This window comes from Candidatus Limnocylindrales bacterium, from assembly GCA_035571835.1.
Taxonomy (GTDB): domain Bacteria; phylum Desulfobacterota; class Binatia; order UBA1149; family CAITLU01; genus DATNBU01.
Map to the genome: position 1 here is coordinate 115344 of DATNBU010000018.1, position 50707 is coordinate 166050.

Sequence of the window (50707 nt, forward strand, 5' to 3'; positions counted from 1 at the left end):
AAGCGCAGACGGAATCAGCCTGCCGGCTATCCAAACGCCGGCTCGATTTTCAAGAACCCACCCGGCGAGTTTGCCGGTCGGCTGATCGAAAAGGCCGGTCTGAAGGGAACGACGAAGGGCGGTGCTCAGGTCTCACCAGAGCACGCGAACTTCATCATTAACCTTGGATCGGCGACCGCGTCCGATGTCCGCGAGTTGATGGGCTTGGTCCAGGAGGAAGTGTGGTTGAGGTGCGGGGTGTGGCTGGAACCAGAGGTGCGACTCATCGGCGACTTCGGGCGATCGGATGAAGAAGCGACCTCGCGTTCGTAAAGCCAGGCATCAGGTTGCGTCATGGATCCGGCCGGTCGCGGTGTTTCTCGCGACCGCTGTGTTCGTGACGACCGGCGCGTGGGCCGCGTGGGGCCGCGTCGTCCCGTACGTGAAGGGGCACGACTACTTCCGTCTTCGCTCGATCCGCATCGCGTCCGACGAGACGCGCGTCTCGCCGCAGAGCCTTGCCGAGATCGCCGGACTCTACGACGACGCATCGCTGTGGGACGTCGATCCGCAATCGATTGAATCGACGCTTGCCGACGCGAGCTGGGTGCGGCGCGCGAGCGTGCAGCGCCACTTCCCGTGGCAGGTCAGTCTTTCGGTGTCCAAGCGGCATGGAATCGCCGCGGCCGTCGCGAACGGTAAAGCGTATCTCGTCGATCCGGAAGGCGTGCTGTTCCACGAGATCGACGAAGCTTCGGTTCCCGATCTTCCGTACCTGACCGGCTGGGATTCGGCCGCAAGCCACGCCGAACAGGCCGAACGGCTGCGCGCGCTTCTCGGCGTGCTCGATAAAGCTTCGGGCCGCCAGGTCGAGGTTTCCGAGCTGCACATGGACGACGACGGCACCGTCTGGCTCTACGCGACTGGCGTCAAGGCGTCGGTGCGCATCGGCGATGCATCGAAGGCCCTGGTCGCGCTCGACCGCCTCGTCGTGGCGCTCGCCGAGCTCGGCCCGCTCGCCGATCGTGCGCGCGTGATCGACACGGATTATCGAGACCGCATCGTGATCCGCGGCGCCGACGACAAGCTGCCGGCGATGCTCGCCGCGCAGTCCGACAAGACCTCTTCCGGCCAGGAAACTTCCGACGCGCGCAGTGCACGCCGTGCTGCGCGCACAGGCCCCGTTTCCAGTAACAACCAGCCTTCCGCACACGGGCAGGTCAAGGCGGCGCGGCATGGCTAAGAATCTTCCCATCGCGGCCCTCGACGTCGGCACGCAGAAGGTGACGCTGCTCGTCGGCGAACGCACGGCGACCGGCCTTTCGATCCTCGGCATCGGCACCAGCGCCTCGCGCGGAATGCGCGCCGGACGCGTGAGCGACGTCGAACGCACGGCGGCCGCGATCATGGCAGCGCTCACCGAAGCCGAGCGCATGGCCGGCAGCCAGATTCACAACGTCGTGGTTTCGGTCTCGGGCGACCACATCAAGGGCGAGAACAGCCACGGCGTCGCGCGCATCGACAACGACGAAGTTTCCAATCGTGCCGCGGCCCGAGCGATCGCTGCGGCTCGTGCGATTCCGCTGCCGCAGGACCACCGGCCCATTCACCTGCTCAAGCGCGACTTCGTCGTCGACGGGCAGGTCGGCATCGCCAATCCGGTCGGCATGAGCGGCGTGCGCCTCGAAGCGCACCTGCACGTGATCTCGGCTGCCGAATCGGCGCTGCGCAACCTCGCAAAGAGCTGCAATCGCGCGGGCCTTACGGTCAGCGGAACCATCGCGTCGTCGCTGGCGTCGGCCGAAGCCGTCCTCGAGCCGGATGAGCGCGAGCTCGGCGTGGCGGTCGTCGACATCGGCGCCGGCACGGTCGACATGGCGCTTTTCCAGCGCGGATCGGTCGTGCATTCGGGCGTGTTCGGGGTCGGCGGCGTCGACGTCACGCGCGACATCGCGCACGTGCTCGAAACGCCGCTCGGTGAAGCCGAAAGCCTCAAGAAACGCCACGGGTGTGCGGTGGCCGACCTCGTCGATGAAGAGCTGATGGTCGAGGTCAGCGGCATCGGCGGCCGCGAGCCGCGCGAAGTCGAAGCCAGGCATCTCGCCGAGATCATCGAGCCCAGGCTCGAGGAAATCTTCGAAACCATCCGCGACGCGATCATCCGCTCCGGATACGGCGAGCTTCTTACGTCGGGCGTCGTGCTGACCGGCGGCACGGCGATGATGGCCGGCATCGTCACACTGGCGAGCCGCGTGCTGCAGATGCCGGTGCGTCTTGGTGAGCCGAGCGGGATCGAAGGTCTGGGGGACGAGATCGACGACGCGTCGTTTGCGACCGCCGTCGGTCTCGCGCTCGGACTTCCCGAAAAGGGAATGAGCGAGCCGTGGCGTGCAGGCGTGGCTTCGCGGCTGCTGCCCGGATGGGTGCGGCGCCGCTTCAAGGAAATGGTGTGAGCGCTGTGCACACGCAGATGCTTCCATCAGACAGTGTTCGAGAGCATCGAAAGGGTTCTTTCCAATTATTTCTCCGTGTGACTCGCGGAGCTCATCCGGCGGCAACTCGTGACCAGGTGGTCACGCGTGCAAATCCAGACCGGGAGGTGTGGTCATGATCGAGCTGGTCGACGAAAATCTGAACAACGCGCGTATCGTGGTGGTGGGTGTGGGCGGCGGCGGCGGTAACGCCGTTACGACGATGATCCGGTCGGACATGGCCGGCGTCGATTTCATCTGTGCCAACACCGACTCGCAGGCCATCGGCACCAGCCTCGCGCCCGTCAAGGTGCAGCTCGGCTGCTCGCTGACCAAGGGCCTCGGCGCCGGCGCCAATCCCGAAGTCGGCCGCAAGGCCGCGCTCGAGCAGGAAGACATCCTGCGCGAAGAGCTTTCCGGCGCCGACATGGTCTTCGTGACCGCCGGCATGGGCGGCGGCACCGGCACCGGCGCGGCGCCCGTCATTGCGCGCATCTGCAAGGACCTCGGCGCGCTCACCGTCGGCGTCGTGACCAAGCCGTTCGGCTTCGAAGGCCGCCGGCGTCTTCGCCAGGCCGAAGAAGGCATCCGCGAGCTTCGCGCCGCGTGCGACACGCTGATCGTGATCCCGAACCAGCGCCTGATCGAGATCGCGAGCCGCAGCACGACGACGCGCGAGGCGTTCAAGAAAGCCGACGAGGTTCTGCTGCACGCCGTTCGCGGCATCTCGCAGATCATCACCGAGCCCGGAACCATCAACGTCGACTTCGCCGACGTGCGCACGATCATGAGCGAGATGGGCATGGCGATGATGGGCCACGGCGCCGGCTACGGCGACAGCCGCGCGATCGACGCCGCGACCAACGCGATCTCGAGCCCGCTGCTCGAGGACATCTCGATCCACGGCGCGCGCGGCGTGCTCGTCAACATCACGGCGAGCGAGGACTTCGGCATCCAGGAGCTCAACGAAGCGGTCGAGCTCATCCAGACGCAGGCGCACGAAGACGCCAACATCATCGTCGGCCTCGTGCACGACACCAACCTCGAAGACGAAGTGCGCATCACCGTGATCGCAACCGGCTTCGGCGACCGCCTGATCGACCGGCTGCAGCCGGGCCGTGACCGCGGCGAGAACATCATGACCGCAATGACCGCGCCCGAGCGTGCGTCGGAGCGTCCGTCGGCGCAGCTTCCGCGCCGCGATTCGTTCCGGCCGGTCTCGGGCCGCGCACCGATGTCGTCGATGATGGATGCCGGCATCGAAGAGCCGTACCAGACCGGCGAAGCCGAGCAGGACGCGCCGCAGCGGCGCGAGCCGGAGATGGGCCCGGAAGAGACCGCGGCCCGTCAGGAAGAGCTCGAGTTCGCCGCGATCAGCGCCGACGACGATGCGCGCGTGCCGGCGTATCTCCGCCGCTGGAAACAGAAAGGGCAGCGACTGATGCGCTAAGGGACGAGCGCGATCACGGTTGTTCTGCGGGCGACGCCTCGCCTCACCATGGACGTGGTGGGGCGGGGCGTTTCTTTGTGGCGCGGTCGCCATCGCACCGCTCGCCTCGGCAACGGTCGCGTATTCGAGCGTATCGAGTAGAGACGCCCGAACAGCCCAGCAACCAACGGAGCCCGATCATGACCGACGCACCCGCCTACACGCCGCCCAAAGTCTGGACCTGGAACAAGGAAGCCGACCACCGCTTTGCGAACATCAACCGGCCGATTGCCGGCCCGACGCAGGAAAAAGAGCTGGCCGTCGGACGCCACCCGTTTCAGCTGTATTCGCTGGCGACGCCGAACGGCGTGAAAGTCACCGTGATGTTCGAAGAGCTGCTCGCCCTGGGCCACGCGGGTGCCGAGTACGACGCGTGGATCATCCCGATCAACATCGGCGAGCAGTTCGGCTCGGGCTTCGTCGCGATCAATCCCAACTCGAAGATTCCCGCGCTGCTCGACCGCTCGACGCCGCAGCCGACCCGAATCTTCGAGTCCGGCGCGATCCTCCTGTACCTCGCCGAGAAGTTCGGAGAATTCGTGCCGACCGACCCGTCAAAGCGCGCCGAATGCATGTCATGGCTGTTCTGGCAGATGGGCGCGGCGCCTTACCTCGGCGGCGGCTTCGGACATTTCTACGCGTACGCACCGCAGAAGATCGAGTACGCGATCGACCGCTTCGCGATGGAAGTGAAACGACAGCTCGACGTGCTCGACCGCGAGCTCGCCGGCAAGGAATACATTGCCGGCCCCGACTACACGATCGCCGACATGGCGATCTGGCCCTGGTACGGTTCGCTGGTGAAGGGGCTTCTCTACGAAGCCGGCGAGTTCCTGAGCGTGCACGAGTACACGAACGTCATTCGCTGGGCCGACCAGATCGCGGCGCGCCCCGCTGTCCAGCGCGGACGCATGGTCAATCGCGCGTGGGGCGATCCGGAAACCCAGCTCTTCGAGCGCCACGACGCGAGCGACTTCGACAAGGTGAAAGCCGCGGAATAGCGATCGTCAGCGTCGGCGCACGACGCTGAACAGTGCGGTCACGATGACCGCGCCCGCGCGTCAGTAGTTGTGCACCAGGATGCGGTGCTGCCCGACGAAGTACGTGTGACTTCCGCCGACCTCGAGGTTGTAGACGAACTCGTCGTCGCTGCCGGGCGCGTCGAGTGACACCGGCTGAACCGCGAACGTCGAATACGCGACGGCCGGCGGCGTGGCCGGCTCATGATAGCCGGCAAAATACGTCTCCGCGGACACCTTCTCGTTTGCCGCGACGGTCAGCAACGAGCCGTCCTGGTCGCGGAGCGTATCGGCGACGGCAATGTCGGCGGCGCGCACCCAGCCCTTGCCGGTTACCCAGAACGGATGCGCGTCGGTCGTACGGATCGTCTCGCCGCCGACCTCGATGCGCCGCAGGTTCATGGCCGGATTGCGATACGCCTTTACGACTTCGCGCAGCGTCGTCTGCTTCGACGTCTCGTCCCACGACCAGACCTGATCGCCCGGCTTGAGATCGCGGATCGGACGCAGTCCTTCGGCCGTCGCGACGACCGTATCGCCCCGGAAACAGGGATACTGGCAATGTGAGCTGTTGCAGAAGTTCGAACAGCAGTCCGCGTTGGCCGAGCACGAGAAGCCGAGATTTATGCACTGGTTCTGGCAGGTGTCGCTGCAGCCGTCGCCGTCGACGACATTGCTGTCGTCGCACTGTTCGGTGCCGGCGATGATCCCGTCTCCGCAGGTCGTCGAGCAGGTCGACGGAGCACCGGTGCAGTCGAAGCCGCTCTCTTCGTTGCAGAACGAATCGCATCCGTCGCCGTCGGAGATGCCGCCGTCGTCGCATTCTTCCGGAGCAGAGATGATGCCGTCGCCGCAATAGAGCAGCGTCGTGCTGGTCGTCGAGCTGGTTGTCGTCGAGCTCGTCGTGGTCGAGCTGGTCGTCGTCGACGTGGTTGAAGTGCTGCTGGTACTGGTGGTCGTGCTCGTGGTGGACGTCGTGGTCGTCGTCCCGGGGACGCACTGGTTCGCGACGCACGAGCTTCCGGAGTCGCACGGCCCGCACTCGATCGGAAGACCACATCCGTCGCCCGCCGTGCCGCATTGCGCGCCGACCGCCGCGCACGACTGCGGCGTGCAGCAGACCCCGAATTTATCCGCCGGGTTCAGCGTGACGCAGACATGGCTGCTGCAGCTCTTGGACACGTGGCATTTCGAACCGTTCGGCTTGCCCCCTGCCGTCGCGACGTCGGCAGTCGAGATCAGCGCCACGGCCAGCAACGAAGAAAGGATAAGCTTGTTCACGAGGCCCCCCTGCGACGACCGTCGCTTCCCGGCAGACATCAATCGCGACGCCGTTTTCGCACGCGACCGGTCGGTCGACAAACCGCCGGCCAGCGGACCGGCGCCCGGGCGCCGGCAGACAAAGCAGGGTCGCGAGGCGTCTTGCCTTGGCGTTGGCTCGGGCCGTCCGGTATTTGCGCCGACGCTTGGGAAGTCGCCGAGGAGCTGGGCGCTGCCCGGTTCGGGACACTCGCAGGACTTCCGAGAGATCGTCGGAAATGTTAGTTGCAGCACGGGGAAGTTAGTTGGGGGGGCCGCGCCCGCGGCGCCCGGGAGGGCTTATGCCGAAATTGACGAGGCTGTTTGTTTTGACGGTCGCTCTTTGCGCGCTGTTCCAGGCTGCGCCGGCCTTTGCGACGTGTGTTGGCGATGCGCCCGACGGCGTTCTCGACGTCGGCGAAGATTGCGATCTGCTCGTGCCCGTACCGGGCGACTGCTGCTCGGACGATACGAGCGGCGTCAATGCATGTACGTTCGAGACGGACTCCTACACCTGCCGCCCGTCGGTCGGTCCCTGCGATCTCGACGACAAGTGCACCGGCGGGTCGGAGACGTGTCCGGCCGACGCCAAGAGCACCGGCGAATGCCGCAGCTCCGCCGGAGTCTGCGACGTTGCCGAGACCTGCAACGGCATCGACGACGGATGTCCGAACGATGACAAGAGCGAGGCCGAATGCCGCGCGTCAGCCGGCGTGTGCGATGTGGCCGAGACCTGCGACGGCATAGGCGACGACTGCCCGACAGATGCCAAGAGCACGGCCGAGTGCCGCGCGTCGGCCGGCGCCTGCGATCTTGCCGAGACCTGCGACGGCGTCAGCGACGACTGCGGCATCGATGCCAAGAGCACGGCCGAGTGCCGCGCGTCGGCTGGAGTCTGCGATCTCGCCGAAACCTGCGACGGCGTCAGCGACGACTGCGGCATCGATGCCAAAAGCACGGCCGAGTGCCGGGAGTCGGGCGGCGTGTGCGATCTGGCCGAGACCTGCGACGGCGCGAGCGACGACTGCCCGACAGATGCGAAGAGCACGGCCGAGTGCCGCGCGTCGGCCGGCGTCTGCGATCCGGCCGAAACCTGCGACGGCGCGACCAACACCTGCGGGGCCGATGCCAAGAGCACGGCGGCATGCCGGCCCTCCGCCGGAATCTGCGACCCGACCGAAACCTGCGACGGCGTCGCCGACGGCTGTCCCGCCGAATCGTTCTCCGCAACCAGCGTGACCTGCCGCACTGCCGTGACGGCATGTGATCAGACCGAGATGTGTACCGGCACGTCGGCCGGTTGCCCGGTCGACGCAGCGGCTCCCCTCGATACATCGTGCGGAAGCAGCTCCAGCGATACTTGCGACCAGGCCGATTCGTGCGACGGCTCGGGCAACTGCCGGCCGAATCACCGGCCGGACGGCACCTCGTGCAACGACAACGCTTACTGCAACGGCGCGGACACCTGCGGTGGCGGCACCTGCAGCATCCACGCGGGCAATCCCTGTCCGGGCCCGGACGATGACAATAACTGCGCCGAGAGCTGTGACGAAGGCAGCGACTCCTGCACCGGCGCCGATCCCAACGGATCGGCGTGCGACCTTGCCGACGACTGCACGGACGGCTCGACGTGCACGGCAGGAACCTGCGGCGGCGGCGACTCCACGCGCTGCCTGTGCGGCGACGAACCTCTGACGACAGGATGCCTCGCAGCCGGCAAGTTCCAGATCGCGATCAAGGATACGGGCGACGTGGCGAAGAACTCGATCAAGTGGAAGTGGGGTCGGGGCGTACCGGTCAATCCGGCGCTGCTCGGCACTCCGACCACGACCACGAGCTACGCATTCTGCATCTACGACCGGACCGGCAACGTACCGGTCAAGGTTGCGGCGTACGGTCTGCCGCCGAATCCGGTGTGGGACTCGAGCGTCGGTTCCATCAAGTACTCCGACAAGACCGGGCTGCACGACGGGATCGCGTCGATCAAGGGCAAGGCCGAACCGGATCCGGGCAAGTCCAGCATGGCCGTACGTGTGGCGGGCGCCAATCTGGTGATGCCGCCGACGTTCAACTCGGTCGAATTCTTCGACCAGGATCCGTCGGTGACGGTGCAGCTCGTCAACAGCAGCGGTGGCTGCTGGACCTCGGACTTTACGGCCGCGAAACTCAACACGGACCTGAGCTTCCTGTCGAAGGGACCGTAACAATCCGGCGGGCGGCGCCCGCTTCAGATACGCCGTCGAGACGGCCTGCGACTGCTGTCACAAGCCGTCGAGACGGCTTGTGACAGCAGTCGCACGCGCGCATTCTTGCGCGCCGCGGCCGGACCGCGTCAGAAGATTCGGAGGGAAAAAGATCATGATTGCTTCATCGGTTCGCCGCAGCCGCAGGGCTGCGCTCATCGGGATCCTCACGTCCGCGATGGTTGCGTATGGCCATGTCGCCGGTGCGACGCCTTTTCGTCTCGACTACCTCGTCAGCGACGAAGGCGGCGGCGTGTACCGCTACGACTTCGTTCTCGAGCTCGACAACAACGATTCGTCGTGGGCTGCAACGCAGGGCTTCGCAAACATCATCTTCGGCGATTGTTCTCCGGCGTGCCCGAGCCCGCTGACGTCCGTCACTTTCGTCGCCACCGATCCGCCGTGGACGAGCTTTCTCAACCTCAGCAGCACCGACCACAACGGACCGGCGCTTTACCCGAACTCCACATACTACGTCCCGACGTCGGTCGGCGAGGTCAAGACATGGAGCGCAACGGCGACGGCCAACCTCGCGCAAGGAAGTCTCCTGTGGTCGAACCTGACCAGTCAGAACGGCGGCGCGCTTGCCGATCTGGAAGTCGCCCACCGGCTGGCTCCCAATTGTGGAAACGGCGTCATCGATCCGGGCGAGACGTGTGACGACTCCAACATCCGCAATGGCGACTGCTGCGGCGCCGACTGCCTGCTCGACGCTGCCGACGAGGCCTGCGAGGACGCCGACCCCTGCACGATCGGCGGAGTGTGCAACGGCACCGGCACGTGCATCGGCGGACCCGTCGACGAATGCGACGACGGCGACGCGTGCTCGCCGGACTCGTGCGTTGCGTTCAGCGGGTGCGTTCACGGCACCGAGCCTGCGACCGGATGCATCACGGCCGAGTCGAACTCCATCAAGCTCAAGTATCCTCCGGCCGAACGCTTCAAGGACCAGCTCAAATGGAAGTTCTCCGGCGGGCAGATGGTCGAGCAGGCCGATCTCGGCAATCCGAGGGTGGACCGCACCTACGCGCTTTGTATCTACGACCAGACGGCTTCGGTTGCGTCGCGGGTCGCGTCGATCAGCATCGGAGCTTCCACGCTCTGGACCGACAAGGATCCCAAAGGCTTCCAGTTCAAGAGCAAGACCGGACTGGTCAACGGCGTCGCCAAAGTCGCGCTGAAAACCGGCGCGGACGGAAAGAGCTCGGCCAGCCTCATGGCGAAGGGAAATCACGTGCCGATGCCGGTGCCGGTCAGCGGCAGCAAGTACATGAACAAGGACTCGAAGGTCATCGTTCAGCTGGTCAACGACCAGACTTCGATGTGCTGGACCAGCGAGTTCACGGCGGCGAAGAAGAACGACGGGGCGACGTTCCAGGCAAAGACGCCGTAACGCGTTTTCGATCGGCAACTTCCGGCGGCGCCGCCGCGGCCAATCGCTGTTCTCGCATGTCGTTTGCGCGAGGCGGGCTCGTTTGCCCATTGCCTCAGGCCCTGACGGCTTGATAGATGCTCGAGAATGAGAAGGCTCACATGCCGGATGGTCGTTGGCGTATTGACGATCGTGCTCGCCGGGCCGGCGCACGCCAGCCTCTACATTACCGAGTTTCTCGCTCTCAATGAGACCGGCCTGACCGACGAGGACGGCAGCTTCTCGGACTGGGTCGAGATTCACAACGAGGGAGTGGCGACGGCCGACCTCGGCGGCTGGTACCTGACCGACGACGCGGCGGCGCTGACGAAATGGCAGTTTCCGGCGACGCCGGTAGCCGCCGGCGGCTACATCGTCGTCTTCGCATCCGACAAGAACCGCGCGGTTGCCGGCGCCCAGCTTCATACCAACTTCAAGCTGAGCGGCGGCGGCGAGTATCTCGCGCTCGTGCGGCCGGACGGCGTCACCATCGAGCACGAGTACGCGCCGTCGTTCCCCGCCCAGAACACGGACGTATCGTGGGGACTGACCAACAACCTTGCGCAGCAGCGCTGCTTTTCGAATCCGACGCCGGGAGCCGTCAATCAGGAGACGCCTTCGTGCGGCGTCGTCGAATCGCTCGCGTTCAGCGCGGAGCGCGGTTTCTACGATGCGCCGTTCAGCGTCACGATCACGAGCCCGACGCCCGGCGCGCAGATCTACTACACGCTCGACGGCAGCGAGCCGGCTTCGAGCAACGGCGCGCTCTACACGGCGCCGATCCCGGTCTCGACGACGACGATGCTGCGCGCAGTCGCATTCGCGCCGCCGCTGTTGCCGGCGGCATCGATCACGCACACGTACCTGTTTCTGGCCGACGTGATCCACCAGACCGGCGCCGGCTTTCCGACCGAAGGCTTTGCCGCCGACTACGAGATGGATCCGAAGGTCACGGGCGATCCGCGCTACGCCGGCGAAGTCGCGGGTGACCTTCGCACTGTGCCGACCATTTCGATCGTCATGAACGTCGACGACATGTTCGGACCGGAAAACGGCATCTACTCGCATCCGGAGCGGCGCGGCCTCGAATTCGAGCGACCCGCATCGGCCGAGCTGATCCGGACTGACGGATCGACGGGCTTCCAGATCAATTGCGGCGTGCGCATCCAGGGCCGGCTGAGCCGTGTGAAAGACAGGAAGAAGTCGCTGCGGCTGGCGTTCAAGGCGATTTACGGACCGCCCAAGCTCGAATATCCGATGTTCCCGGATACGCCGGTCACGCGATTCAACAAGCTGCGGCTGCGCGCGAGCCACAACAAGTCATGGAGCTTCGGCGTGGCGCGCGCGGACTACATCCGCGACCAGTGGACGCGCGACACGCAGATCGACATGGGCCAGGTCGCGTCGCACGGAATCTTCGCGCACATCTACATCAACGGACTTTACTGGGGACTCTACAACGTCGTCGAGCAGCCCGAGGCCGAGTTCGCGATGTCGTACTTCGGCGGCAACGAGGACGAATGGGACGTGCTCGAGCCGGTCGACACCGACGACGGAACGCGCGACGCGTGGAAGACGGCGCAGGACCTCGCAACGTCGGGGCTCGAAACTCCGGCAGCCTACGACGCGATTCGCCAGTACGTCGACGTGACGAACCTCGCCGACTACATGATCACGAACATCCACGCCGGCACTCTCGATTGGGATGCGAGCAACTGGTACGCCGGCCGCCGGCGCCTTCCGGGCGAGGGCTTTCGTTTCTTCGGCTGGGATGCCGAGCAGAGCATGGAGGTCATTCACGCCAATCGCGTGGACGTCCACAACGTCGGCATGCCGTCGGCCATCTATGCGGCACTCCGCGCCAACGCCGAGTTCCGCGTGCTGTTCGGCGATCGCCTGCACAAGCACTTCTTCAACGGCGGCGCGCTGACGCCGGCCGCGGCGGTCGATCGCTACATGAAGCGCGCCGCCGAGATCGATCACGCGATCGTCGACGAGTCGGCGCGCTGGGGCGACGCGAGGCGCCCGCTCGATCCGTACGATCGCGAGGCCGACTGGCTGCCCGAAGTCGAGTGGCTGCGGCTCTCGTATTTCCCGCAGCGCTCGGCGATCGTCCTTGACCAGTTTCGAGCCGTCGGACTTTACCCGTCGGTTGTTGCACCCACGTTCAGCCAGCACGGCGGGCCGCTGTCGCCGTCGACCCCGGTCGTGATCTCGGCGCCGGCGGGCACGATCTACTACACGGTTGACGGCTCGGATCCGCGGCTCGAAGGCGGCGCGGTAGCGCCGTCGGCGATCGTCTACGCTGCGCCCGTTGCGCTAAGCTCTCCGACCACGCTGCGCGCCCGCGCCCTCGACGGCGGAACGTGGAGCGCGCTCAACGAAGCCGCCTTTACGCCGGACATCGGCGTGCGCGTGAGCGAGCTGATGTATCACCCCGCGGCCCCGGTGGCCCCGAGCGCGTATGTAGACGACGACTTCGAGTTCCTCGAGCTGACCAACATCACCGGCGCCCCCATCGACCTGACCGGCTTCCAGATCTCGCAAGGCGTCACGTTCACGTTCGGGCCGTGGAGTCTCGCGCCGGGCGGCTACGTGCTGGTCGTGCGCAAACAGGCTGCGTTCCAGGCGCGCTACGGCAGCGGACAACCGATTGCCGGCCAGTACACCGGCAAGCTTGCCAACGAAGGAGAGCGCCTGCTGCTCGAGAATGCTGCCGGCGACGACGTCCTCGATTTCACGTACGCCGACAGCTGGTTTCCGGAAACCGACGGGCCTGGACACTCGCTCGTCGTTGTCGACCTCGACGCCGAACGCAGCGCGTGGTCGCGGGCCGACGGTTGGCGGGCAAGCGCGCTGATCGGCGGATCGCCGGGCACCTCCGAGCTGCCGCTCTGCTCCGACGGCGTCGACAACGATGCCGATGGCCTCGCCGATCTCTCCGACCCGGGGTGCGCGAGCGCGTCGCAGGATAAGGAAGATCCGGCGTGCAACAACGGCAGCGACGACGACGATGACGGTGCGACCGACCTGTCGGACTCGCAGTGCGCGTCTGCCAGCGACGATGACGAATCGGCGCCGAAGATCGATTCGTTCGTCTGCTACGCAAGCGTGCTGTCGAGCGGCGGATCGGAGATCGCGAGCGCGACCGTCACCGTCGACGACCAGTTCGAGGCCGGGCGGCAGTTCGAGCTGCGTTCGCCGCAAACGATCTGCGTGCCGGCCGTGGTGGATCCGAAAGACCAGCACGAGATGATCGTCTCGGATCCCGCAACCCACCTCGCGGGCTTCGCAATGAAAGCCGTCGACGGCGTGGTCTCTCCCGCGGTGCCCGGCGTGTTCGTCGAGGGTCTCGGTCCGATCTACCTCGACGCCTATCAGGCCGACCGGCTGCTCGTGCCCGCGGCGGTCGACGCGAGCTCGCCAGTCGCGGCGCCCGACGATTCGTCTCATGCGCTCGACCATTACGAATGCCGGCGCATCAAGCCCGCCGAGCTCGAGCCGCGCATCTTCCCGCGAGCTGTCAAGCTGCGCGCCGAAGACTCGTTCGACAGCGTGTTCTACGACTTCAAGCGGCCCGTGCACTTGTGCAATCCCGCCGCCATCGACGGAAGCGCAGTAAAGAACGAGGCCGGGCTGCTGATGTGCTATCAGGCCGTGCTTTCGCGCGGCGAGCCACGCCACACGCCGCGCATCGGGCTTCACGTGGCAACCGGGTTCGGCGCGACGCAGCTCGATACGCGCCGGGTTTCGGAAATCTGCGTGCCGGCGCACTGACGCAGCGGCCGTCAGCCCGGAATACGCATCTCGAAACGGCGCGGCATCTGCGCGGTCCTGATTCTGTGTGGGCCGACGGTCTTTACAGACAGCGCAGCTCTCCGCGCAGTCCTACGGCCGCCTTCAGTACCGCCAGCGCGTCGGACGCCGAGATTGCGCCGTCGCCGTCGGTGTCGCAGACGAGCGGATCGCAGCTCGCTGCGCCGATCGTCGCGCGAAGCGTGAACAATGCGTCGTTCGTCGCAGGCCGGTCCGCGCGCGAATCTACCGGCTGGCCGCACGGCACGCGCGCACAGTCGTCTGCGCAGTATTCGCCGTGCGTCGAGGCCGTGTCGCCATCGTCGCAGTCCTCGCTGCCCTCGATGACGCCGTCTCCGCATGCCGCGCATGGCACTGCCACGGGCGCGACCGTCAGCTGGCCGAAGCCGTTGTCGCCCCAGCAGATCACTGTGCCGTCGGGTTTGAGCCCGCAGGCATGAAGAGCGCCGAGCGAGACGCGTGTGAATTGGCCACCTGGCCGTGTGGAGATTCCGAGTCGTTGCGCACCCCAGCAGAGCAGCACGCCGTCGCTGCGAACGGCGCAACTCTGCGAGAACCCCGTCTCGACATGCGTGAAGGTCCCCGCCGGTGGACTCGATTCGCCGGACGTGTTGCTGCCCCAGCACGAAATCGACCCGTCGGTGGCGATTGCGCAGCTATGAGAGCTGCCGGCCGACACCTGCACGAATGCACCGGCCGGCGGCTTGGCCTGACCAGCGCTGTTACGGCCCCAGCACGAAAGCGTGCCGTCGCTCCGGACGCCGCACGTATGGTAGCTGCCCGCCGACACCTGCGTGAAAGTGTCGTCAGATTCGCCCGCCTGACCGTCGGAATCATTTCCCCAGCATGTCACGGAGCCGTCGCCAGTTACGGCACAGCTGTGGAATGCGCCGACGTCCAGTTGCACGAACTCGCCGTCCGGCGGCGTCGATTGGCCATAGGTATTGCCGCCCCAGCACGCGATCGCGCCGTCGCTGCGCAGCGCGCAGCCGTGAGCGCTGCCCGCATCGACCTGCGTGAAGTTTCCGTCAGCGGGCGGTGCGGCCTGGCCGTCGTCGTTGTCTCCAGAGCACGCAAGCTTGCCGTCGGTACGCACCGTGCAGGTGAACAGATCGCCGGCCGCGACTGCAACGAACGCCTCGGCAGGCTCCGACGCCTGCCGGAACGAGTCGTCGCCCCAGCATCGAACTTCTCCGCTGCTTTCGATTCCGCAGTCGTGACGACCGCCCATCGCGATGTCGGCGAACGAAACGCCCTGCGGGAATCCGTCGCCGGGAACGTCTCCGAAACACACGATCCGGCCGTCGCTCTGACGGCCGCAGCCATGTTCGTAGCCGAGCGAGACCTGAATGAAGGGTCCGGACGGATTCCACTGGTGACTGCCCCAGCACTGGATGCTGCCGTCGTTCTTGAGTCCGCAGCTGTCGTTGCTGCCGGCCGCTACCTGAATGAATTGGCCGGAAGGCGCCGGGACTGCGCCCGAGTAACCACTGCCCCAGCATACCGCCGATCCATCGCTGCGAAGGCCGCAGGTGTGATAGAGCCCGGCAGAGATCTGCGTGAAAGTTCCGTCCGGCGCAGTCACCTGGCCGTTGTAGCTGTTGCCCCAGCAGGCGACGGAACCATCGACTCGAAGTCCGCAGGTATGCGTCCCGCCGGCTGCGATCTCTGCGAACGCGCCGGAAGGCACGTGGCCGCTGCCCTCGCCCCAGCATTTGGCGGTTCCGTCGCTTCTCAGCGCGCAGACGTGAGTGCCGCCGACCGAAATCCGCGAAAAACTGCCCGCCGGCACATTGAGCTGCCCGAACGAGTTGTCTCCCCAGCATTGTGCCTGCCCGTCGCTGCGCAGCACGCAGTTGACCGAATAGAAACTGCTCACATGCAGCACGGGGCACTGCTGCGCAGCGGCGGCAGCGTAGGCGTGCAGTGCAAACGGCGCGCACGAAACGGCGATCCCGTGCATGAATCTCGCACGAACGGAAAGATCACTTCCCATCGTTCCCCCCTCAGGTTGGAGCCAGGCAATGACGGATTGCCGCGGCCGACGCCACCGACGCACGCAAACATCCGGCTTTGTACGTCCAACAAGCGCGCGACGGCGACAGACGCGGGAGCGCCCGCGTCTGGTCAATGCGTCGTCAGCGCGGTGTAGATCTCGTCCGTCGATTTGAGCGCGCCTTCGTCGAACGTCTCCTGCCAGCACCGCGTCGTCGCTCCGCTGGCGGACTGCGTGAGAAGCTGCACGGTGATGCTCTGGTCGCCCGCGATGCCGAGCACGTCCGGCAAGCCCAGGGCCGCGCCGCTCGCCTGAATGCTCAAGCGAAGGCGCGGAGTCGTCGACGCCGTCAGGATCCGCGCGCGAAGGGAGGTTTCGTCCTGCGAGCGCGAGTACGCCAGTTTCGTGGCGCTCGACGTCCAGCACGGCGTGCCGCCGGCGCAGATTTCTCCGGCAGCAAACGGTGCCTGCCACAGCAGGTCGTCGCGCGTCGGCGCGGTGCTGCTGTCGTGCAGGTAGACGCACAGCGCAAGGCCGGAGCCGGCAGCGGTCGTCGGATCGCCGAAGTCAGACGGGTGGACGATCGCACCGCGGCCGCTCGACTTGAGCGAAAACGAGCGACTCGCTCCGCCCGACAGGCTCCGCAGCTCTACCCTGGATTTGCCGGGATCCGCGCAGTCGTGACGGGCGCCGGCGCAGATCGGGCAGAGATCGCCGAGCGAGCAATGCCCGTCGCCGTCACACGTGCAGGTTCCGCTTGCGGCGCACGCGGTCGATGAACAGGTCACGGGGTCGCTGCAGGCACTGCCTGCAGCGAGATCGCACGAATCGTCGGCTTCGTTGCAACTTCCTTCGCACGCGACCGAAGACGCGCTGCACGGATCTCCCGCGTGCACCGAACAGGCTCCTGCGACGCACGAGTCGGAGCCGTTGCAGAACGTTCCGTCGTCGCACGCGGCGCCGTCGCTCTCCACATGCGCGCAGTTCCACGCGCAGCAGTCTCCGTCGCTGCGGTTGCCGTCGTCGCATTCCTCGCCGTCCTCGATGACGCCGTTGCCGCATGCCGGACAGGACGAAGGAGCGTCGCAGCAGCCGGCAACGCAGCGCCCTCCGTCGCCCTGGTAGACGCCGCCGCCGGCTTCGCACGCCGCCTTGCCGGCGTCGTCGAGGCAGCCGCGAACCGGATCGCAGCACGCGCCGACCGGCCCGTAGAAGTTGTAGAGATCACCGAGCGCCGGACACGCGTCGGCCGTCACGCCGTCCACGCAGACGGCGGTCGCCAGGCAGCAGGATCCGACGCCGCGAAACGGCGGACGGCAGCTGCCGGCGCCAGGCCCGTGGCAGTAGGCGATGCAGTCGAGCGCCGATGCCGTGCTGGAAGAATCGGCGAGGTACTGCGGCTGGCAACCCGGATCCATCGTGCAGCGCGGATCGCCAGAAGAAGCGGGTGGCCCGAGAAGAGCAGCGCGAATCGAAGTGACTTCGCTGAGCGTCAGGTCCTGCGCAACCAGCACGGCATCGGGAATCGCGTCGATGCTGACTCCCATCGCCCGCAGCAGCGACAGCGCGTAGACGAAGTAGCCGAGCTTTTCGGGATGGACGCCGTCCTGCGCAAAGTCGATCCCGGTCTGCGCCATCGCCGTGCACGCGTCGGCATCGGTCGGCACGGTGACTACCGTGCGACCGACCTGCGCGCTCGCGACCTCGTCGAGCACCACGTTGTGTGCGGTCCAGTTGCAGGCCGTCGCGTAGGCCTGGCAGACGAAGAAGTCGCGGCCGGGTTCGTCGAGCGGCGGCGTCTTGAACAGAAACAGCGCCTTGACGGTCGGCGCGGCCGGTGCGCCGGACTGCGGCTCGAATACGGCGTCGATGCTGTCCTCGAGATCGTCGCCGAAGCCGTTTCCGCTCGCGGGCGACAGCGGCGTCGCTTCTCCCGCGTCCTGGATGGCGACCCAGTACGGCTGCAGGGTCTCCACTGTGGCGCGCAGGTCGTTGGCCTCGCGGTATGACTTGCGCTGCGAACGGCCTCGCATCAAGGCGCGCACGGAACGGCTCGAAACGCCGGAGCCGTCCTCGCAGAAGCGTGAGAAGCTGCTGTTCACGATTCGCACGAACATCTGCGCGAAGTTGTTGTCGCCGCCGCGCACCGTGACGCTGTCACCCCAGAACAGAATCGCAGAGCCCGAAGGAAGGCTCTCCAGCATCGAGCCCGCCAGTGCGCTGTCGGGCAGCGCGTGCGTGCAGTCCGTCGCAAGAGCCGGACGAACCGAAAAGCTGGAGAAAAGGGCGAAGGCGAGCAGGGCGCTGCGGGTAAGCGCCGGAGCTTTACCGGCGGATCGCTTCACTTTTGCCTCACGGCGTCTGTGGTGTGCACCACCGCGCCATAGCGGAGGGTCGTGTGCCGATGCAAGCCTGTATCGGTGCCGGCGGCGGCTGGGTCACTTTGCAGCGGGTTCGCCCCAAAGCTCGGAGATTTTCCGGGCCTTCCCGGTATCGTGAAGCACCCGGAAGGAAATCCCGGTGTTGGACGCTTCGAGCACTTCGATTTTGTTCTCGCGGAAGTTGAGAACTTTGCTCACGGACAGATCGTATTTCACCAGTTGCGATGCCGTGGCGCGAGTCTGGATTCCGTAGCCGATGTCCTCGAGCTCGCGATATTCCAGGGAGACTTCGTTGCCGGATCGGCCGGCGTAGATGAGCTGCCAGTGGAGCGAGGCCCCGGACTTTCCGGCGATGAACGGCGCCGGAGAAAAGGCCTTCACACCGGCCTTTTCCCGGACAGGCCACGTTCGTCCCGCTTTGGTTCCGCCGAGCTGGACCACAGGTTGATCGCAGGGAACCGTACCGTCGTCTGCAACGACGATTCCGATTCTTTCCTTGTAGAACTTCGGGCTCGTAAGGACGTACCTGCCGTCCTGGCAGACTCCGCTGTATTGATAGTGGGCGGCCCAGATTTCCTGGACCGGTGGCGATTGCTTGTCGAGTCCGGCGACGGTCAGGACCTGGGTCTGCCTGTAACCGGGCAGAAGGAGCAGCCCTTCGATGCGCTCGATCATGACACTGCCCGGCGATGCCTTTCGTGTCTCGCCGATCGCGTAGTTCGCCACCGGTTGGTCGATGGGCGTGAGTCTTGTCAGCAGCGGCTTCGCGTAGCAGCCACAGGCTGCACTGCAAAGGGCAAAAAGAAGCGCGGCGTTTCGGAAACTCGGTGACATGCTGCACTCCGGAGGCGTCGCGGGAATTCCCGATCCGGGCGTACATGTCCAATCGAAGGAGCTGTGTCCAGCGATCGGTTTGATCGATCCGGAGTGAGTGCGGCGAGTTCCGCCGGCGGACTTCCGCCGGCGGCTCATTCGTTCAGGGCTTGTCAGCAGCCTTCATCCACCATGCCGTCGCAGTCGTTGTCGAGACCGTCGCCGCACGTCTCCGGAGACGCCACGTTGTTCGGATTGCAGACGATCGCTCCGTCCGTGCAGGCAGTGGTTCCAGGTGCACACACTCCCACGCCGCCCGTCGAACACGGCTGACCACCACCCGGATTGCCTTCGTCGGCATTGCCGTCGCAATTGTTGTCGTTGCCGTCGCAGGTTTCCGCGGCCGGCGTCGGCCCGCTGCACGTCGCGCCGCCGAGCCCGTCGCACGTCCTCGTTCCGGAACAGCTCCCGAAACCGTTGGAAATGCTGCACGCCTGGCCGATGTTGAACCCTTCGTCCGTGTTGCCGTCGCAGTTGTTGTCGGCGCTGTCGCACGTTTCGGTCGCATCGGGATTGATCAGCGCGTTGCCGTCGTTGCAGTCGACGTCGGCGCAGAACGTGTCCAGATCGGCATCGACGCACGGACCTTCGACCGGCGCACAGATGATCGACGTCGTCTTGGTGGAGACGGCACGCGCGCCGAATTGATCGGTCAGGCTCGCGGTCGCCGCAAGCTTCGGACACTTCGCTTTGTAGCAGAGGTATTTCTGGAGCTGCACGCCTTCTGCAGCTCCGGGCGGCGTCGGAACGACGTTGGTCTTTACGGCATCGACGCACAGCAGCTTCGCGGGCACCTTGAGCGTGCAACCCGCAGGGACGAACGCCGGATCGCTCGGCGTCAGCGTCGCCGTGTAGGACGTCTTGGCCTGTGAATCCTTGATCTTGAAACACTGCAGGTGATCGGCCGTCGCGGCGCCGGCCACTCCGACGATCCCCGCGAGAAATAGTGCAGCTGTTGCGACGGCGAGAACGAATTTGCGCATTGCCTTCCTCCGGAACCGGTTTTTGCGGCCCGAGCCGCGCCTCTTTTGCCCGACGGGTTCTATATCCCACCGAGCACAAACGGAGCGAGGGGTTCCGGATGATCCGACAAGAAAAATCCGCTCGACGCGTTGCGTGGCGGTCATCGTCGGCTTCGTGCCCCACGCGGGGTGCGCATGACTGTTCGGACGGAACGTGTTCCCGCCGCGGAGCGGCAACGCTAGGGCAGGCTGATGCGGTGCTGTTCAGCTCAGCGCAATCTTGATCACGCCGTCCGCGCGTCGCCGGAAGATGTCGTATCCGCTGGCGACATCCTCGAGCGCGAGGTCATGCGTGAACATCGGCGTGAGGTCGACGCGCCCGTCGCCGATCAGCTTGAGCAGGTAGTCGAAGCGCTTTCGCCCCGTCGGACAGAGCGTCGTGATGAACCGGCGGTGGTAGAAGCTGCCGTCGAGCGGGACGGAGACGGTGCCTTCGGTTCCGTACACGCCGACCGACGATACCGTCCCGCCGAAGCGCGTCACGCGGAAACAGTTGTCGAGCGTCGCCTGCTTGCCGAGCGCCTCGACCGCAACGTCGACGCCGCGACCGCCGGTGAGGTTCATGATCTCGTCGGCCGCACCGGCCGGCGAGACCACATGGTGCGCTCCGAGTTTCTTCGCCATCGCGACGCGCTCGGGAATGCTCTCGACCGCGATGATGAGGCCGGCGCCGTAGGTTTTCGCGGCGGCGGTCGTACAAAGCCCGACGGGACCCTGCGCGAAGATCGCGACCGACTGGCCTTCCTTCATGCCGGCGCGCTCGATGGCTGCGAAGCCCGTCGACATGATGTCGCTTACGAACAACGCCTGGCGATCGTCGATCGACGAAGGGATCAGCGCCGACGAGAAATCCGCGCCGTTCAGCAGGAACGCCTCGCCCTGGCCGCCGAACAGCAGGTTCATCGGCGCGCCATGGGTGCTGCAGACCTGCGGCTCGTCTTCGACGCAGCGCTCGCAGCTTCCGCAGCCGGTCAGGCATGCAGCAACGATGCGGTCGCCCTTCTTCAGCGTCTCGACGCCTTCGCCGACGGCTTCGACGATGCCGATCGACTCGTGGCCCATCGGCATGCCCGCAGGGATCATGTCGAAGTCGTCGACGATGTGGATGTCGGATCCGCAGATCGTCGTCAGCGTCGTGCGGATGAGCGCCTGCCCCGGGCCCGGATCGGGCAGGGCGACTTCCGCAAATGAAACCTTGCCAGGACCTTCCTTGATGCAGGCACGAATGTTCGGCATGGCCGCATTGTGCGTGCGCCGCCGCGTTACTCAAGCGACGGAGCCGCTCCCCATGCGGAGTCCTCGCGGCACGAAGGATAAGCTCGGTCCGACGTATTCCGCTCAGAACCCGGCGCTCAGCGCGTCGAGCACGACGCTCACGCGACGCGGCAGATGGCGGCGGCTCGGGTACAGCGCGTGAATGGGGATCTCGGGGATCTTTGCGCGAGGCAGCAGATGCAGCAGTGTTCCCGCCTCGATGCAGGAGGCCGCGACGTAGTCCGGGAGCGCCGCGATTCCGGCGCCGGCCTCCGCGAGATCCCTGATCGCAAACAGATCGTTGATGCGAAAACGCGGCTCGAGGCGCCGGCGGCCGCCAGCCTGCGCGAGCAGCTTCGGCACGCTCTTCAGCGACTCGGCCGCCGGCACGAGCAGAAGGTCGTGATCGCCGAGGGTTTCGAGTGAGCGTGGCCGGCCGCGCCGTTTCACGTACGACGGTGAAGCACACAGCATCACGCGGCTCGCGCCGAGTCGGCGCGCGACAAGGGAAGAGTCGTCGAGCGGACCTTCGCGCACCGCAAGATCGAGCTCGTCCTCGAAGAAGTCCAGTTTCCTGCCGGTCAGCACGAGATCGAAGTCGAGCCCGGCGTGCTCCGCAGCAAGCGCGGCAAGCACCGGCAGCACGCGCGTGCGTCCGAGGCTCGGCGTCGTCGAAATGCGCACGCGGCCGCGGATGTCGTGGCGGCGCTCGCGAACGGCCGACGACGCTTCGGCAAGTGCCTCGAACAGCGGCCGCGTGCGCTGCGACAGCTCGAGGCCTGCGTCGGTAGGCCGGATCTGACGCGTCGTGCGCTCGAGCAGTCGGACGCCGAGCGACTCTTCGAGGCGCGAGATCTGCTTGCTCACCGCCGACGGAGTCAGGCCGAGCCGCCGTGCAGCCACGGTCAGGCTGCGCGTCTCGATGGCATGCAGGAGAGTTCGAATCGCCGCCAGGTTCTCGCCGGTCACCTGTGAATTCATTTCACGAGTCTAGTGAAAAAGGATCGATTGTTGAATCTGTCGAATGACGGCACATTGCCGGCATGACAACGACAGGAACGATGCGAGCCGCCGAAGCCCCCGCCGTCCACCATGTCCCGCTGTCGATCCGGATCCTGCGGCGGCTGAGACCGCTGATCGCATGGTTTCTCGGATCGCCGCTGCACGGCGTGCTGAGCGGCGACGTTCTCCTGCTGAGCTGGAGCGGCAGGAAGTCCGGCAAGCGCTACGCGCTTCCGATCTCGTACACGGAGCTCGGCGGACGCTTGTATCTGTGCACGCGAGCGGGCGGCTCGACCTGGTGGCGCCATCTGCGCAACGCGCCCGAAGTGGGCCTGGTCCTCAAAGGAAAGAATGCGCGCGCGATCGCGACCGTGCTCGACCCGGCCTCGGCGGAAGCCCTCGACGGACTGCGCGCGTTTCTCACGCGCAACCCGGGCACCGGCCGCCTTCTCTACAACGTCGCGGCGGACGCGAACGGCACCCCGCGCGAGGACGACCTCGAGCGTGAGGTACTGGCATCGATCGTCGTCCGGCTCGAGCCGCTCGAACGGTAACGTTTGAGCGTTGCGCGGCGGATACCGATCCGGCGCGCAGCGCCCGGGCAGCCTACTTCTTGCGCGCGGCCTCGGCCTTGAGCTTGGTGGCCTGCTGCGCCGTGATGGCCTGCTGCTTCTTGTTGTCGGAGCTGGCCGTCTTGGCCTGCTTCTGGGAGTTCTTTTTCTGTGTTGCCTTCGGAGACTTGTCGCCCATGGGTGATCCTTTGAATCGATTGCATGGTCACCGGGCCCGTACCCGGAGACGGTTGATTTTCGCCACCCTGCGCCGAATCCATCATCGACGCCAGTCGCCTAGCGTACTTCCGGCAATGGGGTGGGCGTGGGCGGCCGGCGCATGAGCGGCACGAGCGGAATCAAGGCGACGAACACGCAGAACACGATCAGGTAGCAGTCGCGGAACGCGAGCGCGGTCGCCTGCGCCGCGATCGACTGCTCGATGATCTTGTATGCGCCGGCCAGCGCGTCGGACGGATCGAGGCCCTTCTGCTGAAGGCCGGAGACGAGCTGCGCGATGCGAAGCCGCGTCGCCTCGGAGAGCGGCGAAACCGACTCGGCCAGGTACGCGTGGTGCAGCGCGCCGCGGTGGTCGATCAGCGTAGCCAGCGCAGCAATGCCGAAGCTGCCGCCGATCTGCCGGAACAGGTTGTAGAGCCCGGCACCCTGGAGAAGGTCTTCCGGCGGAAGCGCACGCAGCGTCGCGGTCGACAGCGGCACGAACATGAGTCCCATCGCCATGCCGCGACCGATCTGCGGCCAGAACAGATCCGAAAACCCGCTCTGGCCCGTCCACTGGCTCATTCCCCAGACGGCTGGAAGGAACACCGCGATGCCGAGCCCGAACAGCGGCGCCGGCCCGAGCCGGAACACGAGCCGGCCGGCGATCGGCATCATCAGCGCAGTCATCAGCGTGGACGGAAGAACCGCCACGCCCGACTGCCACGACGTCCAGCGCAGCAGGTTCTGCGTAAAAAGCGGGAACAGGAAAATGCTGCCGTAAAGTCCGATTCCCATCGCAACGCCGCACGTGCAGCCGACGACGAGAGCACGATGGCGAAGCACGCGCAGGTTGACGACCGGATGCTCGGTTGCGAGCTCGTGCACGACGAACCACACGAGCGCGATCGACGCGACGACGGAAAGGCCGACGATGCGGTTGCTCTCGAACCAGTCTTCGCGATGCCCGATTTCGAGGAGAATCTGCAGTGCGGAGATCCCGACGATCAGGAGCGCGATGCCCGACCAGTCCGTTGCCTCGCGCTTGCGCACGTTCTCCGGCCGCTGCCGCGGCAGATAGCTCCAGCAGAGCAGCGCGGCCGCAATGCCGATCGGCACGTTCACGTAGAAAATCCACGGCCACGCCCACACGTCGGTGATCCAGCCGCCGAGAGTGGGGCCGAGGCTCGGACCGAGCATCGCGCCCACGCCGAAAATCGCCTGGCCGGTTCCCTGCCGCTGCGCAGGGAAGGTCTCGACCATGATCGACTGGCCGAGCGCCAGCAGCGCGCCGCCGCCGAGCCCCTGGACGACGCGGAACGCGACCAGCTCGGGCAGAGTGCGCGCCGCGCCGCACAGGAACGATGCGACGGTGAACAGGATGATCGAGCCGACGAAGTAGCGGCGCCGCCCGAACGCGGCCGCGAAGAAGCTCGTCATCGGGATCACGATCACGTTGGCGACGATGTACGACGTGGCGACCCACGAAATCTCGTCGACCGTCGCGCCGAGGTTTCCCATCATCGTCGGCAGCGCCACGTTGACGATGCTGGTGTCGAGGATCTCGAGCACCACGGCGAGCATGACGCCGATGATCATCAACCACTCGCGCGAGGTGAGGCTCGCCGGGCGGGACGGGTGATTCTCAGCGGATGCGGACACGCACGTCGACGGACATGCCGACCGACAGGTCGGGGCTGGCGCTTCCCGGCGCAGGCGGATCGAGCGCGATGCGCACCGGAACACGCTGCACGACTTTTGTGAAGTTGCCGGTCGCGTTGTCGGGCGGCAGCAGCGCGTATCTTGCTCCGGTGGCGGGTGCGATCGATTCGACGTGACCTCGGATCGCGGCCTGAGGAAACGCGTCGACGCGGATCTCGGCCTCGTCGCCCGCGTTCATCTCCTCGATCTGCGTTTCCTTGAAGTTCGCGATGACCCAGTTCGCAGAGTCTTCCGCGAGCGCGACGAGCGGCTGGCCGGGCGTGACGTTGGCGCCGAGCTCGACGTTCTTGCGCCCGACGGTTCCGGCGAACGGCGCCGTGACGATCGTATGAGAAAGTGCGAGCTCGGCTTCGTGCACCATCGCTTCGGCCTGGCGCACGGGCGCGTCGCTGCCGAGCGTCGCGCGCTGGGCACGCTCGAGCTCTTCGGCCGCATGAAGCGTCGCAACTGCGCTGTCGCGTGTCGCGACGGCCGAATCGAGATCGCTCCTGCTCGAGACTTCATGCGTGACGAGGTTGCGCGTGCGCGCCAGCTCCTGCTCGGCGTGATGCAGCGTAGCCTGTGCGGCGGCGATCTGCGCACGGGCGGCGTCAGCCGACGCGGAAGTTTCGGCCATATGGTTGTGCGCGGCGTCAAGATCAGCGCGGGCCCTGGCAAGCCGCACTTCGTAGTCGGCGGGATCGAGCTTGACCATCGGCGCGCCGGCGGCGACATGCTGGTTTTCCTGGACCAGCACCTCGACGACATGCCCGGGCACCTGCGGAGAAAGAAAGACCAGATGACCTTCGACGAACGCGTCGTTGGTCGTCTCGTAGTCGCGCAGCACCAGCACCCAGTACGAGACGACGGCTGCGATCGCGATGACCGCCGTACCGATGAGGATCGGACGCACGCCGATGCGCGTCCGTTCGTTCGCAATTCCGGCTACAGCCTCAGCCATGTCTGCTCTCACTGTTGCCGGCTCGCATGCCGTCAAGGAAGATCGCGACGTACGCCTCGGCGACTTCTTCCGGAGGCTGCGGATACTGGTCGTGCTGACCGAACACGTGGCGCACGATCAGGTGGTCGACCACCATGCCCATGAACGCGCGCGCGGCGAGTCGCGGTTCGATTGCGCGCAGCGCGCCTTCGCGCGTCCGGCGCTCGATATAACCGGTCAGGAAATCGCGCAGCCTTACGATGCGTTTCTCGTGGAATGGCCGCGACAGCTCGTGTCCCTCGAGCGCAGAGAACAGGATCAGGCGCAGGATCGACGGATCGCTCTCGACGCTGCGGAACAGTGTCAGCGCAAGCTCGGTGAAGACGGCGTGGTCGTCGCCGCTGCGCGCGTGCGGGGCGACCGATTCGAGCAGGTCGGATGCCGCCGCGCGCTCGTCGAGGATCGCCGCATACATCGCTTCCTTGCTCGCGAAGTAGCGGTAGAGCGCGGCCTCGGTGATCCCGACGGCCGCAGCGATGTCGCGCGTGGTGGTGCCGCTGAAGCCGTGGGTGCCGAACAGACGCGCGGCTTCGCGCAGGACCTGGGCCCGGCGTTCGTCGGCCGTGAGCCGTGGAGAAGATTTCGCTAGCGCGCTGGAAGCCATCTAGTAAGCGTTTACTAACCAAGCCGCGATTGGTCAACCTTTTCGAGCCTCCCCGGAACCCGGTTCGATGGAACTGCCGATTCCCGTTGACGGAACGTTCACAATATTCTAAACGTTCACAACGTGCGGTGAGGTCGAGGCGGCGACGGCGGCTCGACCGCGACGGCCGGAAGGAGAGTTCAGCAGATGGAGCGCAAGGTCGGAGTCTTCGTCGAAGGAATGGGCGCGTCGGCGGCGAGCTCGGGCGTCCTCAACTCGCTGCAGGGTCGCATCTTCGCGCTGCTGTATCTCGAGCCCGCGCCGCTTTCGCTCGAAGACATCGCCGTCAAGCTCGACCAGAGCAAGAGCAACATCTCGATCAACATCCGCGGCCTCAGCGACTGGCATCTGGTCCGTCGCATCCACATGCCGGGCTCGCGCCGGGATCACTACGAAGCGGCGACGGATCTCGTGCGCGTGATGCAGGAGATCATCGAACGGCGTTTCCGATGGAACATGCGCCAGGTGCTGGCGACGATCCAGGAGACGCGAAGCGTGGACAGCGCTGCGCCGTCCACCGACGAAGCGTTCATCAACCAGCGCCTGACGACTCTCGAGACGTTCTTTCGCGTGATGGACGCAACTGCGGGAATGCTCGCTCCGGGCAGGCCGTTCCCGCCACAGCTCGCCGCCATGGCGGCGACCGCCGGCGATGCTCCCAAGGAAACGAAGCCGGCAAGGAGGTCCAGATGATGGATCCAGTCACCAGCGTCGTGCTCGCATGGCTGTTGTTTGCGGTCACCCATATCGGCATGGCTTCGGCGCCCGTACGCGGGCCGCTATCGCACCGGTTCGGGGAGAAGGGATTCGCCGCGATATTCTCTACCGTCGCGGCGGTCACGTTCGCCGTGCTCTGCTACGTGTACTCGAACGCGAGCAGCGCCGGGCCGCCGGGGCTCGCACTCGGCGCAACGTGGCTTCGCGCGCCGCTGATCGCGGTCAGCGTCCTCGGCATCGTGTGCGCGTGCGGCGCGCTGTTCGACTATCCGACCGGGGCCTACGCGGTCGGAAAAGCGGGGCAGCAGCCCGAGCCGCGCGGATTCGAACGCATCACGCGCCACGGATTCGCGGTAGGAATGTCGCTGGTGGGCCTCGCGCATGCGCTGCTCGCGACGCATCTCAGCGGCACGGTTTTCTTCGCGATACTGTTCGTCTTCGGAATCGTCGGCAGCATCCATCAGGACGCCAAGCTGCTGGCGCGCAATCCTTCCGTGCATGGCCCCTACATGGCCAGGACCTCGCTGATTCCGTTCGGCGCGATCCTCGCCGGACGCAACCGCCTCGTGCTTGCCGAGCTGCGGCCGCTGTCGATCGTTCTCGGCCTCGTCGCCGCGTGGGGACTGCGCCAGGCACATCCGGCGATCTTCGCACACGGCGGAATCTACGTGACGGCAGCCGCGATCGGCGGCGCAATGGTCGCGACGCTGCAGGTCGCGCTGGTCAGCGTGCGCCGTGCGCGGCGTCGCAGGAAGAAAGCGGCGAATCTGCCCGGCATCGACGCAGCGCAGACCCACTGACCGAGGCGGATGCATCGACGCAGGAGCGACGGAAGCCGTCGCACCTCGACCAAGGGAGCTTGGTCGTAGGAGCCGGGCTCGCGAGGATGAAGGCGTGACCTCGACGTGGCCGCGCCGCGACTTTCCGCACGCCTGCACGTAAACAGATGCCGTGGCCGTCAAAGCAACGATTTTCAAGATCGACCTCGAGATCGCCGACATGGATCGCGGCTACTACGGCTCGCACGCGCTGACGATCGCGCGGCATCCGTCCGAAACCAGCGAACGAATGATGATCCGCGTCCTCGCGTTCGCGCTCTGTGCGCACGAACGGCTCGAGTTCGGCACCGGCATTTCCACCGCCGATGAACCGGACCTGTGGCGTCGCAGCCTGACCGGCGACATCGAGCATTGGATCGAGATCGGGCAGCCGGATCCGCGGCGCATCCACAAGGGATGCGGGCGCGCCGGCAGCGTGAGCGTGTACCTTTACGGCGGCAGGAAGGCCGCGACCTGGTGGGAACAGGAGCGCGCAGGCCTCGAGCGTCATTCGAACCTGACCGTCACGCTGCTCGACTCTGAGCAGACGGCAAAGCTCGCCGAGCTTGCCGATCGCGGCATCTCGATCCAGTGCAACATCCAGGACGGAGACGTGTGGATGATGCGCGACTCGATGTCCGTCGAGATCACTCCTGTGGTTTTACTGCGGGGCGGCGATGGACCTCGCGGCGCTGCGCCGACGCGCGGCGCATCCGGGCCTGGCTTGTAACAGGACCCGTTCGCCGTCATCTCGAACGGCAATGGCGGGCAATGGAAACTCGACGCTGCGTACGGCCCGGCGGATCGTCGTTGCGGTAGTCGGCACCACCGTGAGCCTGTTTGGTGTCGCACTGCTGGTGCTGCCGGGTCCTGGACTTCTCGTGATTGCGCTCGGGCTTTCGATTCTCGCGTCGGAGTTCGTCTGGGCGAGGCATTTCCTGCGCCAGGTGCGCGAGAAGATCTCCGCAGCGACCGGAAAAACCGTCTAGGGCGACTCCCTCACGTCACCGGCAGGTCTTCGCTCCCACTTTTCCCTTGCACTGTCCCGAACAGCACGACGCACCCGTCGTGCACGCGCTTCCAGCCGCGCTGCAGCTCGCGCACGAAGGGCTCGCCGCACACTGCGCGATGTCGCTGCAATCGGTTGCTCCGTCGCAATCGTTGTCGATGCCGTCGCTGCACGACGTTTCGGCCGGTGGCGGAGCGCCGCAATCGCCGGCGCACGTGCAGCTGGTTTCGGTTCCATTGCACGAATGATCGCCGCAGACCGGCGCCGCGGGGCAGTCGCGGCTGCAGCTGGTCGTGTTTTCGTTGCCGCCGCACAGGCCGTCGCCGCAGCACGACGCCGCACTGGTCGTTACGCAGCTCCCGCACTGCGATGCGCTGCAGCCGACCGGACCCGAGCCGCCGGGCGCTCCGCAGCAGAAACGCGCGGCAGGCTTGCCGCCCTGCTTCCCGTTGCAGTCGGCCGCGCACGTCAGGCAGTTCTCGCCGTCGCCCGCCTCGCAGATGCCGTTCCCGCAGGTCGCTCCGCTGCCGGTGCAATCGGCAGGGCACGTGCCGCAGGTTTCGCCGGCGCCGCAGATTCCGTTCGTACATCCCGTGAAGGTGAGTGTGCACGACGACGTGCACGCCGGCGTGCCGCCGCAACCGCCGCAGGTGGCTCCACCGAGGCTCGCGCCGTCGCAGCTCTCGCCGCTTTCGATGATGCCGTTGCCGCACACGGCGGGCACGGTCTTGACCATCGTGAAGTAGTCACGCGTCGTTCCGGTCGAATCGAGGAACTTGACGTCGAGCCGCGGTCCGTCGAAGTCGAGCACCAGCGAGCCGAGCGTGACGAGCCCGATGTACATCGCCGGATGATTGAGCGCGGCCGACACCGTTTCGCTCGACGAGCCGGCGACCGCATAGACGGCGCCTTGGCGCGCCTGCGGTCCGCCGCCGGCTTTTTCGTACGCACCGGTGCCGTCCTCGCGCCCGCTGCCGCCGTCCTTCTTCATGCTGCTGGTGAACGTGGCCGACGATCCGTAGTGACCGTCGATCAGGAACGAACGCTCATACGAATGGCTGTGTCCGGTCAGCACCAGGTCGACGCCGCCCTGTTCGAGAAGCCGCACCGCGTTCTCGCGCATCTCGATCATCTCGATGTCGAGATCGGAGTCGTGTGAGCCTTTGGAGTACGGAGGGTGGTGGAAAAAGGCGATGACCCACGTCGCGGTCGTGTCGGCGAGGTCGGCAGCAAGCCACTGCGCCATCCCGCCGGTCATCGAACGGTCGGTCTCGTACGAATCGAGACAGATGAAATGGATGTCGCCGTAGTCGAACGAGTAGTACGCCTCGGTACCGGACGCGAGGCCGCCGGCTTCGCCGGCTTTCGGCAGCGTGAAGATGTCGTAGTACGGCCCGGACTGGGAAGCCGAGTCGGCGGTGTGCCCATCGTGGTTGCCGAGCGTCGGCCACAGCACCGACTTTCGCAGCATGGTCGGATACGTGTCGAAGACTGCCGCCTGGAACTCGCTGTCGGTACCGTCGACATACGCGTTGTCGCCGAGCATCAGCCACAGATCGGTCGGAGTCGACGCAGTGAAATTGAAGTACGCGTCGCGAACTGCACGGGCGTTCGCGTTGGCATTGCCCGAGTCGCCGAGCGCCCAGACGCGCGTCGGCCGCGAGGTGCCCGCCGGCGGCGACGTGACGAACGAATAGCTGCTCGAGTTGCCCGCGAGCTCGGCCGTGGTCGTGCCGACCGAATAGAAATACGCTGTATTCGCCGAAAGCCCCGAAACCGGAACGACGTGCTCGCTTGCCGTCCCCGGCACGCACGCGACCTGCGTCAGGTTCCCGGGTGCGCTGCCGTAACGGACGCAGCCGTCGGTCGCGACCGTGGTGCGCCAGCGAACGACGATGCCCGACGCGGTCCCGAGCTGAAGATACGGTCCGCGCGACACCGATGCACCGGCGTTGATCGTGAGCTTCGGCACGAGCACGAGGTCGCTCGACGGAAGCGTCGAGTTCCAGACGCCGATCGCGAGCACGTTGGTCCCGTTGTGCAGCGCAGGAATGGCCTTGGCCGAAACGTCGGCCAGCGTTCCGTAGTTCGGCGTGGCGGCGTTGCTCGACTCGTGCAGCGCCGCCGGAGTGTTCCACGCAAGAGTGCCGGCCGGCAGCTGCGGCGATCGGAAGACTTCGACGCCGTTGATCCACGCGGCGTAGCCGTCGTCGTAGTCGGCTCCGACCAGGAGGTTGGTGACGGCCGAGACATCGGCGATCGTGAACGTCGTGCGCGTGTAGACCGAGTTGGTCGCTGCGGGGACCGTCGTGGCGAGAAGCGCTGCGGCGCCGGTGCCGGTTTCATAGCCGACGCCGTAGTTGCCGGCCGTCCATGCACCGGCGTTGAAACCCTCGGCCGTCCAGCTGGTTCCGATACCGGGATCCGAGCTGTTCGCGCGCCAGGTCATCGTCTTTCCGGCCTCGACGAGCACCGTCTCCGCGCGCGCGAAGCCGTTCGTGACGAGGACTGCGGCGGCCACCAGCGACGCGCGCAGCAATCCGCGGCGGCGCGCGGGCCGATCGGTCGATGTCGCTGCGATGCTCGAGACGCAAGGCTGATGCGTACGGAATGCGTTCATGGTTTCCCCCCGGAAACTTGAGTCTTTGAGTTCGAAGAAGCCGACAGAGCCGGACGGATCGGCGGCGCCGCGCCTCGCGACCCAGGCGCCGCGCCCTGCGGCCCGAGCGCCGCGATCCTGCTGCGCAGGCTTTCCGCGAGCCCGGTGGTCGCGCGCACGCTTCGGGTATTCGGCGGCAGTTTGTCGATGGCCGCGAGCGCGGCCTGGTATTCGCGCCGCGCGTCTTCGTTGCGGCCGGCTGCGGCGAGAACGTCGCCGCGCCTTGCCATCCACGTTTCCTTGCGCCTGGCGTCCTTCTCGATGCGCGCGATGCGGCTGAGCGCGGCGTCCCATTTCTTCGCACGCGTCTCGAGCTCGATCGCCAGCAGCTCGAGCGCGATGGCGTTGTGAAGATCCTTGAGCCCCTCGTCCAGGCTGGCGATCGCGTCATCGAGGTGCGCGTCGCCCGCCCCGGCGATCGCACGCGCTCGAGCAAGATAATTGTCGGGCTGGGACTCTTCGCGCGCCTTGGCGATTGCGATTCCGCGGCTGAAGGCGGCCGCCGCCTCCAGGTTGGCACCCTGGGCGAGGAGGATCCGCGCGCGCACGATGTGGCCGCCCGAGTTGGAAGGCGACGAGACCAGGAAGCGGTCCGCTGCCGCAAGCGCGAGGGCTGTGTCGCCCGCGTCGAGCAGCGTCTCGGCGACGACCAGGTCGACCACGGCAAGCGTAGGGTCCAGGCGTCGCGCGGTCTCGAAATCGGCGAGCGCCGCTGGCCATTGTGACTTTGTTCGATAGAGCTGGCCGCGCCGAAGGTAGAGACTGGCGTTCGCGGGGTCGCTGTCGAGATGCTTGGTTACTTCTTCGATCTGAAAGTCCGGGTCTTCGTGGGCGACCGCGGGGGCGGCGAAGAGCATCGTGGCAAGCAGGGTCGCCGCAAAAACGGTAGGCATCGGCCCAGCATGAGGAAGGATCTTCGATTGAACAAGCCGGTCGCAGCCGCAGCATTCCGGGTAGCATCGATGATCGCATTGCTGCCGGCCTGCGCCCATGCCGGCGATCGTGCGACCGGCGACTGGGGCGGAGTGCGCACGACCCTGGCCGACCGCGGAGTCGAGGTCGAAGCCGACTACACCGGCGAATCGACCGTGCTCGACGGCGACGACGAGATCTCCTATCTCGGCAACCTCGACCTGTACGTCACGTTCGATACCGAAAAGCTTCACGCATGGAGCGGCGGGACGGTGTTCGTCTACGGAGAAAACAAGCACGGCTCCGGACTTTCGGACGACCTCGGGCTGCTCATGCAGGTCACCAACCTGGAAGCCTCGAGCTTCACGCAGCTCTCCGAATTCTGGCTCGAGCAGCAGCTCGGCGGACACATCGTCTTCCGCCTCGGCAAGCAGGACGCGAACCGCGATTTCGCGAGCCCGCGTTTTGCCGGGAACTTCATCAACTCGTCGTTCGGCGTGCTGCCGGGCTCGCCGCTGCCGTCGTATCCGGCTCCGGCCCTCGGCGTGGCGGTTCTCGCCGACTGGACGAAATGGTTCGGCGCGCGTGCGGGAATCTACGAAGGCGAGCCGCGCGTCGAATCGTTCGGCGCACACGCGTTCGAGGATCACGCCGGAGTGTTCGCGGTGGCGTCGCTTCATCTGGAGCACAGCTTGCTCGGACAGGAGGACGCGGGGCAGCTCGAAGCCGGCGGCTGGACGCATTCCGGCGAAGACCGGTCCGGAGTCTACGGGGTCTATGACCTGCTTCTGTATCAGCATCCCGAGAACAAGGATGACCAGCGCAGCGTGCAGGGCTTCGTGCGCGGCGGATGGTCATCCGAGCAGCCGGACCAGATCGGGACCTACGTCGGCGGCGGACTGACGGCGCACGGGTTCCTCGGCATGCACAACACGATCGGCGTCGGCACCGGCTACGTCAAAAGCGACACGACGCACGAGACGTTCGTCGAGCTGATGTTCAAGTGGCGGCCGCGGCCGTGGTTCACGGTCGAGCCCGACGTGCAGGTGTACGATACGGAGCACGGGCATCCGGTGTTCTTCGTGCTGCGCGTCAAGCTCAAGCTGTGAACGACAGACGCTGATTACAGCCAGCGCTTCCACACACGCGCGACGGTTTCCTTGACCCGCGTCGAAATCCCGCGGCGTTTCCAGTGCGTCTTCGTGATCTCGCGCGATGCGGCGACGTCGTCGCGGAACATCGCTTCGAGCTGGTCTGCGAACTGCTCGCCGAGAATCACCGCATTGATCTCGTCGTTCTTGACGAGGCTGCGGTAGTCGAGGTTTGCCGAACCCACCGTGGACCACACGCCGTCGATCACGGCAGTCTTTGCATGAAGCACCGAGCCCAGCCGCTCGTGCAGCCGCACGCCGGCATCGAGCAGGTCGGAAAAGCGCGCGCGGCCGGCGAATCGCGTCATCCAGAAGTCGGTGACGCCGGGGAGAACGATCTGCGTGTCGACGCCTCGACGTGCGGCCCGGATGAGTGCTTCGACCAGCTCGTCGTCCGGAACGAAATAGGCCTGCGTCAGATGAATCGAGCGCTGGGCATGCTCGATGGCCGACAGCATGGTCGTATGAATGAGACTGAACGAATCATCCGGTGTGCTGCCGATCGCTCGCACGATCTGGTTGCCGGCCGGAGCGGCGGGCGCGAAGTATTCGTTCCACGGCAGCCGGTCCCCGTGCTGCTTTTCCCACGTTTTGCGGAAGAGTTTCTGGAACTCCTGAACGACGGGGCCTTCGATTTCGACGTGCGTGTCGCGCCACGTGCGCATGGTCGCAGACTTTGTGAAGAAACGCCCCGACGAGAACCGCGATGCGCGCGGCGAGCTCCCCGCATACTCGTTGCTGAAATTGAGGCCCCCGGTGAACGCGACGCGATCGTCGACGACGAGAAGCTTGCGGTGGTCGCGCTGCTCGAGCTGCCAGCTGCGGCGCGCTTTGGTCGGGTCAACCGGATTGTACTCGACGACATGGACTCCGGCGCGGCGAAGCTCGTCGAAGAACCGCTCGTCCGTGTCGATCGATCCGACGCTGTCGTAGATCAGGTTCACCGCAACGCCTTCGCGCGCTTTTGACATCATCAGGTCGGCGATGCGCCGGCCGAGCTCGTCGTCGTGGAAGATGTAGACCTCTACGTTGATGTGGTGGCGTGCGTCGCCGAGGGCCCGTTCCATCTCGCGGAAGGTTTCGTCCCCGTCGCGCAGCAGCTGGGCGCGATTGCCCATGACGAGCGGCGCATCCGTGTACGCTTCTTCGACGGCGAGGTGCGCAAGGAGGATTTCGCTTGCACCGGCCTCGCGCGCCAGGGATTCGAGGACGTGCTCGCTGCGCGCCGGCGACAATGCACCCGCCGGCGTTTCGAGGATTGGAGTTGCTCCGACGACATGCTCGATGTCCCGGGAATCCCTTAGCCGGACCCCGGGCGAGCACGACCATGCCAGCGCGGCGACAGCTATCGGAAGAAAAAGCCGCCTGACCCGTGTTGCTGCCGCGCGAGCTCTCACGCGAAACATTCTGCACGATTCTTTCCAACCAGCAGCAGCCGCGCCGATGCCGGTACGCAGTTGGGCAGCAATGGCCGAGATCGTTGCGCCACAGGGGTGCGGCGCGGTGTTGCACATCCGGCAAAAAGCAGCGCAACTCGAAGCAGGTCCCGATGATGTCGGTTCGAGCTCAGCCGTTGCGGTCGACGGTCTTCGTCGCGTGCGCGATCTTTTGCATCGTGCTGACGGGTTGTACGCAGCTGTCGGGAAAGCGAAGCCGCATTGCTGCCGCGCCCGCTCCGACGCGCGAGCTGCTGCTCGACGTGATGACAGCCGGCGACGGGCACATCCGCGTCGCGGAGCAGCATACACCGCAGGATGGACCTCTGCCGTTCTTCGTGCCGCCCGAGCCCGATCGGCTGCGACCGTGCTGCGCGTTCGGATACGATCTGAAGGTCAAGATCGGTGCAGTGCCAGTGCCCGGATTCTCGATGCAGACGGTGCGCGGGCGCTCCGACATCGGTCAGCACTCGTACGGCGCCGGGCTTGTGCAGTTCGCTTCGAGCCCGGTCGCGCACGCTCCCGGACAGCCGTCGCGCGAAAGCAACGGTATCGCGTACACGTGTCGCGGCGGATTCATCGACACCGCGCACCTTCGCGACTACGCGGACCTGACCGCGTATCTCGCGCCGCAGATCCGTGCGCGCCTCGACGGCGGCGGCGACATCGTGCTCGCCGACCAGGGCGGCACGCGCACGGTTCGCGTCCGGCCGCTGCCTCGAGCCGTGTCCGGACGCGAGCGCGACGCGTTTTCGATCGCGGCTGCCGAGTGGACCACGTTCGAGCTTTCGGTGTGGCGCGAGATCGCAACCTGGTACGGCCACGAAACGGTACCGCCGTGGCCCGAGAAGATCTCATCGTTTTCGATCGAGGATCTGTACTCGAACCTGCTCGGAACCAGGCTCGCCGGAGCGCTTCTCGCAACGCGCACGTTTCGTAACGAAGCCGAATACGACTCGGCGATGAGCGCGTGGATCGACGCGGCGCTCGATGCCCTCGGCATCGTCTCGCAGCAAGCGGCCGCCGACGCGATGAAAGCCGTGGCGGGCCTCTGGTGGGATCCGCAGCGCAAGGTTCCCGACTGGAAGGTGCTTCGCCGCCGCAAGTTCGACATCTACGGGACCGTGCCGCCGTGGCTGATCGAATCGGCCTCGGGAAGAACAGTCGACGCCGCGCCGGGCTGCGATGGTCACCAGGAGCCGGTCGTGCTGCACACCATCGATCGCTTGGGTGGCATCACGATCCGCGACGTTGCATCGGTCGAGCTCGTCGTCAGCGACAAGCTCGCATCGCACGGGTTTCCGTTCCCGCGCGGCGGCGACCGGCACATCACGCCGGGGGATTTCCCGACGATCGTCGACGCGATCCGTCGCGAGACGAGCAGAGCGCTCGGCGGTCCGGCCGATCACCCGTAAAAGCGGGGTTTCCTACCGGACGCTCGCAGCCTTATAGTCTCCGGTCTTGGCGCATCCCGGAGAGAAGCTTCTATTCCGTCCCAATACATCGGGACCGGTCTCGGTCTGCCTCGCGTATCCGAATACGTGGGCCGTCGGGATGGCGAACCTCGGCTACCAGGCGGTGTTCCGGATCCTCTCGACGACCCCCGGCATCGTCTGCGAACGGGTCTTTCTGACGGACGACGGCACGCGGCCGAAGACCGAAGAAAGCGGACGCTCGCCGGCCGAGTTCGACGTGCTCGCGTTCTCGCTGTCGTTCGAGAGCGACTACCCGAACATCGTGCGCATCCTCGACAGCGCCGGCATTCCGGCGCGCACCAGGGATCGCAAGGACGGCGAGCGCGGCTGGCCGCTGCTGCTGGCCGGCGGGCCGGCAACGTTTCTCAATCCCGAGCCGGTGGCGCCGTTCTTCGACCTGTTCCTGATCGGTGAAGGCGAAGAGATGATCCGCGATGCATTCGCCGGCGCCGAGGCGTGGGCCGGAGTTTCGCGCGAGCGGATCCTCGACGAGATGTCCGTCGTCGAAGGCGCGTACCGTCCGGATCGCTACGACGTCGAGTACGGCGAAAGCGGTCACCTCGTGCGGCGCACTCCAAAAGATGGCGCGCCCGCCGTCGTCACGCGGCGCTACGTCGCCAACCTCGATGCGTTTCCGACGGCAACTTCGGTCGTCGCTCCGGGATCGGTGTTCGGCGATTACTTCCTCGTCGAGGCGAGCCGCGGCTGCGAGTGGGGTTGCCGGTTCTGCGCGGCCGGATTCATGTACCGGCCGGTGCGCCATCGCAGCGCCGAGTCGATGACCGCGCAGGCGCTCGAAGGGCTGCCGCACGCCGCGGCGTCGACGGTCGGTCTGGTCGGTGCCGAGATGGCGAGTCATCCGGCGATTGCATCCACATGCGAGCGCATTGCAGCGGCCGGCGGCCGTCCGTCGCCGTCGTCGCTCAAGGCGGACCAGATCAGCCCGCGTCTTGCGAAGGTTCTCGCCGGCAGCGGCACGAAGTCGGTCACGGTCGCGCCCGAAGCCGGATCCGAGCGCATGCGGCGCGTGATCAACAAGAACCTGACCGAAGGCGAGATCCTTCGCGCCGCCGAGCTGATGGTCGGCGACGGCGTCGATTCGCTCAAGCTCTACTTCATGTGCGCGCTGCCGACCGAGACCGAGGCCGACCTCGACGGCATCTGCGAGCTCGCGGCGAAGATCCGCGACCGCATGATGGGCCACGGCCGAAAACGCGGGCGCGTCGGGCGCATCACCGTTTCGCTCAATCCGTTCGTGCCGAAGCCGTGGACTCCGTTCCAGTGGGATCCGATGGTGCCGGTGGCCGTCGCGCAGGCGAAGATCGCCTATATCCGCCGAAAGGTCGGGCGAATGCCGAACGTGGACCTCGACGCGGATTCGCCGCGCGAGGCCTACATGCAGACGCTCATGAGCCGCGGCGATCGCCGCGTGGCCGACGTGATCGAAGCACTTGCCCGCACCGAGCGCGGCTGGTGGCAGGAGCTCGGCGAGATCCGTCGCGGTGAAAATCCGGCCATCGCGTTCGACCTCGACGCGTTCGTGCATCGCGAATATCCCGAGGACGCGCTGTTTCCGTGGGACTTCATCGATCATCACATCAACCGCTCGTACCTGTGGCTCGAACGCCGCCGCGCGCATGCCGAGCGCGAAACCGAGCCGTGCGACGTCGCGACGTGCCGCACGTGCGGTGCGTGCTAGGCATGCGGGATCCGCTGGAATAGACCGGTGGTGGTGGGAATCGGCATCGATGCGGTCAGCATCGAGCGCGTGCGGCGCGCCGCCGGCGACACCGAGCGCGGCCTTCGCTTCCGCGCGCGTGTCTTCACCGAGAACGAGCGGCGCGTCTGCGAGACCCGGAAAGATCCGGCCGAATGTTTCGCCGCACGATTTGCTGCCAAGGAAGCCGTGATGAAAGCGCTCGGCGCCGAAGGCATCGCGTTCTCGTTTCGTGAGATCGAAGTCGTGCGCGCGGCATCCGGTGCGCCCGGCATCGTTCTTCACGGACGCGTCGCCGAGCGCGCGCGCGAGCTCGGCGTCTCGGCGATCCATGTTTCGCTGACGCACGCCGAGCCGCTCGCGCTCGCGTCGGTCGTCGCGGAGACCGTCGAATGAAGCAAAAACGGGACAGTCGCGTAAACGGGGACAGACACCGATTGTGCCCCACGCAATCGGTGTCTGTCCCCGATTTCCGCGTCAGCTGCGACAGCATGGTGGCGCTCGGGTCGCGCACGGCCGGCGGTCACACGATCTTCGCGAAGAACTCCGACCGTCCGGCCGCGGAATGCCAGCCGCTGTTTTCGGCTCCGGCGCGAAGGTCGCCGGAAGGCTCGCCACTTCGCTGCCAGTACATCGAGATCGACGACGTCGCCCAGACGTTCGCGCTGGTGGGAGCGCGTCCATCGTGGCTGTGGGGACTCGAGCACGGCGTCAACGAGAAAGGCGTCGCGATCGGCAACCACACGATCTTCACTCGCGACGTTCCCGGCCAGAGCGGCCTGCTCGGCATGGACCTCGTGCGCCTCGGGCTCGAGCGCGGAGCGACGGCCGAAGCCGCCGCCAACGTGATCATCGAGCTCATCGAACGCCATGGTCAGGGAGGCTCCGGCTATTCGGACACGAACTGGCCATACAACAACTCGTTCCTGATCGCCGACGCGCACGACGCATGGCTGCTCGAAGCATCGGCATCGCGCTGGGCGCTGAAGCGCGCGCACGACGGCATTCTGGCCGCGAGCAACCACGTGACGATCGGCGAGGACTGGGACCGCATCGGCCACGATACTGCCGAGCATGCGATCGCGCTCGACTGGTGGCCCGAGCCGACCGGCGTGCGGTTCGATTTTGCGCGCGCGTATCGCAGCACCGAGATCGTTCCGCCGATCGTATCGTCGGGCCGCTATCGCACGACGTGCAGCGCACTGGCCGGCGCCAGGCTCGACGTTGCCTCGGCGCGGCGCGTGATGCGCGATCACTACCAGAGCGGCGACGTGCATCTCCCCGGCGCGTCGCCCGACCAGGAGCGCTACTTCAGCGTCTGCATGCATGCCGATCCGGTCGGCACCACGACCGCGTCGATGATCGTCGAGCTCGACGGCAGCACGGCTCCCGTGATGGCGTGGATGGCGCTGACCAACCCGTGCGTCTCGCCGTATCTTCCGGTCTTCGTCGGCGCGCCGCTTCCTGCCGAGCTCGTTCGCGGTGAGTCCGATCCATCGTCGGGCGGAGCATGGCACCGCTTCAAGTCCCTGCTCGGTGAGGTCGAAAAGGATTTCGCCGCGCGCGCACCGTTCGTACGAACGTTCTGGGACCGCTTCGAGAGCGAGATCGCCGGCGAGACCGAGTCGGCCGTCGCGAGCTTTCGAGCCGCCGAGGCTGGCGTCGAAGCGCGCCGCGCGGCGCAGGCGGATCTCATGTCGCGCGTGTGGGCCCGCGCCTCCGCTGCGCTCGAAGATCTGACCGAGCGCGTTCGCGCTCTCTAGCTACTGGCCGCTGCGCAGGCGGTCGCCTATAGTCGCCCCATGGCCAGACGCGGCGTCGAAGGTGCGCTCTTTTCCGCTCTGCAGGAGCTGGGCAGGGTTTTCGGAGAGAAGCGCGTGATGAACGCGGCCGGTACCGTGCTGCAGACCGCCGCGCAGACCAAGGCCGCAATGGACGACAACGTTTCGACCGTCCTGGGTTTCGCCGGGCTCCCGACACGCGGCGACCTCGAAGCTCTTCGCCGGCAGATGGACGTGATGCAGGCAACGCTCGCGAACCTGTCGCGCAAGATCGATCGCCTGATCGAAGAAGCGCACGAAGACCACAATGCCGCCGAGCCGGGTGAACGCCGTCGCGCGCGCCGCCCTCGCGCGAAGTCAGCCGGCTGACGACGCGCCGCTGCAGCGGAAATCCCGATCCCGTCGGATTGCCGTTCTACTTCGGAGCGGCTTCGAGCTCGCGCGCGAGAATCGCGATGTCGTCGAGCGAGGCAACGTCGACGTCGCGCGCGGCCAGTTCGAACACCGGCGGATCACCGGGCCCGCCCAGGCTTTCGCGAAGATGAACGAGCGCGCTGCGCTCGAGCGCGCGCAGGGCATTCATGTCGGCTTCCATCGCGATCACCGCGCCGCGCTGGCGCGGCGTAAGTCCCGCAAGCCGGATCGCATCCGGCTCGGACGACGGCGTCGCCGCAGGCGTCACGCGATTGGCAACGACAGCGGCAACGCGGATTCCCATGCGGTCGAGACTCGCGCGAAACGCGAGCGCATCGGCGACGTCGCCTTCGCGTGGTCGCGTGACGAGGACGAATGCCGTCTCCGGTGCACGCAGCAGCTCGTCGATCGCGCGCGCGCGGCCTTCGAGGCCGCCGACCAGATCCGAGAACAGATCGACGAACTGGCCGACCTCACGCTGCAGCGGCGTGCCGGTCACGCGGCCGATGGCGGCGATCACGAGCGAGATCGTGGCGCGAGCCAGCACGCCGCCGGTGCGTGCGACGAGGCGTGCCGGCTCGGCAATGATCGAAAGCGCGCCGGTATCGAGAAGACCGGCCAGGCGTGACGGCGCCGAAAGCAGCTCGGTCGCGTTCGTGGCGGGCGGCGTGTCGACCACGAGGCAGTCGCGGCCGCCCTGCGCGACGAGCTCGTGCAGGCGCTGGAACGCCATGTAGTTCTCGGTGCCGCCGAGCTGCTCGGAGATTGCGCGATAGATCGGGTGCGCGAGCAGCTTCTGCGTGACGGCCGCCGACGAGGAGTTCTCTTCGATCATGCGGTCGAACGTGCGCTTGGTGTCGAGGCGCATTGCCGTCAGCGTGCCGCGCGCGCTTTCTGGCAGCGCGACGTCCTGCGGATCCGCGCCGATGGTCGCGATGCCGAGCGCGTCGCCGAGACGCGGAGCCGGATCCACGGTAAGCACCGAGACCATCGCGCCGCCGCACGCCTTGCCGTACGCGATCGCCGCCGATGCGGATGTCTTGCCGACGCCGCCCTGGCCGACGAGCACGACGAGTCGCTTGCCGTAAAGCGCCGCCGCGAGCGATCCGGCTGCCGGCTTCACGCAGCGTCCTCGTCGAGGCGGTCGAGCACCGCCGCGATGTCCTGTTCCGGCGCTTCGGCTCCCTGCCTGCGAAACGAGAATGCGATGCGCGGGCAGTGGCCGACGGTTTTCTCGAGCGCATCGACGAGCTCGAGCTGGCGGCGATGGCGGGCGATGTACATGGCCGCGTCGGCGGAAACTTTCGACCGGCGGATGCGGTCGCCGTCCGTCTTCGAAACGTAGGCCGGCCAGAAGCCGTTGACGACGACGCGGCAGGCCGCGACGCCGGCGTCGGCGACCTGGTCGTGCAGCATGCGGATCTCGGTGACCGCGAGCTCTTCCGGCGTCGTGACCAGCACGGCAGCAAAGCGGCGGGGATCGGCGAGCGCGGCGAGCGCGGCTCCGGCTTCGCGCGCGACCGGTCCGAACGGCGCGAGGTCGTGCACGCGCGACGGTGCCGTCAGCATCGGAACGCTGTGGCCGCTTGCCGGTGCATCGACGACGACGACGCCGCGCCTGCGCCGCGCTTCGGTGGTGATGGCCGTAAGCGCGACCAGATCGCGAAGTCCCGGCGCAGCGGCAGCGACCGCCGAGAACGTGCTGCTGTCCTGGAGCCGCCTTGCGATGAATGCCAGACCGAGAACGCGGGTAAGAAAGCTCTCGAGGTCGCGGCGCTCGTCGAGGATCTTCTCTTCCGGTTCGGAGACGCCGCGCCGGCGTTTCGCGGTGCGGTCCTCCTCGGCAGGCCCTTCGTCTCCGGTCGCGTGCGACGACGACGGCATGCGCATCAGCAGCGACGGACGCCCTCGCCGCAGCGCCTCGCGCGCGAGGGCGGCGGCAACGCAGGACTTCCCGGTGCCTCCCTTGCCGGTCACGAAAAGGATGCGCGCACTCACGATCTCTCGCGTCTAGTACGGCGCCGGGCCGCCGGCAATGCGAGGTGAGCCGGCAACTCTGCAGGCCGATCCGTTGCAAGGCGCGGGGCGACTACCCATGATCCCGCGCATGGACGCGGCGGTCTCCGGAATTCCTGCGGGCGAAGAGGCGCGCCCGCGCAGCGCGACCGTCAGCGACATTTTTCTTGCCCGCCTCGGTGCGCTCGAAAAACGCGTCGGGATCGAGCTCGAGCGCTCGGCCCCGTCGCTCGGACCGGCCGGCGAATACGCACTGCACGTCGCGCGGCTCGGATGGCGCGCAGCCTCGAGCCTGGCGGCTGGTGCGACAACTGCGGCGGGCCGGCGCGAGCTGTTTGCTGCATGGACGGCCGGGGGTCCGGTCGACGAGCTCGGCTTCGATGCGGGGCTCGCCGAAAGCGTGCGCGAAATCGTCAAACCTCTGTCGCGGCGCTGGCTCGGCCTTCACGAAGCTGGAAGCAGCGCGTTTCCCGAGCGTGGAGGGGTTCTCCTTCTGGTGAACCGGAGCGCGTGGCCGATTCCGATCGAAGCGCTGGTGCTCTGGGCGTGGCTGGGAGACGGGCGGCTCGCGGGCCGGCGGCTCGCCGTGCTCTGGGATGCGGATTTTCCGGAGCTTCCGTATCTGTCGGATTTCTTTCGAAGGATCGGGCTGGTTGCGGCGACACGCGAAAACGCGTCGGCGCTGCTCGAACGCGGTGCAGTCGTGCTCGCGTTTCCAGAGGGCGTCGCGGCACGGACGAAAACTTACGACCGGCGCTATCGGCTCGCGCGTTTCGACTCGCACGGCCTGTTTGCCGCAGCGCTGGAATCGGGCGCGCGCATCGTTCCGGGAGCCGTGCTGGGAAATGAAGACAGCTACCCGCTCCTCGGCAGTTTCGGTTTGATCCCGCTCACTGCGCAGTTCCCCCTGCTGGGGCCTGCCGGCATCCTGCCACTCCCCGTGACATGGACCATACGACTGGGTCCCGCGCTGGAATACGGCGGCGAGCGGCAGGACGCGTCCGCAACGGACGCCATCATGGATGCGGTTCGGGCCCGCATGCAGGCCTGCATTGGAGAGCTTCTCGCGGTCCGATCCTCGCGCTGAAGCGTCGCCGCGCGGTCCACGCGCTGAACGACAATTTATTTGCGCGCCGGTCCTTCGGCCTTTCACCCATCATAAAGAAATGTTAACTCATGGCGCTCCATAAGGATGGTCGCGCGGGGGGCCCGTCACGAGACGGGGTCTGCGATGATCCTCCTTTCTAAAGAATGAGCTTCTGTCGAAGGAAGCACGTTGAACGGTCGCCACGCCGTTTCGGGGAGGAATTATGGTTTCGAAATCCATGAGGCTTTCGCTGTCTGCGCTGGTCATGATGAGCGCATTCACTTTTGCCCAACCTTCTGTCGCCGCCAACAAGTGCCAGGGCGCCGGAAACATCGCTAACGGTGTTCTCGAGGCCGGCGAGGAATGCGATGAAGGCGGGGGGGCAACCGGTACGCCGTGCTGTCCGGGCAGCGGCGGGCAGGGATGCAACATCCGGTCGAATGCGACGCTGTGTCGGCCGGCAGCGGCGGGCGTCTGTGACGTGGCGGAAAATTGTACGGGCACCGACGGCAAATGCGCCGCCGACGTGTTCGCGGCATCCACCGTGACCTGCCGGGGCTCGGCGGGCGTTTGCGACAGTGTCGAGTCGTGCACCGGCACGAGCAACGCATGTCCCACAGATACGTTCGCATCGACGAGTACGGTCTGCCGCACGGCCACCGGCGTCTGCGATGCGGCGGAAACCTGCACCGGCACGTCCTCGACGTGTCCGGCGGACGGCCTGCTTTCGACCGCAACGACCTGTCGCGCGGCCGGCGGTGTTTGCGACCTTGCGGAGGTCTGTCCCGGCAACTCGGTCAACTGTCCTTCCGATTCCAAGAGCTCGGCGGTCTGCCGCAGCTCGGCCGGCATCTGCGATCCGACCGAGACATGCGACGGAGTCACCAACAACTGTCCCGCCGATTCGAAGAGCGGCACCACGCTGGTCTGTCGCGCCTCAATCGGAACCTGCGACACTGCGGAGCGATGCGACGGCACCGCCGCCGCCTGCCCGACGGACGCGTTCTCGGCATCTTCTGTGTTGTGCCGCGGTTCGGCCGGTGTCTGCGACGCCGCGGAAACCTGCACAGGTACGTCGAACACGTGCCCGACCGACGGACTGCTGGATTCGACCACTACCTGCCGCGGGTCCGCGGGAGTTTGTGACTCCGCCGAAGTCTGCACCGGTGCGTCGACAGCGTGTCCGACAGATTCGTTCGTGTCCTCATCGACGACTTGTCGCGGATCGGCGGGCGTCTGTGACCTGGCGGAAAACTGCAGCGGCGCGGCTGCCGATTGTCCTGCGGATACCAAGAGCACGGCCGTATGCCGCGGCTCGGCGGGAATCTGCGATACCGCGGAGACGTGCAACGGCGTAAGCAACGCATGTCCGGCGGATACGAAGAACGGCACCGCGACGGTCTGCCGCGCGTCCGGCGGCATCTGCGATCTTGCCGAAACCTGCGACGGCGCCGGCAACGCATGTCCTGCCGACACCAAGAGCACGGCCGAGTGCCGTGCATCGGGCGGCATCTGCGACGTTGCTGAAACCTGTGACGGCGCCGGCAACGCATGCCCTGCCGACACCAAGAGCACGGCCGAGTGCCGCGCATCGGGCGGCATCTGCGACGTCGCCGAAACCTGTGACGGTGCGAGTAACGCCTGCCCCAGCGATTCGAAGAGCACCGCCGAATGCCGCAGCTCGGCGGGCATCTGCGACACCGCCGAAAGCTGCGACGGCGTCGCCAACAGCTGTCCTGCCGATACCAAAAGCACGGCCGAATGCCGCGGCTCCGCGGGCATCTGCGATACCGCTGAAACCTGCGACGGCGTGGACGATGCATGTCCCGCGGATACGAAGAGCACGGCCGAATGCCGCGCGTCCGGCGGCATCTGCGATCTGGCCGAGACCTGCGACGGCGCGAGCGATGACTGTCCGACCGATGCAAAGAGCACGACCGAGTGTCGCGGCTCCGCGGGCATCTGCGACACCGCCGAAACCTGCGACGGAATAGCCAACGCGTGTCCTGCCGATACCAAGAGCACCGCGGAATGCCGCGGGTCTGCCGGGATCTGCGACTCGGCTGAATCCTGCGATGGCGCGAGTGACGATTGTCCGGCCGATACGAAGAGCACGGGCGAATGCCGCGGCGCTGCCGGCATCTGCGACACGGCGGAAACCTGCGACGGCGTGGACGACGCATGTCCTGCGGACGCGAAGAGCACGGCCGAGTGCCGCGCGTCCGGCGGTATCTGCGATCTGGCCGAGACCTGCGACGGCGCGAGCGACGACTGCCCGACCGATGCAAAGAGCACGGCCGAATGTCGCGGCTCCGCCGGCATCTGCGACACCGCCGAGTCCTGCAACGGCGTGGACGACACATGCCCCGCCGATACGAAGAGCACGGCCGAGTGCCGCGGCTCCGCGGGCATCTGCGACACCGCCGAATCCTGCGACGGTGTGGACGATGCATGCCCGGCCGATACGAAGAGCACGGCCGAGTGCCGCGCATCGGGCGGCGTCTGCGATCTGGCCGAAACCTGCGACGGCGTAGCCAACGCGTGTCCTGCCGATAGCAAGAGCACGGCCGAGTGCCGCGGCTCTGCCGGCATCTGCGACACCGCCGAGACCTGCGACGGAATAGCCAACGCGTGTCCTGCCGATACAAAGAGCACGGCCGAGTGCCGCGGCTCCGCCGGCGTCTGCGACTCCGCCGAGACCTGCGACGGAATAGCCAACGCGTGTCCTGCCGATACCAAGAGCACCGCCGAGTGCCGCGGCTCCGCAGGCGTCTGCGACACGGCCGAAACCTGCGACGGCGTGGACGACGCGTGTCCTGCCGATACGAAGAGCACGGCCGAATGCCGCGGCGCTGCCGGCGTCTGCGACACGGCTGAAACCTGCGATGGCGTGGACGACGCGTGTCCTGCCGATGCGAAGAGCACGGCCGAGTGCCGGGCGTCCGGCGGCATCTGCGATCTGGCCGAAACCTGCGACGGCGCGGGCGATGACTGCCCGTCCGATGCGAAGAGCACAGCCGAGTGCCGCGGCTCCGCCGGCATCTGCGACACCTCCGAAACCTGCGACGGTGTAGCCGACGCTTGCCCCGCCGATACGAAGAGCACGGCCGAATGTCGCAGCTCCGCCGGTGTCTGTGACACAGCCGAGTCGTGCGACGGCGTAGCCGACGCGTGCCCGGCCGATACCAAGAGCACGGCCGAGTGCCGCGCATCGGGCGGCATCTGTGATCTCGCCGAAAGCTGCGACGGTGTTGCCGATGCGTGTCCGGCAGATGCGAAGAGCACGGCCGAGTGCCGCGGCTCCGCAGGCATCTGCGACACCGCCGAGTCGTGCGACGGCGTAGCCAACGCATGTCCTGCGGATACCAAGAGCACGGCCGAGTGCCGCGGCGCTGCCGGTGTCTGCGATACCGCCGAGTCGTGCGACGGCGTTGCCGATGCGTGCCCTGCGGATACCAAGAGCACGGCCGAGTGCCGCGGCGCTGCCGGTGTCTGCGACACCGCCGAGTCGTGCGACGGCGTTGCGGATGCGTGTCCTGCGGATACCAAGAGCACGGCCGAGTGCCGCGCGTCCGGCGGCGTCTGCGACCTTGCCGAAACCTGCGACGGCGTGGCCAATGCGTGCCCGAGCGACAGCAAGAGCACGGCGATCTGCCGCCCGTCGGCAGGATTCTGCGACGTCGACGAGACCTGCGACGGCATCGCCAACGCATGCCCGGCCGAAGCCTTCGCGTCGTCGACGACGACGTGTCGCCCCTCGAGCTCGATCTGCGATCAGGCCGAAACCTGCACGGGCGCCGATGCCGCGTGCCCCGCCGACGGCGTTGCGCCGTCGACGACGGTCTGTCGCGGTGCGGTCTCGATCTGCGACGCAGCCGAGAACTGCAATGGCGCGGATACGATCTGTCCGGCCGATGTTTCCGCATCGACGGCCACGGTGTGCCGTACTGCCGTCAGCGCTTGCGATGCGGTCGAGAACTGCGACGGCACCGGAGCGTGTCCGGCCGATGCGTCCGCGGTCATCGATACACCGTGCGGAAGCGGCACCGAGAACGACTGCAACCATGCCGACAGCTGCGACGGCTCGGGCACCTGCAGGACCAACCTGGAGCCTGCGACGACGCCGTGCGGAAGCAGTAACGACGACGTATGCGACAACGGCGACACCTGCGACGGCTCGGGCACGTGCCAGCCGAACAACGAGCCGAACGGCACGTCATGCAACGACAACGCGTTCTGCAACGGCACCGATACGTGCGTTGCCGGAGCCTGCACCGGGCACGCGGGCGATCCCTGCCAGGGCGCCGATGGCGACATCAACTGCGCCGAGAGCTGCAACGAGGCCTCCGATAACTGCCTCGGCAACGATCCGGACGGCAGCTCGTGCGATAACGGCGACGGCTGCACGACCGGAGAGACGTGCACGGCCGGAGTCTGCGGCGGCGGCGATTCGTCGCCGTGTGTCGACCTGTGCGGCGATACGCCGGTAGCGTCCGGATGCTTCGCAGCCGGCAAGTACAAGTTCAGCATCAAGGATACCGGCGACATCACGAAGAACTCGATCAAGTGGCAGTGGAAGACCGGAGCTCCCGTCAATCCGACGGCGCTCGGCAGTCCGCAGACGACGACGCGCTACGCGCTGTGCGTGTACGACCGCACCGGCGGTACGCCGAACAAGGTGGCTTCGTACGAGGTGCAGCCGAGCGCGTTCTGGGTCCCGAAGACAGGCGGGTTCCAGTACAAGGACAAGAACGGGACCCAGGACGGCGTCAAGCAGATCAAGCTCAAGGCTAGCGTGACTCCCGGGAAGTCCTCGGTGGGCTTCAAGGCATCCGGTTCGAACCTGACGCTGCCGCCGACGTTCGACTCGACCTTCTACTTTGATGTCGATCCGTACATCACCGTGCAGATGGTCAACAGCGACGGAAGCTGCTGGACGACAGACTTCACGACCTCGCAGGTCAGCAAGAACAACACGCTGCAGTTCTCGGCGACCGGGCCGTAGTCCACGGGGTGGCGGATGCTTGGGCATCCGCCACCCGTCCCTCGGGCCTTAGGGGCCGGCCGGTACCTCCATCCGGCCTGAAGGGCCCACCTCCTCGTGGGCCATCCGGCCTACGCCAGGTGAATCGGCTCGCGAATCACCGCCGCCGGACCGGGCTTACCCAGCGAAAAATCGTACTTCCCCGTGCCCCACACCGGGGAAACCCCCTCCTGCGCTTGTTGAATTTCTTGGCCATGCTAAGTCTTTTGCCGGGGAACGCCGTCTTTACGGCAGCAGAACGGGAGGCCTCGTCTTTTGGCTTTCCATGCATCGGCAACGGCAGGGGAAGTGCCGTGCCCGGAGGGAACATGGGTTTCATCAAGAGGACGGCGAAGCCGTCCATGCCGACCTCGAGACCGGGGAGATCTTTCGCTGCTGCGCTTGCCGCCGCGGTCTGCATGCTGAGCGCCAGCCAGGCTCAGGCCTCGGGCACGGTCACGGCGGTGACGATCAGTGCGCAGAGCGGAACTCTGAGCTCCGGTTCGGCGGGAAGCGCTACATACACGGTCACGGCCGTTCACGGCGGCAGCGGCGCAATGACGGTGACGTTCGACGCGCCGATCTTCAGCGGCGGCACTCCGGCGGGAGTAACGACGTCGTACACGACGAATCCGGTGACCACCGCCGGGCAGGGCGATGCCGTAACGACGCTCACGATCAATACCACCAGCGCAACCCCGGCGGTCGTCCGGACATTCACGATTCGCGCGTCCGAGTCCGGCGGTAGCAATGCGACGAGTGCTGCGCCGGGTACTTTTACCGTTACCGCGGTTTGCGGTGATGGCGTGACGAACGGTTCCGAAGCGTGCGACCTCGGCACCGGCAACAACGGCGCTGCCGGCCGCTGCTGCTCGGCAACGTGCACGTTCGTCGCCACGTCGACGGTCTGCCGCGGTTCCGGCGGCATCTGCGACACGGCGGAGAACTGCACGGGCACCTCGCAGAACTGTCCGGCGGACGCGTTCGTCTCTACGGCAACGACGTGTCGCTCTTCCGGCGGCGTCTGCGACCCCCTCGAAACATGCACCGGAACGTCTGCGACGTGTCCGAGCGATTCGAAGAGCAGTGCGACTTGCCGCTCTGCCGCCGGCGTGTGCGACGCCGTGGAAACCTGCGACGGCGTCGCCAATGCGTGCCCGGCGGATGTCAAAAGCGGGACGGGAGTAACGTGTCGCAACTCCGCCGGCATCTGCGACCTCGCAGAGAACTGCAACGGCACCAGCAACACCTGTCCGGCCGATGCCAAGAGCAGCTCGGTCTGCCGCACGTCGGCGGGCATCTGCGACTCGATCGAAACCTGCGATGGTGCGGCGAACGCCTGCCCGGCGGATGCCAAGAGCACCGCCGTCTGTCGTGCATCCGGCGGCATCTGCGACGCGACGGAAATCTGCGACGGCGTGGCCGACGCCTGCCCGGCTGATGCGAAGAGCAGCGCCGTGTGCCGGTCGGCAGCCGGAATCTGCGACGCAATCGAAACCTGCGACGGAGCGTCGAACGCCTGCCCCGCGGATACCAAGAGCACGGCGGTCTGCCGCGCGTCCGGCGGAATCTGCGATCTCGCCGAGACCTGTGACGGCGTGGCCAACACGTGTCCGTCGGATGCAAAGAGCACGGCCGTGTGTCGGAGCTCGGCCGGCATCTGCGACCCTGCCGAAACCTGTGACGGCGCGGGCAACAGCTGCCCGTCGGATACGAAGAGCACGGCAGTATGTCGCGCGTCCGCCGGCATCTGCGATCTGACAGAGACGTGCGACGGTGCGGGCAACAGCTGTCCGTCCGATACGAAGAGCACGTCGGTGTGCCGCACGTCCGCCGGCATCTGCGACCTTGCGGAGACCTGCGACGGCCTCGCCAACAGCTGTCCGACCGACGTCAAGAGCACGTCGGTCTGCCGCACGTCGGCCGGCATCTGCGATCTTGCCGAGACCTGCGACGGTGCGGCCGACGCGTGTCCGGGCGACGCGAAGAGCACGGCTCAGTGCCGCACGTCCGCCGGCGTCTGCGATACCGCGGAAACCTGCGACGGCACCGGCAACTCGTGCCCGATCGACGCGAAGAGCACGGCCCAGTGCCGTGCATCCGGCGGCATCTGCGACGTGGCG

Annotated in this window: 38 protein-coding genes (1 of these 38 running past the window's edge); 22 read left to right on the plus strand and 16 right to left on the minus strand. The window is 66.6% G+C overall.

The window, feature by feature from the left end:
• The 5 genes from murB to yghU all read left to right on the plus strand — a co-directional run.
• Positions 1 to 312 carry the final stretch of a UDP-N-acetylmuramate dehydrogenase gene (murB, locus tag VN634_08895; GenBank protein HXC50985.1) on the plus strand. 678 nt of this gene lie to the left of the window's left edge, so only the last 312 of its 990 coding nucleotides appear in the window; its start codon lies beyond the left edge, outside the window; the stop codon is at positions 310 to 312.
• Positions 287 to 1222 carry an FtsQ-type POTRA domain-containing protein gene (locus VN634_08900; GenBank protein HXC50986.1) on the plus strand — a complete coding sequence of 312 codons (936 nt, stop codon included), beginning with the start codon at positions 287 to 289 and terminating at the stop codon, positions 1220 to 1222. Before murB ends, VN634_08900 begins: the two co-directional genes overlap by 26 nt.
• On the plus strand, positions 1215 to 2432 hold the full coding sequence (ftsA, locus tag VN634_08905; GenBank protein HXC50987.1) for a cell division protein FtsA: 1218 nt from the start codon (positions 1215 to 1217) through the stop codon (positions 2430 to 2432). The genes VN634_08900 and ftsA overlap by 8 nt, the downstream gene beginning before the upstream one ends.
• Before the next feature lie 154 nt (positions 2433 to 2586).
• Entirely contained in the window at positions 2587 to 3900 is a 1314-nt protein-coding gene (gene ftsZ, locus VN634_08910) for a cell division protein FtsZ (GenBank protein ID HXC50988.1), read from the plus strand.
• Positions 3901 to 4079: 179 nt separating this feature from the next.
• Complete coding sequence (gene yghU, locus VN634_08915) at positions 4080 to 4940, plus strand: glutathione-dependent disulfide-bond oxidoreductase (GenBank protein ID HXC50989.1); 861 nt, start codon at positions 4080 to 4082, stop codon at positions 4938 to 4940.
• Positions 4941 to 5000: 60 nt separating this feature from the next.
• Here yghU and VN634_08920 read toward each other — a convergent pair whose 3' ends face one another.
• Positions 5001 to 6239 carry a polymorphic toxin-type HINT domain-containing protein gene (locus VN634_08920; protein HXC50990.1) on the minus strand — a complete coding sequence of 413 codons (1239 nt, stop codon included), beginning with the start codon at positions 6237 to 6239 and terminating at the stop codon, positions 5001 to 5003.
• A gap of 347 nt (positions 6240 to 6586) precedes the next feature.
• On the opposite strand from VN634_08920, the gene VN634_08925 reads away from it, so the two are divergent.
• The 3 genes from VN634_08925 to VN634_08935 all read left to right on the plus strand — a co-directional run bounded on the left by VN634_08925 (position 6587) and on the right by VN634_08935 (position 13688).
• Complete coding sequence (locus tag VN634_08925; GenBank protein ID HXC50991.1) at positions 6587 to 8461, plus strand: hypothetical protein; 1875 nt, start codon at positions 6587 to 6589, stop codon at positions 8459 to 8461.
• 154 nt (positions 8462 to 8615) lie between these two features.
• Complete coding sequence (locus VN634_08930) at positions 8616 to 9893, plus strand: hypothetical protein (GenBank protein HXC50992.1); 1278 nt, start codon at positions 8616 to 8618, stop codon at positions 9891 to 9893.
• 126 nt (positions 9894 to 10019) lie between these two features.
• Positions 10020 to 13688, plus strand: a complete 3669-nt coding sequence (locus tag VN634_08935) for a chitobiase/beta-hexosaminidase C-terminal domain-containing protein (GenBank protein HXC50993.1) — start codon at positions 10020 to 10022, stop codon at positions 13686 to 13688.
• An 82-nt stretch (positions 13689 to 13770) separates the two neighbouring features.
• Here the strand turns inward: VN634_08935 and VN634_08940 are convergent, their stop codons facing one another.
• The 6 genes from VN634_08940 to VN634_08965 form a co-directional block, all read right to left on the minus strand.
• Positions 13771 to 15723, minus strand: a complete 1953-nt coding sequence (locus VN634_08940) for a hypothetical protein (GenBank protein ID HXC50994.1) — start codon at positions 15721 to 15723, stop codon at positions 13771 to 13773.
• Positions 15724 to 15854: 131 nt separating this feature from the next.
• Positions 15855 to 18068 carry a hypothetical protein gene (locus VN634_08945; protein ID HXC50995.1) on the minus strand — a complete coding sequence of 738 codons (2214 nt, stop codon included), beginning with the start codon at positions 18066 to 18068 and terminating at the stop codon, positions 15855 to 15857.
• A gap of 93 nt (positions 18069 to 18161) precedes the next feature.
• Complete coding sequence (locus VN634_08950; protein HXC50996.1) at positions 18162 to 18938, minus strand: hypothetical protein; 777 nt, start codon at positions 18936 to 18938, stop codon at positions 18162 to 18164.
• A 152-nt stretch (positions 18939 to 19090) separates the two neighbouring features.
• Positions 19091 to 19960, minus strand: a complete 870-nt coding sequence (locus VN634_08955) for a putative metal-binding motif-containing protein (protein HXC50997.1) — start codon at positions 19958 to 19960, stop codon at positions 19091 to 19093.
• A 243-nt stretch (positions 19961 to 20203) separates the two neighbouring features.
• The gene (locus tag VN634_08960) at positions 20204 to 21235 is read right to left on the minus strand and encodes a zinc-binding dehydrogenase (GenBank protein HXC50998.1); all 1032 of its coding nucleotides are present in this window, start codon (positions 21233 to 21235) and stop codon (positions 20204 to 20206) included.
• A gap of 102 nt (positions 21236 to 21337) precedes the next feature.
• Positions 21338 to 22234: a LysR family transcriptional regulator gene (locus tag VN634_08965; GenBank protein HXC50999.1), complete on the minus strand. Its 897-nt coding sequence runs from the start codon at positions 22232 to 22234 to the stop codon at positions 21338 to 21340.
• A gap of 62 nt (positions 22235 to 22296) precedes the next feature.
• Here VN634_08965 and VN634_08970 point away from each other — a divergent pair, with 62 nt between their 5' ends.
• The gene (locus VN634_08970; protein ID HXC51000.1) at positions 22297 to 22809 is read left to right on the plus strand and encodes a nitroreductase/quinone reductase family protein; all 513 of its coding nucleotides are present in this window, start codon (positions 22297 to 22299) and stop codon (positions 22807 to 22809) included.
• 52 nt (positions 22810 to 22861) lie between these two features.
• On the opposite strand, the gene VN634_08975 is transcribed toward VN634_08970, so the two are convergent.
• The 4 genes from VN634_08975 to VN634_08990 all read right to left on the minus strand — a co-directional run bounded on the left by VN634_08975 (position 22862) and on the right by VN634_08990 (position 26330).
• The gene (locus tag VN634_08975; GenBank protein ID HXC51001.1) at positions 22862 to 23005 is read right to left on the minus strand and encodes a hypothetical protein; all 144 of its coding nucleotides are present in this window, start codon (positions 23003 to 23005) and stop codon (positions 22862 to 22864) included.
• Between the two features lie 98 nt (positions 23006 to 23103).
• Positions 23104 to 24624 carry a DHA2 family efflux MFS transporter permease subunit gene (locus VN634_08980; protein ID HXC51002.1) on the minus strand — a complete coding sequence of 507 codons (1521 nt, stop codon included), beginning with the start codon at positions 24622 to 24624 and terminating at the stop codon, positions 23104 to 23106.
• 46 nt (positions 24625 to 24670) lie between these two features.
• Complete coding sequence (locus VN634_08985; protein HXC51003.1) at positions 24671 to 25687, minus strand: HlyD family secretion protein; 1017 nt, start codon at positions 25685 to 25687, stop codon at positions 24671 to 24673.
• Positions 25680 to 26330 carry a TetR/AcrR family transcriptional regulator gene (locus VN634_08990; GenBank protein ID HXC51004.1) on the minus strand — a complete coding sequence of 217 codons (651 nt, stop codon included), beginning with the start codon at positions 26328 to 26330 and terminating at the stop codon, positions 25680 to 25682. The genes VN634_08985 and VN634_08990 overlap by 8 nt, the downstream gene beginning before the upstream one ends.
• Positions 26331 to 26516: 186 nt before the next feature.
• Here VN634_08990 and VN634_08995 point away from each other — a divergent pair, with 186 nt between their 5' ends.
• From VN634_08995 to VN634_09010, 4 genes are all read left to right on the plus strand, one after another.
• The gene (locus tag VN634_08995; protein ID HXC51005.1) at positions 26517 to 27062 is read left to right on the plus strand and encodes a hypothetical protein; all 546 of its coding nucleotides are present in this window, start codon (positions 26517 to 26519) and stop codon (positions 27060 to 27062) included.
• Positions 27059 to 27886, plus strand: a complete 828-nt coding sequence (locus VN634_09000; GenBank protein HXC51006.1) for an NnrU family protein — start codon at positions 27059 to 27061, stop codon at positions 27884 to 27886. Before VN634_08995 ends, VN634_09000 begins: the two co-directional genes overlap by 4 nt.
• A 151-nt stretch (positions 27887 to 28037) precedes the next feature.
• Positions 28038 to 28634, plus strand: a complete 597-nt coding sequence (locus tag VN634_09005; protein ID HXC51007.1) for a YaeQ family protein — start codon at positions 28038 to 28040, stop codon at positions 28632 to 28634.
• A 31-nt stretch (positions 28635 to 28665) separates the two neighbouring features.
• Complete coding sequence (locus VN634_09010) at positions 28666 to 28893, plus strand: PGPGW domain-containing protein (protein HXC51008.1); 228 nt, start codon at positions 28666 to 28668, stop codon at positions 28891 to 28893.
• 15 nt (positions 28894 to 28908) lie between these two features.
• Here the strand turns inward: VN634_09010 and VN634_09015 are convergent, their stop codons facing one another.
• Both VN634_09015 and VN634_09020 read right to left on the minus strand, forming a co-directional pair.
• Positions 28909 to 31533, minus strand: coding sequence for a metallophosphoesterase family protein (locus tag VN634_09015; GenBank protein ID HXC51009.1), 2625 nt, complete (start codon positions 31531 to 31533; stop codon positions 28909 to 28911).
• On the minus strand, positions 31530 to 32465 hold the full coding sequence (locus VN634_09020; GenBank protein ID HXC51010.1) for a tetratricopeptide repeat protein: 936 nt from the start codon (positions 32463 to 32465) through the stop codon (positions 31530 to 31532). The genes VN634_09015 and VN634_09020 overlap by 4 nt, the downstream gene beginning before the upstream one ends.
• 27 nt (positions 32466 to 32492) lie before the next feature.
• Here VN634_09020 and VN634_09025 point away from each other — a divergent pair, with 27 nt between their 5' ends.
• Positions 32493 to 33593 carry a carbohydrate porin gene (locus tag VN634_09025; protein ID HXC51011.1) on the plus strand — a complete coding sequence of 367 codons (1101 nt, stop codon included), beginning with the start codon at positions 32493 to 32495 and terminating at the stop codon, positions 33591 to 33593.
• A 14-nt stretch (positions 33594 to 33607) separates the two neighbouring features.
• Here the strand turns inward: VN634_09025 and cls are convergent, their stop codons facing one another.
• Positions 33608 to 35032: a cardiolipin synthase gene (gene cls / locus VN634_09030; protein HXC51012.1), complete on the minus strand. Its 1425-nt coding sequence runs from the start codon at positions 35030 to 35032 to the stop codon at positions 33608 to 33610.
• Positions 35033 to 35184: 152 nt separating this feature from the next.
• Here cls and VN634_09035 point away from each other — a divergent pair, with 152 nt between their 5' ends.
• From VN634_09035 to VN634_09055, 5 genes are read left to right on the plus strand one after another with little or no spacing between them, the layout of a single operon-like run.
• The gene (locus tag VN634_09035) at positions 35185 to 36486 is read left to right on the plus strand and encodes a DUF4056 domain-containing protein (GenBank protein HXC51013.1); all 1302 of its coding nucleotides are present in this window, start codon (positions 35185 to 35187) and stop codon (positions 36484 to 36486) included.
• A gap of 46 nt (positions 36487 to 36532) precedes the next feature.
• Positions 36533 to 38245: a radical SAM protein gene (locus tag VN634_09040; GenBank protein ID HXC51014.1), complete on the plus strand. Its 1713-nt coding sequence runs from the start codon at positions 36533 to 36535 to the stop codon at positions 38243 to 38245.
• A 27-nt stretch (positions 38246 to 38272) separates the two neighbouring features.
• On the plus strand, positions 38273 to 38659 hold the full coding sequence (gene acpS, locus VN634_09045) for a holo-ACP synthase (protein ID HXC51015.1): 387 nt from the start codon (positions 38273 to 38275) through the stop codon (positions 38657 to 38659).
• Positions 38660 to 38718: 59 nt separating this feature from the next.
• A complete protein-coding gene (locus VN634_09050; GenBank protein ID HXC51016.1) occupies positions 38719 to 40026 on the plus strand; it encodes a hypothetical protein in 1308 nt (435 codons plus the stop codon).
• Between the two features lie 39 nt (positions 40027 to 40065).
• Positions 40066 to 40413 (plus strand): hypothetical protein, encoded by a 348-nt coding sequence (locus VN634_09055; protein HXC51017.1) that lies wholly within the window; start codon positions 40066 to 40068, stop codon positions 40411 to 40413.
• A gap of 46 nt (positions 40414 to 40459) precedes the next feature.
• Here VN634_09055 and VN634_09060 read toward each other — a convergent pair whose 3' ends face one another.
• Positions 40460 to 41581: an ArsA-related P-loop ATPase gene (locus VN634_09060; GenBank protein HXC51018.1), complete on the minus strand. Its 1122-nt coding sequence runs from the start codon at positions 41579 to 41581 to the stop codon at positions 40460 to 40462.
• Entirely contained in the window at positions 41578 to 42456 is an 879-nt protein-coding gene (locus VN634_09065) for an ArsA-related P-loop ATPase (protein HXC51019.1), read from the minus strand. Before VN634_09065 ends, VN634_09060 begins: the two co-directional genes overlap by 4 nt.
• Before the next feature lie 97 nt (positions 42457 to 42553).
• On the opposite strand from VN634_09065, the gene VN634_09070 reads away from it, so the two are divergent.
• The 3 genes from VN634_09070 to VN634_09080 form a co-directional block, all read left to right on the plus strand.
• Positions 42554 to 43561, plus strand: a complete 1008-nt coding sequence (locus VN634_09070; GenBank protein ID HXC51020.1) for a 1-acyl-sn-glycerol-3-phosphate acyltransferase — start codon at positions 42554 to 42556, stop codon at positions 43559 to 43561.
• 223 nt (positions 43562 to 43784) lie between these two features.
• Positions 43785 to 48566, plus strand: coding sequence for a hypothetical protein (locus VN634_09075; protein HXC51021.1), 4782 nt, complete (start codon positions 43785 to 43787; stop codon positions 48564 to 48566).
• Positions 48567 to 48946: 380 nt separating this feature from the next.
• On the plus strand, positions 48947 to 50707 hold a 1761-nt coding region (locus VN634_09080), incomplete at its 3' end, for a hypothetical protein (protein HXC51022.1).

Coding starts and splice junctions, on each gene's coding strand:
- VN634_08900 (HXC50986.1), top strand. CDS start 287: ATGAAGAAGCGACCTCGCGTTCGTAAAGCCAGGCATCAGGTTGCGTCA.
- ftsA (HXC50987.1), top strand. CDS start 1,215: ATGGCTAAGAATCTTCCCATCGCGGCCCTCGACGTCGGCACGCAGAAG.
- ftsZ (HXC50988.1), top strand. CDS start 2,587: ATGATCGAGCTGGTCGACGAAAATCTGAACAACGCGCGTATCGTGGTG.
- yghU (HXC50989.1), top strand. CDS start 4,080: ATGACCGACGCACCCGCCTACACGCCGCCCAAAGTCTGGACCTGGAAC.
- VN634_08930 (HXC50992.1), top strand. CDS start 8,616: ATGATTGCTTCATCGGTTCGCCGCAGCCGCAGGGCTGCGCTCATCGGG.
- VN634_08935 (HXC50993.1), top strand. CDS start 10,020: ATGAGAAGGCTCACATGCCGGATGGTCGTTGGCGTATTGACGATCGTG.
- VN634_08940 (HXC50994.1), bottom strand. CDS start 15,723: ATGGGAAGTGATCTTTCCGTTCGTGCGAGATTCATGCACGGGATCGCC.
- VN634_08950 (HXC50996.1), bottom strand. CDS start 18,938: ATGTCACCGAGTTTCCGAAACGCCGCGCTTCTTTTTGCCCTTTGCAGT.
- VN634_08955 (HXC50997.1), bottom strand. CDS start 19,960: ATGCGCAAATTCGTTCTCGCCGTCGCAACAGCTGCACTATTTCTCGCG.
- VN634_08960 (HXC50998.1), bottom strand. CDS start 21,235: ATGCCGAACATTCGTGCCTGCATCAAGGAAGGTCCTGGCAAGGTTTCA.
- VN634_08965 (HXC50999.1), bottom strand. CDS start 22,234: ATGAATTCACAGGTGACCGGCGAGAACCTGGCGGCGATTCGAACTCTC.
- VN634_08970 (HXC51000.1), top strand. CDS start 22,297: ATGACAACGACAGGAACGATGCGAGCCGCCGAAGCCCCCGCCGTCCAC.
- VN634_08975 (HXC51001.1), bottom strand. CDS start 23,005: ATGGGCGACAAGTCTCCGAAGGCAACACAGAAAAAGAACTCCCAGAAG.
- VN634_08980 (HXC51002.1), bottom strand. CDS start 24,624: ATGATCATCGGCGTCATGCTCGCCGTGGTGCTCGAGATCCTCGACACC.
- VN634_08985 (HXC51003.1), bottom strand. CDS start 25,687: ATGGCTGAGGCTGTAGCCGGAATTGCGAACGAACGGACGCGCATCGGC.
- VN634_08990 (HXC51004.1), bottom strand. CDS start 26,330: ATGGCTTCCAGCGCGCTAGCGAAATCTTCTCCACGGCTCACGGCCGAC.
- VN634_08995 (HXC51005.1), top strand. CDS start 26,517: ATGGAGCGCAAGGTCGGAGTCTTCGTCGAAGGAATGGGCGCGTCGGCG.
- VN634_09000 (HXC51006.1), top strand. CDS start 27,059: ATGATGGATCCAGTCACCAGCGTCGTGCTCGCATGGCTGTTGTTTGCG.
- VN634_09010 (HXC51008.1), top strand. CDS start 28,666: ATGGCGGGCAATGGAAACTCGACGCTGCGTACGGCCCGGCGGATCGTC.
- VN634_09015 (HXC51009.1), bottom strand. CDS start 31,533: ATGAACGCATTCCGTACGCATCAGCCTTGCGTCTCGAGCATCGCAGCG.
- VN634_09020 (HXC51010.1), bottom strand. CDS start 32,465: ATGCCTACCGTTTTTGCGGCGACCCTGCTTGCCACGATGCTCTTCGCC.
- VN634_09035 (HXC51013.1), top strand. CDS start 35,185: ATGATGTCGGTTCGAGCTCAGCCGTTGCGGTCGACGGTCTTCGTCGCG.
- VN634_09055 (HXC51017.1), top strand. CDS start 40,066: ATGGCCAGACGCGGCGTCGAAGGTGCGCTCTTTTCCGCTCTGCAGGAG.
- VN634_09070 (HXC51020.1), top strand. CDS start 42,554: ATGATCCCGCGCATGGACGCGGCGGTCTCCGGAATTCCTGCGGGCGAA.
- VN634_09075 (HXC51021.1), top strand. CDS start 43,785: ATGGTTTCGAAATCCATGAGGCTTTCGCTGTCTGCGCTGGTCATGATG.